The following is a 57,671-nucleotide window of genomic DNA, read 5'->3' as shown; positions in this document are numbered from 1 at the left end:
TCGCTGGTAATACAGCTTTGAAGGCTTGTGGCAATATGATATAACGCATCGCGGCGCCTCTTCCCATACCTAATGAACGCGCTGCCTCCAACTGACCACGATCCACACCTTGGATACCCGCACGGAAAATCTCCGCCAGATAGGCACCACTGTTGATTGAAAGTGTAATGATACCTGCCTGAAGTGCAGTGAAGTTAATGCCAAAGCTCAGGGAAAAACCATAGTAAATAATCATCAATTGTACCAGCATCGGTGTGCCACGGATCACTTCAACGTAAGCTGTACCGATCCAGCGCAAGATTGCAGCGTCATGCAAACGGAACAAACAGATGATCAATCCGATAATTACCCCGAAGATAACCCCGAGTGCAGACAACAGAAGTGTGTATCCTACACCTGTAGCATAGAAACTTTTGTACTCCCAGAACACTTGGAAAATATTTTGTGATTTGTTCGCTTTATCCGCCATCAAGAGGCTGGCGTCCGTCACCATCTGATTGATTTTATCTTCACTTTTCAATCGCTCCAGTGTTCCATTTACTGCAGCTAGCAGCTCGGTATTACCTTTGCGAATCCCGATTGCCGCTTCTGCTTGCTCTTCGTCCGGAACAGCAGCAGCAAGTCCAATAATATCGTCCAGATAACCTGCAGCAACGGTATCTTCAACGATTGCCGCGTCAATGCGTTTTGTTTGCAGTTGAAGCACAATATCCGAGATTTTATCAAGCGCAGTAAGCTTCGCTCCTGGAATACTCTGTCCGATCGTTTCCTGAATGGAGCCTTTCTGAACGCCAATTTTCGCATTTTCAAGTTCTGCCATGGTTGGATATTTGTCTTTATCCACATTGCGAACCATGATCACTTGTTTTGATTTATAATAGGTGTCGGAAAAATCGATACTTTTCTTCCGCTCATCCGTCGGCGTCATACCTGAAATTACCAGATCAACACGCCCGCTCTGCAATGAAGGCAGAAGACCGTCGAAGCCCATATCCTCAATCACAAGTTCTGCGCCAAGATCTTTGGCAATCTCTTTGGCGATCTCAATATCAAAACCGACGATTTCATCTTTGCCATTAATCACTTTATGGAATTCATAGGGTGCAAAATCGGCACTTGTACCGAGCACCAGCTTTTTACTGCTTGAATTGTCTGTAGTCCCACTTGCAAGTGCCACAGGAACGGCAGTTGTCAGCAGAACGACAAAGGTCAGCAGCATTATGGTGTAACGACTTATTAATTTCAACCTTGTTCTCTCCCCTTACAATACTTTGTATGCTTCTCATGTTGATGACTGAGTCATTATAAAGTACAATGCATGATTATGCAATGCATTTTGGCATTACAAATCTTGACTTGTTTCTGAAAAATTGAAGCAAACATGATATAATCAATGAATTATTTTCATTTTTGCATAAGGAGTTTACTAATGACAGCTAACAAATCACAAATTCTGACGGTTATTGATCAATATGCTTCCCGTTTTAAAGCCATTTCATCATATATCGGTGCCAACCCCGAACTGGGAAATGAAGAGTATCTCGCTTCTGCCCGTTTGAAAGAAGAACTGGTCTTCCACGGTTTCACTGTAGAGGCTCCAATCCTTGGACTGGAGACAGCCTTTATCGGAACCTATTCAGCGGCCAAACCCGGCCCTACCATTGCATTATTGTGTGAATATGACGCCTTGCCGGAGATTGGTCATGCTTGTGGTCACCATCTGATCTGCATGATGAGTCTTGGAGCTGCTGTTGGGCTGAAATCCATTCTGGATGAAGTAGGTGGAACGATTAAAGTGTTTGGCACCCCCGCTGAAGAGACACGTGGTGCCAAAGTACCGATGGCTGAAGCAGGTTTGTTCGATGACTGTGATGTCGCTCTCATGGCGCATCCATATTATGCCTACGAAAAGTCAGGCAGCTCGCTGGCTATTGATGCAGTGCAATTTGAATTCCATGGCCGATCTTCACATGCTGCTGCAAGTCCGCACGAAGGTATTAATGCTCTTGATGCCGTCATTCAAACGTTCAACGGAATCAATGCATTCAGGCAACAAGTGAAAAGTACCGTTCGCATTCATGGAGTGATCAACAACGGAGGTCAGGCAGCTAATATCATTCCCGACTATGCTTCAGCACAATTTTATGTACGGGCAGCAACTCACAAAGAACTGAATATCCTCACAGAACGTGTGATTCAGATCGCTGAAGGTTCTGCTCTCCAGACAGGATGCAAGCTGGTGACATCCAACTATGAAACGTCCTATGACGAGATGGTTACCAATGAAGCATTCTCAGCTGCGTTTAGTCAAAATCTGATGGAACTTGGTATCCCCCAAGAAGAGATTGTGAGTGGTAATGATCACGGCTCTATGGACATCGGTAACGTTTCCCTGAAATGTCCTGCAATCCATCCCTACATTCGTGTTGTGGATGAGGTTCATACCCTGCACTCCATAGCCTTCCGTGACCTTGCACTTCAGGAGCGCGCGCTGGATGGCATGATTCTGGGAGCAAAGGCACTTGCTACAACAGCCTATGACGTACTGAGTCAGCCAGAGCTGCTTCAAACCATCCGCACGGAGTTTGAGCAAGCTATTCGCTAAAATTCACTTTCAACATGTTATATAGGGGTGCCCTGAACAATCTTGAATTCCAAGCTGTTCAGGGCACCCTTTTTTCTAAATTAGCTGTAAGTATATTCAGCACAAAGCTGGAAATGCTGTGAAAGAAACCTTTGAAAACGATGAAAACAATACATTTTATTACAGTAAATGTGATTCATTTGCTGGCTAACTTGGTTAATTATAACTATAAGTGCGTGTTCTAAAGACCTGTTTTTATAACTTATCCTATATTCAGGAGGTGCTGTCATGCTGCTCGAAGCCATGTATCATGTTCCTCGTGACAAATGGGCTTATGCTTATAATTCGACTACCATACATCTGCGCGTACGAACCAAACGTAATGATGTGCAATACGTGACTGCACTGACCGGAGATAAGTACGATTGGAACGGAACATACAAGGAAATTCAATTGGAGAAGGCTGCTTCGGATAACATGTTTGATTATTGGGAGGCTGCCGTCAAGCCACAATTCAAACGTCTCACCTATATATTTCGGATAACTGCCGGTTCAGAAGATGTTTTTCTTGCGGATAATGGAATTCATTATGAAACCCCCTATCCAACTGGAGGATATTATGAATTCTCGTATATACATGAAATTGATGTGTTTAAGGTGCCCGAGTGGGCCAAAGAAGCTGTCTTTTATCAGATCATGACGGAACGGTTTGCTAATGGAGATCCAAAGCTGAATCCAAAAGAAACTCATGACTGGGGTGGCAAACCTGAGTTGGACAATTATTTTGGTGGAGATCTGCAAGGTGTGCTGGATCATCTGTATGACTTAACTGAACTTGGCGTGAACGCCATTTACTTTACCCCGTTATTCCAGGCCAATTCTTACCACAAATACGACACGATTGATTATAAAAAAGTCGACCCTCATTTCGGCGATAATGCCCTGCTCAAACAATTGACAGAAGAATGTCATCGCCTGGGTATACGTGTCATGCTTGATGCGGTGTTTAACCATTGCAGCGAAGACTTCCCTCCTTTTCAAGACGTACTCCAGAATGGAAAAAACTCTAAGTATGCCGATTGGTTCCACATCAATGAATATCCGGTTCAGATCAAGGACGGTATACCAACCTACGATACATTTGGGTTCTATGGCAACATGCCCAAGTTCAATACAGCCAACCCTGAGGTTAAGGCATATCTACTGGATGTAGCTGAGTACTGGATCAAGGAAATTAAGCTGGATGGGTGGCGTCTGGATGTAGCGAATGAAGTGGACAACCATTTCTGGCGTGATTTTCGCAAGGTTGTTAAAGCAGCGAATCCTGAAGCCTATATTGTTGGTGAAGTATGGAGCGACTCCTTGACCTGGCTTATGGGAGATCAATTCGATTCCGTCATGAATTATCCATTTGCCGACAAAGTACTTCAGTTCTTCTGTGGTTCAATGGATGGTTATCATTTTGCCAACGAGATGGGTTCACTGATTATGCGCTATCCGCAACAAACCAACGAAGTGATCTTTAATATGCTGTGCAGCCATGATACCCCACGACTGCTCACCCGGTTAGGAGAAGACAAACGCCGATTAAAGTTGTCTGTTGTATTTCTTTTCACCTATATCGGTACACCTTGTATCTTCTACGGCGACGAAGTTGGGATTAGTGGTGATGCTGACCCGGATTGTCGAAAATGTATGGAATGGGACCCCGCCAAGCAAGACAGAGAATTGTATGATTTCTATCGTCTGATGATCGATTTACGCAAAAGCAATGAAGCCCTGCGCAAAGGACGCTTCCGATTCCTCAAGGCTGATCACAATGATCCCTGTATCGTGTACGAGCGTGTGGATGACAACCTTCACTTTACCGTTTGAATGAACAATACACCTCAAGATCGAACGCTTTCTCATCCCATGGAAACAAAAGACTGGAAGGATGCATTAACTGAAGAGCCTGTGTTTCCAACCGATGGAATGATGAATATTAAGCTTGACCCCTATGGGTACCGCATTTTGTATAGACAGCTTGACCCGGCGACCATCCTACACAACTGAGGTTTGAATTCAGACAGTCATCTTAAAAAAAGAAAAACACTTCCACCGTCTCAGATGATACTTCATTCTGAACTTTGGAAGTGTTTTGTTTTTTAATTAAAAAAAGCCACAGCAGGAATGCTGTGACTCATTCAAAACTACATCAATTTACAGGGTCAAGTGTGATCCGACGATAAATGTCCATATATTCTTCAGCTGAGACGTTCCAGCTGTATTCTCCGCCCATTGCATTTTTCACGATTTTCTTCCAGTGTTCTGGCTGTTTGTAGATCTCCTCAGCACGCCGAATGGTACTCATCATATCATGTGCGTTAAAGCTTGTGAATGAGAAACCATTCCCTTCTCCAGTAAACTCATTGTATGCCTGCACAGTATCGTTCAGACCGCCTGTTTCCCTTACGAGAGGCACACTACCATATCGCAGAGCCAGTAGCTGACTAATACCACATGGTTCGAACCTCGATGGCATCAGGAAGATATCACTGCCTGCATAGAAACGGCGGGATAACCCATCGTTAAACGTGATCTGGGCAGACATTTTGAGCGGATAACGATTAGCGGCTTCACGGAACCAGTGTTCATACATCGGCTCTCCTGTTCCCAGTACCGCGAATTGAATGTCATCATAGTACAGCAATTCATCAAGGATACGGCAGACCAGATCAAGCCCCTTAGAGTCCACGAGCCTTGTCACCATCACCATAAGTGGTACATCAGGGCGAACAGGAAGTCCAAGTTCCTTTTGCAGCTCAATTTTGTTCTCCGTTTTCTTGGACAGACTTGTTCTGTATTTCACTGGAATTTTGGTGTCCGTTGCCGGGTTGTAACTCTTGGTATCAATCCCGTTCACAATCCCGCTGAAACGATCTCCAAGCGAACTGAGCAGTCCGTCCAGTCCGTATCCATAATAAGACGTTTGCACTTCCTGTGCGTATGTTGGGCTTACGGTTGTCACATGGTCAGCATACACAATTCCTGCTTTCAAGAAATTGACGTTACCGTAATATTCGGCTCCATCCACGGTGAAATATCGATCGTCCAGTTCAAGGATATCACTGAATAACTCATGCGGGAATACCCCTTGGTACAACAAGTTATGTATGGTGAATACCGTACGAATATCACTGTAGAATGAATCATGTCTGTAATGGGCTTCAAGCACCAAAGGAATCATTCCTGCATGCCAGTCATGACTGTGCAACACGTCAGGCTTGAACTCAATCTGTGGCAACACTTCGAGAACTGCACGGTTGAAGAAGGCGAAACGCTCGCCATCATCCATATAACCGTACACTCCATCACGCCCAAAATAATACTCATTATCCACAAAATATACTGGAATCCCATCATGAACCAGCATTTCTATTCCACAATAGGGTCTGCGCCAGCCAAGAGGCACATCCGTTGTAATTACGGGCTGTAATGCGTCTTTATATTCATCGGGAATACCCTTGTACTTAGGCATAATCACCCGCACATCTGCCCCGTTCTTCTTCAATGCAAACGGGAGAGCACCGATTACGTCAGCAAGGCCTCCTGTTTTGATAAATGGATGTACTTCAGCAGCAGCAAATAGAATATTCATGCCTTTGTCCTCCTCTTCGGTTTGAGCGTGTTGCTTTCATTTTTATTCTTCGTTTTTGAACTGACGGAAGTTATGCTCGCAGGTGATTCATCCGTTTTCCGACGTGTGTTCTTTTTTAGAATCACGATGCTAAGCGGAGGCAATACCAATTCGAGACTATGCGGATGCCCATGAAAAGGAATCTTTTCGGTAGGCAGTTGCATATCATTAGTAATGCCTGAACCGCCGTAAACGGAATGGTCACTGTTCAGTACTTCGGTATACATACCGGGACGCATGACACCAATCCGGTAACGCTCCCGCTTGACCGGCTGAAAGTTAATGAGCACAAGGAGTGTATCCGCAGGTTTTTTTCCTTTGCGTACGTATGAAATGACACTCTGGTCCTGATCATCCGGAGTGATCCATTCATAACCGTCCAAGGAATGATCAAGCTCCCACAAAGCTTTTTCACTCAAGTACAGGTTAGACAGCTCACGCTCAAACTTATGCAAATTGCGGTGACTGTCATAATCCAGCAAGAACCAATCCAGTTGATCCTCATCTTTCCATTCGATGAACTGGCCAAATTCTCCACCCATAAACAACAGCTTTTTCCCTGGGAAAGTCATAAAATAGCCCAGAAAAGCACGCATGCCGGCAAATTTCTGCTCATAAGTTCCTGGCATCTTGTCGAGGAGCGACTTTTTGCCATGAACAACCTCGTCATGTGACAGAGGTAGCACATAATTTTCAGCAAAGGAGTATACGACTGGGAAAGTCAGCAAATGATGTTTGGAAGGACGCTCATGAAAATCAGATTCCATGTAATCAAGCGTATCGTTCATCCAGCCCATGTTCCATTTGTAATTAAAGCCCAGACCACCTTCATCTACAGGTAAAGTCACCATTGGCCATGCACTGGATTCTTCAGCCATCATCAATGCATAAGGGAAATACTTGAACACTGTCTCATTCAGCTGCTGCAAAAAGGCTACAGCTTCCTTGTTCTCAAGACCACCTTCATCATTGGTACGATATTGTCCTGGATGCTTCTCAAAATCAAGCCGAAGCATACTCGTAACCGCATCAACACGGAGTCCGTCAAAATGATACATCTCCATCCAATATAATGCATTGGAGATCAGAAATGAACGAATCTCAGGTTTCGAATAGTCAAAGCTAAGTGTACCCCAGCCTGGCTTCTCTGCTAACATCGGATCTGCATACTCATACAAAGGCGTACCATCAAACATACGCAACCCATGAGCGTCTTTGGCAAAATGTGCAGGTACCCAATCCAGCAATACGCCAATCCCAGCCTGATGTAGTGTATCCACCAGATACATCAGATCTTTTGGATGCCCATAACGACTAGTCGGCGCATAAAACCCTGTGTTTTGGTAGCCCCACGAAAGGTCATATGGATGCTCACTGAGGGGCATCATTTCAACATGTGTATATTTCATTTCTAATAAGTAAGGAACAAGCAAATCAGCCATCTCTCGATAACTATAGAGGCTTCCGTCTTCTTTGCGCTTCCAGGTTCCCATGTGCATTTCGTAAATATGTAGAGGTTTGTTATACATGGCACGTTGTTTGCGTCTCCAGGCTCCATCATTCCATTTGTACCCTTCGATCGAACTGGTGACAGAGGCTGTCTGAGGTCGAACCTCTGCTTGAAACGCATATGGGTCCGCTTTGAGCAATTCTGTTCCATCTTCCGTTAATATACGGAACTTGTATAAAGTTCCTTCGCTGATTTCCGGAAAAAAACGACTCCAAAATCCTGATTCGGGTATCTTATATAAAGGTTCCTTTTCGCCTTTCCATTCATTGCGGTCCAGAGCCAGTCCTACTTCTACGGCATTTGGTGCCCACACGGTAAAGCGATACCCCTGAAGGCCATCGCAAGTCTCAGGCTGCGCGCCCAACATTCGATAACTGTGATGAAGGTTACCTTCATGAAATAAATAAATATGCTCCGGCAATATGTCCGGGTGTGCTAACGGTTGAATGGCCAAGAGATCACCTTCTTCTCAAGAAAATAGATATAACAGTAACCATTACCCCAGTCTAGCCAAGTTGAAAAGAAAAATGCGGTGAATTAGAAAATGTTGTACATTTTCAGAATTTTTACAGTAACAATCGTTTCATCTGCTCTACTTTGCGTTAATGATGTACTACAATGCACAATATTTTGGGAGGGAAACGATTATGTTTAATAAAAATTGCATCGCTATGCTGTTGGCGGGAGGAGAAGGGAAGCGATTAGCCCCTTTAACCTCAAGTATCGCAAAACCCGCTGTACCGTTTGGCGGGCACTACCGGATCATCGATTTTCCTCTCAGTAACTGCGTAAACTCAGGGATCGATACTGTAGGAGTATTGACGCAGTACCAGGCGGAATCTTTACACGATCATATCGGTGGAGGAGAACCATGGGGACACGGTAACTCAAGTGAGGCAGGAATCTCCTTGCTTCCATCTTATCATACAGGAAATGACGAATACTTGGGAACGGCGGATGCTATTTATAAAAATATCGACTATATTGATCAACAAAACCCCGAAAATGTTCTAATTTTGTCGGGTGACCATATTTATCATATGAATTATCGTGATATGTTGGAGGCTCATCAAGCCAATAATGCCGCAGCAACGATTTCAGTTATGGAAGTTCCATGGGATGAAGCACATCGCTTTGGGATCATGGCTGCCGATGCTGATTTGCGTGTAACCGAGTTTGCCGAGAAACCGGCTGAACCAAAAAGTAATCTGGCTTCAATGGGCATTTACATGTTCAAATGGGATTATCTGAAACGCCATCTCATGGAAGATGCCGCTAACCCTGAATCCAGCCATGACTTCGGTAAAGATGTCATTCCTCAAATGTTGAACGAAAATAATCCCCTCTTTGTCTATAACTTTAATGGTTATTGGAAAGACGTAGGTACGGTTAAGAGCCTATGGGATGCACATATGGATCTGTTACACAACGAGGAAGACTGGAGTCTGCAAAAAGAAAACTGGCCGATGTTTACTCGCGACTGGCGCTCCAAACCAAGTACTTACAAAGCAAGACATACAAAGATCGAACATGTTACTTCCATGATTCACGACTCTTGTGCAATCGAAGGTCGTTCAGAACGTTCCGTTATCTTCTGCGGCGCAGAAGTGGGTAAAGGCTCTGAGGTTAAAGACAGTGTTGTTATGCCTAACGCACGTATAGGCCGTGGGGTTCACATCGAACGTGCCATCATCGGTGAAGGTGCAATAATCAAGGACGGTGCAATCGTTAAAGGTACGGCGGATGAAATTGTAGTCGTTGGACCTAACGAGATCATCTCTGCCAAACCTGCAGTCCGTACACAACCTGTTCGTATGTTGAAAGAAGTATATGAAAAAAGTGGACGCCTGCGCACTGGTGAACTTTCTTCATAATGAAGTAAACATAATATGTAAAAGGCGAGCCTCAGATGGCTCGCCTTTTTTTGTGTTATGGATGTTATAAAGTGTACATGTTCGATCATCAGGTAGAAAAATCGCTTATCTTTTAAAACCTTAAGACTTTTCTAGATCCGATTTTGTATCGCTTGCTGTTCGCTCATCTGTGACTTCAGCATCACCAGACGCGGTTACAGATTCTTCTGGACCCATCTCCTCAGCCACAGCCGGTAATGTAACCGTCACGGTTGTACCAGATCCAAGTTCACTCTGCATCGTGATGGTTCCCTCATGCAGTTCTACCAGTTCCTGCGTAATCGCAAGCCCCAGTCCCGTTCCCCCATTCTGATGATTCACCTGGAAGAAGCGGTCCCGCACTTTAATTAGGTGTTCCTCACTGATGCCGATACCGGTGTCCTGAACAGCTGCAATGATCTGACCATTCTCCTCTTTGACCGACAAGAAGATCCAGGAATTCTCATGTGAAAATTTGATCGCATTATCCACAACGTTTAAAAAGACTTGTTTCAGTCTGTTGCCGTCTCCATGGACATTATAAGCACGAGTCTCGTCCGTTTCCAACTTGAGATGGACCTGTTTTTGTTCCGCTTTGGCCCAGACATTCAACATCGTTTCCTGTACAATTTCACGAATGTTGACGGTTCCTTTGACCAGCTTCATCTGATTCTGCTGCAATTTGGAGAAATCCAGCATCTCTTCAACAAGTCCAATCAGTCGTTCGGTTTCCTTGGAGATAATACCCATACCGATACGGGTTTCTTCCGGATCATAACCGCCTGAATCCAGTGTCTCGCTCCAGCCTTTGATACTGGTCAAAGGTGTTCTTAATTCATGTGAGATGGAGGAGATAAAATCATCCTTGATCTGATTACTCCGCACAATCTCATGTGCCATGAAGTTAAGTGTTGATGCCAATTCGCCCAGTTCGTGCTTATAATTCCCTTTAACCCTGACATCCAGCCGTCCTCTGGCCATTTGGGCAGATACTGCGGTGATGTTGTTGATTGGACGTACAATGGAATTTGCCATACCAATACTGATGATCAACACTATAGCAAGCACGCCAACACCGACCGCAGCGGCAAGTAGCCCCATATTCAACAGCTTTGAATTCACATCTTCGAGTGATGTCAGATATCGAATAACATAAGTATTTTCGCCGCCCAGATCAAACTTGTGTGAAACGGCCATGACGGATTCTCCAGTATCTGGTTGTCTTCCAATCCAGCGTCCCATATCCCCATTCAGAGCCTGCATAATATCACTGGTTTGCAACACAGCACGGTCAGATTCAAAAGCAGTCGAACTCGCCAATACGCGCCCGTTCAGATCCAAAATTTCCAATTCAGTATTGGACAATGCCAAATTCACAAGGAGTCTGGACAGATTATTGCCATCCTCCGTAGTATTCTCACGAGCGATCGGCTCGAAAAAGTCCTTTGAATTAGAAATGTGGGTACTAATCGTATTGTAGATACTCTCATAATAATACCTTTGAACTGCCAACATAAATACGAATTCGACCAACAGCAGAGCGAGAAAAACTACAAAGAAATAATGTAGTACGATCTGCCGAGTAATGCCTTTTTTAATCATTGCTCCCGGCCCTTCCATTTGTACCCGTGACCCCATACAGTCTGCAGGTATTCGGGCTCGGAAGGATTGTTCTCAATTTTTTGACGCAGACGACGAATGTTGACATCCACAATTTTGGGATCACCCATGTACTCTTTTCCCCATACATGATCTAACAATACATCGCGGCTGAGCGGTGTATTCTCTTTTTCCAGGAAAAACTGAATCAGGGAAAACTCCGTTGGAGTCAGCTCAATGGCTTCATTCTGTTTCTTGAATTGCTTCGAGATCAGGTCCAGTGAAAATGGTCCGGATTGGAACGTAACCTTCGCCGCAGTTTCCCGATGCACGTTCACACGACGCAACAATGACTGAATACGTGCAATCAACTCTGTTGGGCTGAAAGGCTTGCTGACGTGATCATCTGCACCAACGGAGAGTGCGTACACTTTATCCTGTTCCTGAACTTTCGCGGTCAGAAAGATGATGCCCAAACGTTCATTGGTTTCACGGATCCGTCGACACACCTCGAATCCATCAATACCTGGTACCATGACATCCAGCAGAGCCAGATCAATATCCGGTACTGTCTGCAGTATACGAAGCGCTTCATGACCGTCACCCGCTTCAAGCACTTCGAATCCGTTTCTCTTTAAATTAATCACTATAAAACTGCGGATGGATTCTTCATCCTCAAGAATAAGTACTTTACTCATTAAGTTCTCCCTTTCTATTCAGCTGAGAAGTATTGCTCAGTGCATCTTTACCCGCCTCTGATTGTGCTACCCGTGAAGCAATAACCCGATCTTTGGTACGCATAATTTCCTTCCAGCTTTTACCCTTCTCCTGTTCCCACTTGGAAAGGGTGAAATATTTGATCTCTGCTACGGTTTCGTCCGTATCAATCATTTTAAATCGAATATATTTTTCCTTTTCCGATTTGGTATCAATAGTGATCTTACCGTACCACTCTGGTTTGAGATTTAGATGAAATAAATCAGCATCATCCCGGAATTGGAATGAGACAAATTTCTTGCTGTCTTTGCCATCCCATTGATAATAGGTGTAAAACCACAACCGAGAGTCAAATACGTAATGCTCCCAGCCTTTCGGAGTCTCTTTAAGTCCAAACTCAATAATACCATCATTATCAACATCACCGCTTAAAATTTTGTCATCTCTATACGTTTGATCCGGTGATTTGAAAGCATTGACTAACTTGTTATCTTTAACATACATAATTTGCGAGAAGGAACTCCGATCATCCAGCTCGGCATCCAGTACAATGCCCATCTGTCCTTTGGCGATCTCCCCGCCCAGAGCATTATAAACTTCTTTAACGGTATAATCGGTCTGCACCCGATCAACTTCCTTGAAGCTGCCATCTTCGTACTGGTATAACGCAATCGTTGCAAAACCGCTGTTGTTCAGCGAAATGATAACAAAATCACTCTTACCATCTCCGCTCAAATCCAGCGTGTTCCCCTGCGCATCATCAATGATATATTGATTATACGGAACTCCACCCAAGACCTGCTCCAGTGCCCCGCCCTTGTAGGAATATGCAGTCAGGGCTTTCTGCTCCTGCAGACTTACACCAAGAATAATATCTGGATTTCCGTCATTCGTAACATCCAAAACTTTAAAGGATTGCAACTCATTTCCCGGTACATCAAATGTAAGTTTTTTAACCCATGTGCCTCCCTGCTCTTCCAAAATCATGCCATGGATTCGCACATTCTCATTTGGTGTCTCATAAAAAACAATCGCTTCCCGAGTTCCATCCCCGTTCAAGTCTTCCACCCGAATCATGCTGGTATTATTCATATCCTTGGGACGAATCAACGTGCTCTCTGGCGGCAGTTTAACCTGAACCACGTTGTACAGTTTCTCCTTATCGGTGGACATCATTGGTTTTCTCATCAAACCCTTGGGGTCACTTATGACTGTGCATCCGCTCAGAACAGAACCAAGCATAATTGCCATAGTTCCTGCTGCAATGAAGCGTCCCCACCGTGAATTAAACAATCTCATCACTCTTTTCAATAGTTTAAATCTGGTTTTTTTCTTGCTGTGTCAGTCTTCGTCCACGAATATCAAAAGCAATCTTGCCGTCTGCCAATCCCCAGATCCGTGTGGCATGTTTCTCAGCAAGTTCAATTGGCAATACTGCAATGACTGTTGCACGTTCTTCTTCACATAATTTGCGCAGCGTTTCCAGCACCGAATCTGCTGTATGAGGGTCAAGACCAATTACAGGTTCGTCGGCCAAAACCACTTTGGCACCATGAGCAAGTGCTCTTGCAATGGCGACACGCTGCTTCTCGCCACCACTGAGCTTCTCTGCGATTTGATGTGCTTTATCGAGTAATCCCAATCCTTCGAGATAATCCATAGCACCCATATAATCATCGGAACGTACCATACCGGTTACCATTCTCCATACGGGAGTCTGACCCGATCGTCCGATTAATACATTTTTAAGAGCCGTACGTCTCGGAAATAATTCTGGATTCTGTTCCAAGTATGCCCATTCCCGTTTGATTTTTCGTTTTCCAGACCAGCCTTCTTTCAAAATCTCAGCACCATCCACCGTAAACCGGCCGGAATCCCATTTTTCCATCATGGCCAAACATTTAAGTAACATGCTTTTACCACTACCGCTTGAGCCAACTACAGCTATCATCTCACCCTGTTGCATATCAAATCGAATATCCCGTAGAACGGGAACGCGGTCCACGCCAACGGATTTACTCAAGTTCTCTACTCTGATCATCGCGATGTCTCCTCTTGTCCATGTTTTTCCCTACCACTAGTGTACTCGGAAATGGACATCAATTTCCATGCGAACACCAGCTTCTATTTTAACACAGATTCGAACTCAGGTTTACGACGAAATAATATACCTGCCACGCCGAAAAGAAGGTACATGATTCCCAGCAATGTGAACATGCTTCCTGGTGAAATCCAGTTGATCATCTGACCGCCCAGATTCGGTCCAATAATACTTCCAATCGTGAAATGAAAGGAAGCCACAACGTTGGCTGCAGGCAGCAACACTTTAGGCAAAATGTCTGCGGCATAGGCCAGGCCCAGTGAGAAAAAGGAGCCGACCAGGCCGCCTGCGATTGTTAACAATACAAGCGTCCACCAGAAATGCGTACCTGCGACTGGAACCAGCATGAAGATGATTCCTCCGCTGATGCCCGCAAACATTAATACCTTCTTTCGCCCATATCGGTCACTCAACATACCCAAAGGCAATTGAAGGAACAAACCTCCAATCCCGATAAAGGGAAGCAACGACGAAATCTGATCGGTGTCGAACCCAATACGCAGGCCATACACGGGGAAGTTACTATTCATGCCAGCCTCCATATATCCGTATAAGAGTGCTGGTAAAAGTGCATACCAGGCCCATGCCAGACTTCGACGGAAGCGACGTTCCGGCAGTTGGCCATGCTCTGCTTTTTCCGGTTTCGTATTCGGAAGCTTCATTAATACCAGTATAAGTACTGCTGCGATACATATGAACAAGACCCAGAAAGGGACAGCATCACCAAAGCCAAGCAGCTTAATTCCCAGTGGACCAATACTGAATCCGAGACCGTAGGACATGCCATATAGTGATATGTAGCGTCCACGCTTTTCAGGAGCGGTAACAAGTAGCACCCAGAGCTGAGCCGCATAATGAAGTGCGCTGTCTCCTATTCCAACGATCAGACGCAATATGAACCATATTTTAATATCTGGAAAATACGGAAATAGTATTAATGGGACCATGACTAATATCAGGCCACCTACAATCAGCTTTTTGAACCCTAATGCTCCCAATAACCGTTCCGCAACGAGAGTCATGGCAAAAGACCCAATGTACAACGCGGCGGCGTTTAATCCGTTTAAACCTGGCGAAACCCCTTTTTGCTCCAAAAAAATCGAAAGCACAGGCAGCAAAAGCCCCTGACTTATTCCCGCCACCACAATAACCGTAATCAAAATGAGATAGTTGGCTGTCGAGTGTGATAGTTTGGGACGAGTAATCGATGACACGAATTCATTCCTCCTGCGAGCACACAAAGAAAAATCGCCATCGCTGACGACTTTTGTATGGTATACATATGGTTTTAAACTGCTATTCAAAGATCAGGGCTTTGCCCCGGACTTGAACATTATAGTGGACAACGCCCTGCAAAACAAGCCATAATAGAGGTTAAGTCGCTGCGTACATTTAGATGTGACGGGAGGATTCTGCAACATATGGCTTATCATGTGAAAATTGATGTTTCACCGATATATGAAATGCTTAACAGCTTTCTGGTTTATGTCACGAAAAAATGGATTCAGCATCTGGATATTGGTCCTGAATGGATTCTGGAGGTGGAAGGCAAACTAAGTTCCAATGTACGAGCTGCTCTCGCACCTGCTGCCACTTGGCCTTTTGATGATTTTGATGTTTTGTTTGCATGGGCAGCCTATCAAAATGATACATCGGAGAATCGTGATTTCCTGGACATGCTTGCCGGATTGACAGCGGAAGACCTGTTTGAACGTGTGTCTCCTCTTCTGCCGGCTCTTACAATAGAAGAATCTACGCGCATTCGGAACAGTTATGTCCCATTATTGCGACTATGGGATGAAAACTACTGTCAGAATATGAGCGAAGATCAGCGTGTGTGGCTTGAAGAAGATGCCGAAGAAAAACGCATTTTGCTTGATAAAATGGGTCCTGAACTTCTTATAGAATATGCTACAGCGGGCGTTCTTGTTGAACCGATGCCTGGACTGAACGAAGTCATCCTGTTTCCAACGGTGCACAATCGCCCTATTAATATGTACTGTTTCTATGAGGGTATGATGATCATGCAGTATCCCGTAGATGCACCAGAAGAGAATGAAGACCAGCCACCAACATGTCTTTTACGTTTTACCCATGCACTAGCTGATCCCGAAAGACTTCGCCTGCTTCGTTACGTATCGGATGAACCCAAATCCCTCGCTGAGATGTGTGAAGAATTGGGTAAAGACGAAGACACGGTCAAAGACCAGGTGATGGCGCTACGCATCGCAGGTCTGCTACGGACCCATCTGCTCGGAAGTAACCGTAAAGAGAAATACAGTATTCGGCCGGATGGCGTATCTGAGTTGAATATGTTCCTGGAATCCTATATTCGCATTTAATTTAGTTGAACCATTGTGGATTTACTGGCTACAAGGAGTGAGTTAGATCATGAAAATAATGAAACAACATATTTTGTTTGACCTTGATGATACACTCGTATATTGCAACAAGTACTTCAACCTGATTTTGGGAGAATTCTTTGAGAATATGCAAGAGTGGTTTGATGGACATTCTCTGACAACACAAGAGATTCGGGAAAAACAGCTGGAGATCGATGTAACCGGAGTGAACAAGCTTGGTTTTGCGAGTCATCATTTCCCGCAATCCCTGATTGATACCTATCGTTATTTCTCCAGCAAGTTCGCCAGATTAACCTCTCCCAGAGAAGAGTCTTATCTGAGTAAATTGGGTATGAGTGTGTACGATCAGGAGGTTGAACCCTACCCTCATATGGTTGAAACGCTTGAGAACCTCAAAGGTGCCGGACATTCCCTCTACTTATATACTGGCGGCGAAACCGTGATCCAACAGCGCAAGATTGATCAGATGAAACTCTCGGCTTATTTTGATGATCGGATCTATATCCGACAACACAAAAACGTCGAGGCACTGGAAGGCATTCTGTCTAACGGTCCGTTTGATCGTCGTGCAACTTGGATGATCGGTAACTCACTGCGGACAGACATTATGCCCGCGGTAAAAGCCGGAATTCACAGCATTTATATCAAACAACCAAATGAATGGCAATACAACATCGTGGAACTTCAACCTAATCCGGAAACATCGATGTATACCATCACTGCACTGGAAGAGGTACCAAAAGTCATACACGAAAATATACAACAGCAGCAACAAAAAAGGACCCTTGGATAAGGGTCCTTTTACTGTATGTTAACTGTTAACTAACATCAAGCATCCTGTTTCTCACCAGATAACTTGCCTGTTACTACGTCCTGCAAAATAATCCGTGCCTTCACCGTACTCCCGTCTTTTCGTTTGAACGACAGTACTTGGGTACTGCCCTTCTCAATCAGCGATTTTAACATCGTACTGGTGATTTTCTTGCCTGCATACTCTTTCCAGACCACAAATGAACAGCCTTCCTTGAAACGTGAGCATCCATAACCCTTCTTGCCCTCTATAATCTGACCCGTACAGCCGGGAGAAGGACAAGGTGCCAGTAACTCTCTCACTCCGGTTGGGCTCGCAGTTGAGGAAGGTGCCTTGGTGGTCGTGCTTTTCCCACTGCCAGCTCTGGACGAAGATGCCGAAGTCTGACGGGACGTTTTTACAGTTGAACTGCCACTAGCCGTCTTGGCAGATGTCCTTGTATTGCCAGCTTGGGTTCTGGCTCCCTTGCCTTTCCCCCTTCCTGCCCGTGAATCTTCTCCAAAAGCATCTGCTGGAGCAGGAGCTTGTACACGCACTTTCTCAATGATGGACAAGGTGAATTTCTTGACGTTCTCCATGAACTTGTCCTGACCCGCCTCACCTTTGGAAATCTGATATAATCTTCTTTCCCATTGCCCGGTCATCTCAGGTGAAGTTAACAGATCTACACCCGCACGGCGAATCAACTCAATAGCTGTTCTGCCTTTGAGCGTTAACTGCATTTTCTTCCCTTGCAGCGTAATGTAACCTACGTTTTTGAGGCGTTCAATTGTAGCCGCACGTGTAGCCGGAGTACCCAGACCACTATCTTTCATCGCATCTCGCAGCTCTTCATTCTCGATCTGCTTGCCTGCACTCTCCATCGCTTTGAGCAATGTTCCCTCGGTATAACTTTTGGGAGGCTGGGTCGCCTTCTCCTTGAACTCACTCTTCGTACATTGAACAGGCAATTCAGGTTGTACAGCAAAAGCCTTGTCCGTCCACTCTTCAGCTTCCTCATCCTCATTGCCGTTTTTCTTGGTCTTTTTCTTGCCTGCACCGCTCTGTTCCTGATCTCCAGAACCAAGAACCACTTTCCATCCGAGGGACAGCAGCTCTTTGACAGATGTCTTAAACTGATGTTTCTCCACTTCGGTGAGCACGGTATGTTGCTTATACTCCGCCGGAGGATAAAAGTGAGACAAGAAACGTCTGACAATCAAATCATAGATGTTCTGCTCATCCTTGGATAAGGTACCTGGTCGCTTCAAAGTAGGTAGGATCGCATGGTGATCCTCAACCCTGCTCGGATTACATACCCCTTTATTATTCTTATGAACAAGCTCTGGCTTGGCCCCTTGCGCAAGCTCACTATAGGTACCATTTTTAAGCAGGTTTAGTGTTTTGTGCATACCTTCAATATTCTGTTCTGTAACATAGTTGGAGTTTGTCCGCGGATACGAAATCACCTTGTGTTTTTCATACAAGGCCTGTGCAATATCCAGTGTTTTTTTGGCTCCATATCCGAACTTGGCATTGGCTTCACGCTGTAAAAGGGTCAGGTCATACAAACGATACGGATACTCCTTCGTCTGCTTTGCTTCGTATTTGGTAATTTGCCCTGTCTTGCCCTTCACACTGGCTGCAATGGCCTCTGCTGCCTCGGCATCGGTCAACTTATCTCCCTGACGCAGTCCCCGGTACTCGACACCTTCCTGCCGAAACCAGGCGGCTACTTCATAAAAGGTCTGTGACTGGAACGCTTCAATCTCTATCTCCCGATCGTAGATTAGCGCGAGTACGGGCGTCTGAACACGGCCTACGGACAACAATGCATTATGGCGGGTTGTAAACGCCCGCGAGGCATTCATGCCGATCAGCCAATCAGCTTCACTTCTGGCGCGAGCAGCATGGGTCAGATTTTCAAATTCAGAGGCATCCTTCAGACCATCAAAACCACGTCTAATGCTCTCTGCTGTCAAATCCGATATCCATAAACGCTTTACAGGCTGACGCAGCTTCAATTGCTGTTGTATGAGGGCGAAGATGTACTGACCTTCTCTCCCTGCATCGCAAGCATTAACGATCGCTGAAGCCCGTTTTGCCAGTTCTCCAATCATTTTAAGCTGATCTTTTGTCCTCGGATTGGGTACAATCTTGAACTGATCGGGTATGATTGGCAGGTCCGCTATATTCCAGCGTTTGTACTTTGTATCATAGGCATCCGGTTCAGCCAGTCCAAGCAAATGCCCTATCGCCCAAGTGATGATGTAATGCTCACCCTCCAGATACGTGCGATTGTTCTTGGCCTTTGGTTCTATGACGGCGGCAATGGTTCGACCCATGTCGGGTTTTTCCGCTATAACCAGTGTCTTCATCCGTCCATCTCTCCTCCTTCACCGTCCGCATGACGGCAAAAAGGGGCATTCCGCCGACGGAAGCCCCTTGCTTCTGAAACTCATTATATCAGATTTTGGATTCGGGAGCACCTTCCCGAAATGAATTATCCTGCTGCTTGTTCTTTTAATACATGTTTTTGTCTGCACTCTTTGCATACACCCTGGAAATCCAGACGATGATCCGTAACAGCAAAGCCATACTGACGCTCGATTTGTTGTTCCAAACGAAGCAGACCATCTTCCATAATCTCTTCCACTTTACCACATTCTGTACAGATCAAATGATGGTGGTGATGGGAGCCGTCTGTACTTCGCAGGTCAAAACGTGCAGCACCGTCACCAAAGTTAATCTTTTCAACGACCTGAAGGTCACTCAGCAATTCGAGAGTGCGGTATACGGTAGCCAATCCAATCTCAGGGAACTGCTCCTTAACCAGGAGAAATACTTCCTCTGCGCTAAAATGATCCTTTTCATGTTCAAGCAATACACGTACAGTAACTTCCCGTTGTTGTGTTAACTTATATCCTTTTTCAACCAATTGATTTTTAATGTGAAAGATTTGTTCTGAAATGGACTTGTCCCGGTTACTTGCCATAGCAGGTCGCACCTCCGATTTATATTCATTGAAATTTACGTTTATCGTACGAATTCATGGTTTCAGTTAATCCTTATTTATAATCATTATAATATAATAATAAATCTTTATCACTTAAAAAGCAATGATATTGCTCACACTTACATGAAATATGTAGTCAAATTGGTTAAAATAACAGCAAACAACCCTCGCTGATCGCGAAGGTTGTCAATGATATCTTGTTCTATACTTTTACACCAGAACCGAAGCACCCATCAAGTATTTGTCCACTTCACGAGCAGCCTCACGGCCTTCATTAATTGCCCATACAACCAAGCTTTGACCACGACGCATGTCACCTGCTGCAAATACTTTATCCACATTGGTGTTGTATTTGCCGTAACGTGCCTTAACGTTTGTGCGACGATCTGTTGCAAGTCCCAGTTGCTCTACCAACGTTTGTTCCGGTCCATCAAAACCAATGGCAATCATGGCCATCTGAGCCGGGAATACACGCTCTGTACCTGGAATCGGCTGATAAATCTTGCGACCAGTCTCATCCACAATACGCTCGATCTGTACTGTATGCAATTCTTTGAGGTTCCCCTCATCGTCTCCGACAAATTTCGTTGTCATGATGGAGAACTCACGCGGATCTTGACCAAACAACGCTTTGGCTTCCTCTTGCGCATAATCAAGTGTGTATACGTTCGGGAATTGCGGCCAAGGGTTGTTAATGCGATCACGTTCCATAGGCGCTTGTGTATGCGTACCGAATTGAGTGATCGTACGACAACCATGGCGCAGCGATGTAGCCACACAGTCAGATCCTGTATCACCGCCACCAATGACGATAATATCTTTATCTTTAGCGGACAGATATTGACCATCTTCCAGATTGGAGTCCAGATAACTCTTAATGCTGCCATTCAGGAAATCCATGGCGTAATGAACGCCTTTCAAGTCGCTGCCTTCAATATTGAATTCACGCGGCTTCGTTGCACCACCGCACAATACAACAGCGTCATATTCATCCACCAGTTGTTGTGCTGCAATATCTTTACCAATCTCGGTGTTCGTAATGAATTGAATGCCTTCTGCTTCGAGCAGATCAACACGACGTTGAACTACCTTTTTATCCAATTTCATTGTTGGGATACCGTACATCAGCAATCCGCCGACACGGTCCGAACGCTCATATACGGTTACCGAATGTCCTGCCTTATTCAACTGAGCCGCAGTAGCTAGTCCCGCTGGACCTGAACCTACCACAGCTACACGTTTACCCGTACGTTTTTCAGGAGGCTCCGGAACCACCCATCCTTCTTCGAAACCTTTTTCAATAATTGCTTCTTCAATCGTTTTGATGGTTACAGGCTGACCAATTAAGCCAACTGTACATGATCCTTCGCAAGGAGCTGGACAGATGCGACCTGTAAACTCTGGGAAATTATTCGTTTTGTGAAGGCGTTCAAGTGCTTCTCTCCACAGTCCGCGATATACAAGATTATTCCATTCTGGAATCAGGTTATGCACGGGGCAACCTGACGTGCCACCAATCATATCTATACCTGTATGGCAATACGGGGTACCACAATCCATGCATCGTGCACCTTGTGTTCTGAGCTCTTCTTCAGCCATGTGTTTATGAAACTCTTCCCAATCCTTAATCCGCTCCGCTGGCTCACGATCTGTTGGCAGTTGACGTTTGTATTCCATAAATCCAGTAGGTGTAGACATCTTACGTTTTCCCCCATCCGTTCTTGTCTTAATCCCTTCATGTGCATGGTTCTATATGAAATGGATTACTCATTACTTGAGTTTTTGTCTATTGTATCACAAAATCTTCTCGAAGATATTTCAATTATAGTAGCATTTACTGTACTGAATATTAAATGGATTATCCGCATAATTATTTGTATTTTATACATCATATCTTTCAAGTCTACCCATGGTCAATACCCTTATTTTGGTGTTAAATGCGGTTCTGAACTGCGGAATCTGGTGTGTGTTAAAGAAACAAAAGGTCGAAACGTTAAGTGAATGTTAGATAATTTATCATCAAATCCAACATATTTTGCTATAAATCGTTCTCAATTCCGAATATCAGACTCGTTTTAGGGCTTCACAACGTTAAAACCTCAAAACTTTTACACTTTTTTACTGTTTAATACTTGGTCGTATGTATATTATACATAAATACCAATTAATCATGTTATATTAATGTTATATGTATTCCAATTTAAACAAGTGACTCTTTTTTTATAAAAGAAAAGACGCTGTTCACGAATATTTCGCAATCAGCGCCTCTCATCATACAAATACGACCGAAGTCAGGAATTTCTTATGCCACATTTACCGTTTACGTTCGTAAAATTCAAATGTATACGCATGAACATTTTTTTCATCCTGTTCGCCTTCAATCTGTTCAATCAGTTCCCATTCGGACCAGTCCACTTCAGGGAAAAACGTATCTCCCTCAAAATTCTCATGAATTTTGGTCACCACAAGACGATCTGCAAGTGGCAGGAACTCACGATACACTTGGGAACCCCCAATTACGCATAGTTCCTCACCTTTGGTTACACTCAGACCCTCTTCAATCGTATGTACGATTTCAGCCTGTTCCACCTTGTAGTTCAGATCTCTTGTCACTACGATATTACGACGCTGAGGAAGCGGCTTACCACCAAAAGATGCCCACGTATTACGTCCCATGATAATCGTTTTGTTTAATGTACGTTGTTTGAAAAAGGCCATATCCTTGGGTAAACGCCATGGAATCGAATTATTTAATCCGATCACGCCGTTCTCCCCCATTGCCCATACCAATTCAATACTCAAGGGTAATACACTCCTTCAATCCAAGTCTCTTGTCGAGATTGAACACATAATTAGACTGCAATTGGAGCTTTAATGCCCGGATGATGCTGATAGTTCTCAAACTCGAAATCTTCAAACTTATAATCAAAAATAGAATCCGGCTTACGTTTGATTACCAGCTTAGGTAAAGCATAAGGTTCACGCTCCAGCTGAGTTTTGACCTGATCAACATGGTTGGAATAGATGTGAACATCCCCACCAGACCAGATGAAGTCACCCACCTCAAGGTCACATTGCTGCGCGATCATATGAGTCAAGAGCGCATAACTCGCGATGTTAAACGGCAATCCGAGGAACGTATCTACGGAACGCATCGTAAGCATACATGATAATTTACCCTCTGCAACGTAAAACTGAAACGCAAAATGACAAGGTGGAAGCTTCATATTGTTGATCTCAGCCACATTCCATGCGCTGACAAGGTGACGACGCGAATCCGGATTATTTTTGATCGAATCAATGACTGCAGAGATCTGATCGATCTTCTCCCCATTAGGTGCTTCCCAAGTACGCCATTGTGAACCATATACCGGACCGAGGTCCCCATTTTCGTCCGCCCAGTCGTCCCAGATCTTCACACCGTTTTCTTTCAAATAAGATATATTGGTATCGCCACTCAAAAACCACAACAGTTCATGAATAACCGATTTGAGATGAATTCGCTTGGTTGTTACCAGCGGAAATCCTTCGGAGAGATCATAACGGAGCTGTCTGCCAAATACAGATTGTGTTCCTGTTCCTGTACGGTCTCCTTTATGCACGCCGTTGTTCAGAATATCCTGCAATAAATCGAGATAGTTTTTCATGTTGATATCTCCTCACACTTTTATTCGTACTAAACTAAAGATTATTTACACTTACCACTCCGATGACAGAACAACCTTCCGATCGCTGTTATCCCCAGATTTTTTTTGATTTCCTTTTCCAAAGGTAAAATCCGGTGATAAAGGCGAAGCGTATGCTTCCGATGCAGCTTTCTTTCAGAAAGCTTTTAGCTCCGCTTCTTCAGGTTCTTTCTGTCCTCTACGTTCTCGTGTAAAAGATTAATTTAACTTAAATACTAAATACATAGACCGTGATTGGCTTGGAGCCACATCATAACTGATCATTACTACAGTGTACCACAATTAAGTTGTTGGATAAAATCAATTCACTAAAACTTGTGAGCGTGTAAATTTTCATCATATTACATACATGAGTATCTTAAATTTCTCGGCTCTTGCTCAGAAAAAAGAGACGAATAACGCGTTAACGTCATTCGTCTCTTCTGATATACGTATAATGCCGGACGGATCCGAAACTTAGATGATCTTAACGGGAGATGATGTGGATCGGGTGACCCATAACCAATTCCGCAGCTTCCATCACGATTTCGCCCAAAGTTGGGTGAGCGTGAATTGTGAGAGCCAGATCTTCCAAAGTAGCGCCCATCTCAATTGCCAAACCAAGCTCAGCAATCAGGTTGGAAGCTTCCAGACCTACGATTTGGCAACCCAATACAAGGCCGCTTTCTTCGTCAGCTACGATTTTCACGAAGCCTTCAGCGTGGTTCAAAGATACAGCACGGCCGTTACCCGCATAAGGGAATTTACCAGCTTTTACTTTGTAACCTTTTTCTTTAGCTTCTTTCTCAGTGTAACCTACGCTGGAACACTCTGGATCTGTGAACACAACAGCAGGCATACATTTGTAGTCAACTACAGATGGTTGTCCTGCGATTGCTTCAGCAGCCACTTTACCTTCATAAGAAGCTTTGTGTGCCAGAGCCAGACCAGATACGATGTCACCGATAGCGAAGATGTGAGGAATGCTGGTACGACCTTGGTGGTCAACTTTGACAAAACCACGCTCGTCAACGTCAACACCAATCATGTCGAGACCAAGTTCTCCATCTGTGTTTGGACGACGCCCAACAGTTACCAGCAGGTAATCTGCAGTTACTTCTTTGGACTCACCATTTACAGAGTACTTAACAGTTACATCTTTATCCGTTTGCTCAGCACTTTCAGCTTTTGCACCCGTTACGATTTCGATGCCTGTTTTCTTCATGTTTTTAGCCACGAGGCTAGTCATGTCTTTATCGAAACCTGGCAGTACTGTATCCAAACCTTCGATGATTGTTACTTTCGCACCGAATTTGGAGTACATTTGACCAAGCTCAGCACCGATATATCCGCCACCGATAACGATCATGCTTTTTGGTACTTCAGGCAAGTTCAGAGCTTCTGTCGAAGACAGAATACGTCCGCCAAACGGGAAAGGTTTCAGTTCGATTGGACGGGAACCTGTTGCAATAATTGCATTTTTAAATTTGTAACGCGGAGACTCGTGGTCATTGAATACACGAGCTTCGTTTTCGTTGATGAACATGCACTCACCGTTGAAAACTTCAACTTTGTTGCCTTTGAGCAAACCAGCTACGCCGCCAGTCATTTTCTTAACAACGCCGTTTTTGAACTCTTGAGTTTTGCTGAAGTCCACTTTTACGTTCTCAGCAGAGATACCAAAAGCTTCACCGTGAAGTGCAGACTCATATTGGTGTGCAGCAGAGATCAGGGCTTTGGATGGAATACATCCACGGTTCAAACAAACACCGCCCAGTTCGGATTTGTCTACGATCAATACGCTTTGGCCCAGTTGAGCAGCGCGGATGGCAGCTACATAGCCGCCAGGACCCGCACCAATTACCAATGTGTCGATATTGAGAGAAGCGTCGCCTACTACCATATCTTACACCTCCATAACAAGCAGCTCAGGGTTAGCGAGCAGCTGTTTAATGTAATTCATAAAGTTTTGTGCTGTTGCGCCATCGATGATACGGTGGTCAAAGCTCAGGGAAAGAGCCATTACAGGTGCTGCAACTACTTCGCCGTTTTTGATCACTGCTTTTTCGCTGATGCGTCCTGTTCCGAGAATAGCAACTTCAGGGAAGTTGATGATTGGAGTGAAGAACATACCGCCAGCAGAACCAATGTTACTGATGGAGATTGTGCTTCCTCTCATTTCATTCGCGCTCAATTTGCCCTCACGACCACGAGCAGCCAAATCACGGATAGAATCAGCAATCATCCAGATGGATTTACGATCAGCATCTTTGATAACAGGAACGATCAAGCCGTTGTCTGTATCTGTAGCGATACCGATGTTGTAGTATTTTTTGTAAACAATTTCGTTAGCTTCTTCATCAATCATAGCGTTCAGAGCCGGGAATTGGCGGGAAGCCGCAACCAGTGCTTTAACGATGAATGGCAGATAAGTAACTTTTGTTCCTTTTTTCTCTGCAATTGGTTTCATGCGAGTACGGAAAGCAACCAATTCAGTTACGTCCACTTCGTCCATGATTGTAACGTGAGGTGCTGTGTAAGCCGATTTAACCATTGCATTAGAGATCGCTTTACGGATACCTTTGAATGGTACGCGCTCTTCTTCAAGGTGTTGATCAGCTGCAGCCGCTGCTGGTGCGGATTTTTTCTCTTCTTGAGCCGGAGTTTCGGAAGATGCCGCTGCGGAAGAACCGCCACCGTTTTTGAAGGATTCAACATCTTCTTTGGTTACTTTACCGTTGTTGCCAGTTCCGTTAACCTGTGCGATGTCTACACCTTGTTCGCGAGCAAATTTACGCACGCTTGGTGTTGCCAGAACGTCTTTGGCAGGTACTGCCGGAACGCTGTTGTTGCCGCCTTCTTTAGCTGCATCCGAGCTGGAAGCTGCTGCAGAAGAACCGCTTGTGTCAGCTCCGCCTTGCGCTGCATCTTTCTCTTGCTCGCCTTGATCGCCAGCAGGAGCGTCGTCTTGCTCAGGAAGTTCGCCTTCTGCATCGATGATCGCTACAACTTCACCAACGTGGCAGACTTGACCGTCTTTAGCGAATACTTCTGTAACTGTTCCGTTAACCGGACAAGGTACTTCTACAACCGCTTTGTCGTTCTGTACTTCCATGATGATGTCGTCGTCAGTTACTTTGTCACCGACTTTGATGTGCATCTTGATGATTTCGCCTTCGTGCAGGCCTTCGCCCAATTCAGGGAATTTATATTCAAATTTAGCCAACTGAAAAACCTCCTTGATTATGTGCTCAATCCTGAAAACAACCCTTAACTCCAAGAAACAACTGTTACTGCTAATGCAAATAACTGTTACTCAAGGGGCTAATGGCTGTTTACAGTGCAGCTTGCGCTGCGGTGTGAATCACCATACTGCGCCTTGCGGCATGTCAGATGATTAAATTAGAAATTTACGACTTTGTTAACCGCAGCAACGATACGCGCCGGGTTAGGCAGCCATGTATCTTCGATTTGTGCAAATGGATATACAGTGTCCGGACCAGCTACACGCAGAACCGGTGCTTCCAAGTGCAGGATTGCTTTTTCATTGATTTGGGCAATGACTTCAGCTGCAACACCTGCGCTCTTTTGAGCTTCCTGTACAACAATTGCACGGTTTGTTTTCTTAACAGAAGCAACGATAGTATCGATGTCGATCGGGCTAACCGTACGAAGGTCGATAACTTCAACTTTGATTCCTTGTTTTTCGAGTTCATCTGCTGCTTTCACAGAAGTGTGAACCATCATACCGTAAGTAATGATTGTTACATCAGAACCTTCACGAACAACGTTCGCTTTACCCAACTCAACAACGTAATCTTCTTCAGGCACTTCTGCACGGAAAGCATGGTACAGGTTCAAGTGCTCCATGAAGAATACAGGGTCGTTATCGCGAATAGAAGCGATCATCAGACCTTTTGCATCGTATGGGTTAGAAGGAACAACGACTTTGATACCTGGTGTTTGCGTGAGCAGACCTTCCAGGGAATCTGTATGCAATTCTGCCGCTTTTACACCGCCACCGAATGGTGTACGGAATACGATTGGAGAATTGTATTTTCCACCGGAGCGGAAACGCATACGAGCAGCTTGCACTACCATTTGGTCAAGCGCTTCGAAGATAAAACCAACGAATTGGATCTCAGCAACCGGACGGAAGCCTTGAACACCCAGACCTACAGCCAGACCACCAATAGCGGACTCAGCCAGTGGTGTATCAAATACACGCTCTTCGCCAAACTCTTTTTGCAGACCTTCCGTTACACGGAAAACGCCGCCTACATTACCTACGTCTTCACCGAAAAGCAGAACGTTAGGATCACGTTTCAACTCCACGCGAAGCGCATCACGGATTGCTTCTTTCATGTTCATTTGTGCCATTTGCTTCATTTCCTCCTTAAACATTGACAGTTCACATTTGAATTCGTACATGTATACCGGGACATTAAAGTCGCGGATGTTTATGCTTTATCGGAAAAAACTTATTGGAAATCAGCTTTTTGCTCTTCCAAGTGCTTAGGCGTTTGTTCGAACATGCTGTCGATCAAGCCTGAAATCGTCATTTTCTCGGTTTTTTCCGCTTTTTTGATCTCTTCATTTACTTTAGCTTTGGCTTCTTCTTTCACACGTGCTGTATCTTCTTCAGTCCAAAGACCTTTTTTCTCCAGATATTTAGCGAAACGTGCGATAGGATCTTTAGCAGACCATTCTGCCTCTTCTTCTTTTGTACGATACTTGGAAGCATCATCCGAAAGGGAGTGAGGACGGAAACGGTATGTTACTGCTTCGATCAATGTTGCGCCTTCTCCGTTACGTCCACGCTCAGCAGCTTCCTGAACAGCTTTGATAACAGCGAAGATGTCCATACCGTCAACTTTAACACCTTTGATACCTGCTGCTACCGCTTTGTGAGCGATGGACAGAGCTGCTGTTTGTTTAGCAAAAGGAGTTGTGATGGCATAACCATTGTTTTGTACGAAGAAGATAACAGGCAGTTTGTATACACCAGCGTAGTTCAGACCTTCATAGAAGTCACCTTCAGAAGAACCGCCATCACCTGTGTATGTGATAACAACTTGTTTTTGTTTCTTCAATTTGTAACCCATAGCGATACCCATTGCATGCAGAATTTGTGCACCAATGATGATTTGTGGCATCAATACATTAACGCCATCTGGAATTTGTCCACCATGTTGGTGTCCACGGGAGTACAAGAATGCTTGATAAAGAGGAAGTCCATGCCATACGAGTTGCGGAATGTCACGATAGCCAGGACATACAAAGTCTTCTTTTTCAATTGCAAATTCACTACCAACCATTGTAGCTTCTTGACCAGATACTGGAGCATAGAAACCAAGACGACCTTGACGGCCCAGGTTTACTGCACGGTCATCCCAAGTACGGGTAAATACCATGCGGTACATAATTTCTTTTAATTGATCATCGGAAAGTGTAGGCATCATGTCTTTGTTAACAATTTCGCCGTCAGGAGACAGCACGGACAGAGCTTCTACATCCTCTGTATACACTTCATAAGGAACCTTGCTCATTTTTTTCTTCACCTCAACAAAAAATTTGAATATCAAGTTCCGCTGTTATAATATTATTATACACCTGTTTCACTCCATACGTCAAAGAAATCCGTAATTTTTTTATGTTTCCTGCCGGATTGTATGTATAACAGGGGCTTAATATTGGTATAACAGCATAATACATGATTGCGTGTTTGACCTAACCCCGCACAAGGGTAATCTTACCGTATTGCGCGGTCGAATGCAAAAAATTAACCGAGAAAGGTGACGTTTTATGACGGATTCCCGCTATTTGAAACGCACGATTGTGAAGGAAGAGATTGAAAGTCGCTATCTCAGAGAGAAGCGAACGCTCCGTATTTACCTTCCCCCAGGCTATAACGAATTGCTTAGCTACCCTGTCGTTTATTGTCAGGATGGCGAAGAATTTTTTAATTTCGGACGAATTGCTACAACAGCTAACCAAATTATTCTGGACGAAGGAGCCGAACCTTTCATTATTGTAGGGGTTCAGGTCGATGTGTCTGTGAGAACGCAGGAATATGCTCCATTTGGAGATCGGTTCAAGGCATATACTGCTTGCTTCGCTGAAGAGATTATTCCCTATATAGAAGAGAAATATCCTGTACGCCGTTCTCCGCAGGAACGCATTCTTGCCGGAGATTCGCTCGGTGGCAGTGTTTCGCTTCATCTTGCTCTGTTATATCCGGATCTGTTCACACGTGTGATCAGCATGTCTGGCGCCTTCTACTCTGCTTCACAGGAAATCTATGCCGCAGCTGAAGATCTGTCCTGGCTCTCGATCTGGATGATCGTTGGTTTGCAGGAGACTAATTTCGAGGCAGACACGGGTACGTATAATTTTGTTCAATTAAACAGGGATACTCGAGAATTGCTCGAAAAACGTGGTGCCCTCGTCTCCTACCAGGAGAAAGACGGAAAACACCAATGGGGTTTTTGGCAGAAAGAATTGCCCGAAGCATTACTTTATTTTCTCCAGGAAAGATAAAAGGACCACATTAACAGGCGGCTGAAATGCCGCTATTGTTTTTCATTTTAATGATACCGCTTACAATTGTAATCTGAAAAAGAAGCAGGATATCCTGCTTGCTTTAAGTGCTCTACTCCTGCTTCTTTGTCGAATTACAAATTGAGCATGAATTTCGTTTACTTTTTAGGCTAAGGAATGTTCCGCTTCAATCTTACTCAACAGAACATCGCAGCCTGCGTTAACCAGCTCGTACACCTCTTCAAAATTGCCTGTGTAATATGGGTCAGGTACTTCTCTGAGTTTTTCTTCGGGAAGCATGTCCATGAACTTGATGATGTCCGCCTCAGCTCCGCCTGGAACGTTGCGCACATTATCTGCATTCGAATTATCCATACATACAATGTAATCAAATTGAGTAAAATCTTCGCTGGCGAACTGTCTCGCTGCCATGTTTGCATAGGAAATCTGGTACGAATCCAGCAATTTTCGAGTCCCTTCATGCGGAGGTTTACCAACATGCCAGTCCCCTGTACCCGCAGAGTCCACACGAATCTGGTGTTCAAGCCCCTTCTCCACGACTTTGTGACGCAGAACGGCTTCAGCCATTGGTGATCTACATATATTGCCCAGACATACAAACAAAACATTAATCATATTAATCCCCCTTGCTTAGCGTACCTTGAAGTACCGACGATGTTGGCTGTGTCACAATGCTCTCCGGCTGAGGACTGACGTTCCCGGTCTCAGACGGCACCAACGAACGACGTGGCAGTTTCCATTTATAATGTACAGAACACATCCGGAAAAACACAACGGCCGCGAAACAAAGCAACAATCCGGCATTTGTTGTTAACCAACCCATACCTATAACAAAACCGGCTGTCATTGCCCATACAGCATAGATTTCGTCACGCAATACAAGCGGTTTACGTCCTGCAAGCACATCACGAATAACGCCCCCACCAATACCGGTCATTACTGCTGCAACGATAACTGCACTAATAGGATGTCCCATGTTCGCCGCGTAGAGAGCCCCTTGAATTGCAAATGCTGCGAGTCCGATTGCATCAAACAGCGCCTCTGTTCGCTTCCAGTGACTAATCCACTTGAGAGGTAATATAAACGCAATCGCTACAGATACTAAGGCTAACATAATAAGTGATCCCTGACTCCACAGTGTCGTTACAGGTATACCTATAAGTACATTCCGGATAATACCACCTCCGAATGCCGTGACAAGTCCAAGCACTAATACACCCAGAATGTCATACTCCTCTTCCATTGCCACAAAGGCACCGGACATTGCAAATGCGATAGTGCCTATAATGCTGAATACTTCAAAAATGTGTAAGTCCAACCTGTTCAAACCTCACTTTTCAAGTCATCTCCATGTCGCTCTACCCATTGTATCCGCGAGCACTGAAATTGTGCAACCACATTTTGTGGATTATACTGGTTTGGTGAATATATTTGTACAGGTTCCAACATTATATTTGAACAATGACTTATTTTGCTCTGAATTAGGAAGGATGAAATAAAATGACGGTGAAACGAGTGGTTATTTTTACAGGCGGAAACTTATCTGTAGAATTACTTCAGGAAATACGAGAAGATGATATGATCATCGCGGCCGATCGTGGTGCATTATTTTTAATTGAACACGGCATTCAGCCTCACATTGCAGTAGGAGACTTCGACTCCATTACTGAAGAGGAACGTATCATTGTAAGCAATAATAGCATTCGGTTCATTACATGTGACCCTGTTCATAAGGATCTGACTGATACAGAAATGGCTTTTGAGACAGCGCTAGATTATGAACCTTCTCACATCTTAATGTTAGGTGCTACAGGTACACGTATGGATCACACACTCGCCAATGTACATATTATGGTTCGCGCGATGCAGCATCATATCTCCTGTGCCATTCAGGACAAGCACAATTACATGACACTGACCACATCCAAAGCTGTTGTTGAGCACCGTGACTATAAATATGTTTCTCTGCTCCCCTTGACTCATGAAGTTGCAGGAATAACTCTGGATGGTTTTATGTATCCGCTAGATCAAGCCACCATTCGCATGGGACAATCCTTGGGTGTAAGCAACAAGCTCTTAGGCTCCTCCGGTACAGTCACTATTGATAGTGGCTTATTACTGATTATTCAGAGCAAAGATTGAATCTATTCGTATGCTTCATAGTTATTTATTACGTTTTTGTAACCAGTGATTCAATGAAGAAAATAGGTTCACACATAACAAAGACCCTTGATATTCAAGGGTCTTTGTTGTTTCATCTTAATTCTTCATCCGTCAATGATTAATTTTTTGACATTTTTAATCATATTTTAATAAACATACCCAAACCATTGTGGCGCAAGGGATTACACTCCCCTATCCAATTTCTAGGCTGTTACAAAGCTGTTATACTCGCTCTAGCAACTTAACGAAAACGAATTTTGGAGGTACTAACTAACATGAAAACAAACATCTTTGTCCAAAAGGCCGTAACCGTCGGGTTGTGCGCTACACTAGGTTTTGGAGCTGTACTAATGACTAACGCACCTGTTGCACAGGCAGCAACTGCTTCTGTATCCACAGGTCAACAAATTGTTAACTATGGCAAAAAATTCACTGGAACTCCATATAAATTTGGTGCTTCAACTTCAACAACCAAGGTTTTTGACTGCTCTTCTTTTATGAAATATATTTTCAAAAAGTATGGTGTAGATTTGCCGCGCACTTCCGTGAAACAATCCAAAGAAGGTAAAGCTGTGTCTAAAGCTAATCTGCGTGTCGGAGATCTGGTATTCTTCTCCAGTGGTAGCCGTTCTACCGGCTCCAATGTCACTCACGTAGGCGTATATGCCGGGAACGGCAAGATTCTGCATACGTATGGATCTCCAGGCGTAACCATCTCAGATCTAAACTCCGGTACTTGGAAGAGAACGTATGTTAAAGCTCGCCGTGTACTCTAGAACTTATCATAGCTAATCAGTAAGGACCGGAGGTTACTATCCGGTCTTTTATTTTTACCCTCTTTTTGCCACACTCTAAACTGGTGATTCATGGAACTAACTGCGTAATCTAATTTTTATCATGCAGCATATAACCGATCCCACGCACAGTATGAATCAGTTTTACACTCCTTCCTTTATCCACCTTAACCCTCAGATGTTTGATATACACATCCACAACGTTGGTATCCATCGCATACTCATATCCCCATACTTCCCGCAAAATATCACTCCGGGTACATGCTTCATTCACATGCAGGGCCAGATATTCCAGCAATTCGTATTCTTTTGGCGTTAATGTCAGGTATTCCCCCGCACGATTTACCCGCCTCGAACGCAAATTCACTTTAAGATCATGGACTACAATTACTTCTTCACCCTCTGGTGATGCATTCGCAAAAACACGCAATAAGTTTCGTATTCTGGCAAGCATCACGTTCAAGTGAATGGGTTCCTCCATCACGTCATTAGCTCCGTAATCCAGCCACTCCACGATGAATTGAGGAGATGCGTTAGACGTGATAACCAGTAGAGGTATAACCTGACCTTTATCTATCCATCGTTTTAACTCTAATTTCTGAGCCTGGCCACAATGTTCCTTCCCCTCTTCCCGGTCTACCAGGATGATCAGGTTAATATGCAGCAACGAAGGCTCGACGGATTGGTTTAGTTCAGACCACTCCATTCGTTGCACTTCATACCCTTCGCTACATAAAACATCCTGAATAAGGCTGACCCGCTCTCCTGCTCCAATAAGCAAAATGGCTGTTTTCACTCTTTTTCACCCGGCCTGTCTCTATCCCCACTGCTCGCAGCAATGGTTTGTACAGATAGCATGCCGTAAAATGAAAAAGTCCATTCCCTCAAGGGAACAGACTTTGCTTCTTTCTTGCTTTAACCAAAGTAACGATGGACGAGCGTACGTGCTTCAGCTGTGTCTTTTGTTCCGTGTACGAGGACACGTCCATCTTGGAAAATGACCATTCTATGGACTCCTGTTGTAAAAGAAACCAGAAACGGATTGGATTCCACTTTTCCTTCTTGAAGCCTGTTCAGACGATCCGCTGTATGTTGAAGATCCAGATTCATACGCCGTGCAGGTCGGATCTGAACGGTGTCCCTGCCACACAACACATCGGTTTTCTCCAGATTGGACGCAGAAAGATATGGATACGTTGCTGAAGTGCCGCAGGAAGGACAGTCTTGCTTTTTCGCACCATCCACATTAATGGATATGTATTCGTTCCTCCACACGTCAAATGACAATAACTTACGTCTCAATGCATTTGCATTGCCGCTAAGTAACTTCATCGCCTCTGCGGTCTGATTCGCCGTTACCATCTGTACGGCTTGAGGTATGATGCCAGACGTATCACAGGTATCTCCACCCAGAGGGACTTCACCCAGCAAACAATTTAAACATGGCGTATCTCCAGGCATAAATGTATAGGTAATACCGTAACTACCTACGCATCCACCATAAATCCAGGGAACACGGTGCTTCTGTGCCATGTCGTTAATGAGTAGTCGGGTATCAAAGTTATCCGTTGCATCCATGATCAAGTCGGTATGCTGAACGAGTTCTTCCAATTCATCTACTCTGACGTCCAAAACTTTCCCTTCCACATGAACCGTGGAATTAATGGCAGATAAACGTTTTTCCGCCGCCATTGCCTTCGGTATCCGCTCAAGCGCGTCCTGCTCTACATATAATTGCTGCCGCTGCAGGTTACTCCACTCCACATAATCACGATCCACAATCGTTAAGTGTCCGACTCCTGAACGAACTAACGTTTCTGCAATTCCTGTTCCGAGTGCGCCAGCGCCTACAATTAAAACTCTGCTGCCCTTTAATCTGGCCTGGCCTTCCTTGCCAAGTGGCGCGTACCGTTCCTGTCTGGAATAACGATCGGCCTGTTCTGAGGATGAGGATGTTAATTGATCTGTCATGTATGAACCATTCCTTCCACCGGACTACTGGCTGCTGCATAACGCTTTACTGGAATCATGCCTGCCTCATATGCCAGTCTACCCGCTTCTACCCCCAATCGCATCGCTTTAGCCATGCTCACTGGATCCCCTGATCCGGATACGGCTGTATTCAACAATACGCCATCTGCACCAAGTTCCATCGCATAAGCAGCATCTTTTGGGGAGCGCAACCCTGCATCCACAATCACAGGCACAACGGCCTGCTCAATGATGATCTCAAGGTTATAGGGATTGATAATGCCTCTGCCAGCTCCGATGGGAGAAGCGCCAGGCATTACAGCATGTACGCCAAGCAATTGTAGCCTTTTGGCCAGAATGACATCATCTGAAATATAAGGCAATACCGTGAAGCCATTTTCAAGCAAAATTTCGCAAGCCTTGTACGTTTCAATTGGATCTGGGAGTAACGTCATTCCATCTCCGATGACTTCAACTTTTATCATATCACAAAGTCCTGAAGCCCGCGCAAGCTCGGCAATCCGCACCGCCTCTTCCGCAGTGGAAGCCCCTGCCGTATTCGGAAGAAGTGTGTATTTGTCCAGATCCAACGTATCCAGGAAATGCTTCTGATTACGTTCCTCCAAATTCAGACGACGAACAGCAAAAGTCAAAACTTCCGTTTCAGATGCTTCCACAGCCTGACTTTGCACTTCCAGATCCGAAAACTTGCCTGTTCCGAGCAACAATCTGGACTCAAACGTATATTTACCAATGTTCAACATCATCAACCGCCTCCTACAAAATGTACAATCTCAATTCGATCGCCTTCTCTTAATGCCGTCGTTTCATGATACTCACGGGTTAAAATATGCTTGTTCAGCTCTACAACTACAGTCTTGACTTGCAGATCAAAAGATTTAAGCAGTTTATCCACACGATTCAATCTGTCTTCAATCTCCATCCGTTGACCATTAACGATGATATTCACTGCACCACTCCCTTTCTGTTCAATCGCTCCGGACTCAGCGCCTCAATTCCGAGTTCTTCTGAGATTTTGCCAGCGAGCAACTCAGCGATAAGCCTGCCTGTTATCGCACTAAGCAAGATACCGTTGCGGTAATGCCCAAAGGCGGCGAACAGCCCGGGTATACTCTTGCAAGAACCTATATAAGGCAATCCATCTGGAGTTGCCGGTCTTACGCCTGCCCACGCTCGTATAAATTGTGCTTCCTTCATCCCAGGCACCCAGTGGGTAGCCGCTGTTAGCAGCTTTTGAACACCCTGTACAGAAACGTTCAAATCCGTTCTGCCTGGCAGACTGGTTGCCCCAAGCCAAACTTCGCCATTGGCTTTGGGAACAATATAGATATCCTCTGCATACACCGTTCTGTCAGGTCTGTACCCTGCATGTTCATCTGAGAACTGAACGGCGGCTATTTCACCTTTCACCGACCACACAGGCAAGCTCAGATTTACATGTCTCATCAACTCTTCACTCTGTAATCCAGCCGCTATAATGACATGTTTGCATTTCATCTCACCGATCGATGTGGTGATCCCCTGCACGCCGTGTTCGTTTGCTTGCACACGTATATCCTGTATGTCCTCCATAACCCGTGCTCCCAATGCTTGAGCGGATTCGGCGTATGCCTTCGTTAGATGGACTGGAAGAATTTCACTCTCGTAAGGTCTGTAATAGGCTCCATACGTATCTCTGTTGAGCCATGATGCCTCCTGTTGCAAAACGGAACGATCCCACCATACCTCATCAGTAGAAGCAGACAACGCAGACTTCCGATTGTCCTTATACCTACTTAATTCACTGTATGAACGAAAAGGAGTTAGGAATCCCTGGCGTTGCAGGCCAGTCTCTACCTCACTGAGTGTAGCCATTAGCACCTTTTGTTCGATAAGTAACTGTCTACTCTGCCTGGCGAGCTTAGCCATCAAAGGATGAGCAAAATCCTCACTATCTGCCGCCAGCATTCCAGCCGCCGCGCAAGAAGTGCCTCCTGCAATCGCCGAACGCTCCAGCAACAGCACATCCTGTCCACGGGAAGCAAGCTCATATGCGATGGCACATCCAACAACGCCTCCGCCTACAATAATCGTTTCTGCATGAATCTTATCCGGTCTATCAGTAATGATCTTTTTCATCCTCTCATCTCCTTGATTCAGCGGCTCAGACCTTCTGTAGCAACGATACTCTGCCTTAATAATGCAGCCGCCCGATCCGGGGAAACGCTCGCCCATACATTCGAGATCACAGCAACTCCCTGTGCGCCTGCAGAGCGAATAGCCTGAATGTTTCCCGGTTTGATGCCCCCAATCGCCATGACAGGAATGGAGACACCAGAGCACACTTCAGCCAGAGCATATAATCCTCTTGGTTCAAGATCAGGCTTACTGTTGGTTGAGTAGACATGCCCGAAGAAAAGGTAATCGGCTCCCCGTTCTTCAGCGATTTTTGCCTCATCGATTGAATGAACAGATACACCCAGACGAATTCGCTGGACATTGCTTATAACAGCAGGGTTGTAGTTACGTATAGCCTCTTGCCCCCAATGTACACCGCCATAGATGTCATTCTGTGGTGGCAGTTCTGAACCATTGATAACGATGCGACAAGATGGAACGCCAACACCACGCAGACTTTCAGCCCAACCGATCTTTTGTTGCCACGAGAGTTGTTTCTCTCGTATATGGATGTAGTCCACCCATGGCCAAACGTCCTTTGCAGCTTTTACAAAAGATGCTTGATTCCCTACACCCGTAGATACAACATGCAATTCAAATGATTCGTGAACATGTCCATGAGAAATTACCGTACTGTTCATCTCCTTCCAGGCGTGAATGCTATGAAAACACAAAAAAGCCACTCCCGTAGGGGAGTGGCTGCGTGTTAATTATAGGACCAGATGACTGACTGAAGCATACAGTTCATTTCGTGTAATAAAGCTATAGACCTTATAGCCTTAACGTTATACACGCAACTGCATGTTTCAATTCGTTAAGCAGACGGTTGAAATCCTTTCGAATTGCCGTTGCTCACGTCATTCGCTGAAACGCGCTCGCCACTTCCCTACGCTGGTATGATCCAGATCAGGTGCAAAGGGTCCGGAATCGCATTCTTCCATCTCAGCCGCATCGTGCGGCCCCCCTAGTGTTCATATGAAGTTGTAGCCTATGTTACCATAGACGGATTTTTTTGTCACCGTCATTTCTGTTAAACATCTTGAATCTTCTAGTTTTTCTCAGACCATTCTTCGACATTCCATGTTTTGGTAACCCAACCCTCGTAGAAATCAGGTTCATGAGATACAAGTAACACCGTTCCCTTGAATTCTTGCAAAGCACGCTGCAACTCCGCTTTGGCTGTGACATCGAGATGGTTTGTCGGCTCATCGAATAAAATCCAGTTGCTTTCACGCATCAAAAGTTTGCATAAACGAACCTTGGCTTGTTCTCCACCACTCAGCATGTTAAGCGGACGGGTAATGTGCTCATTTTTCAACCCACAGCGAGCGAGATGACCCCGGACCTCATTCTGGGTCAAATGTGAAAACTCATTCCAGACATCCTCGATAGGCGTGATATTTCCAGCACGAACTTCCTGCTCAAAATAGGCCGTTTCGAGATAATCTCCCAAAAAGGTCTTTCCACTGAGTGGAGATATTTTACCCAGAATTGTTTTCAGCAGTGTCGATTTACCCACACCATTACAACCTACGATGGCAATTTTCTCACCACGTTCAATTGTCATCGTCATTTTGGGCAGCAAAGGATACGTATATCCAATTTCAAAATCAATGCCCTCAAAGACCGTTTTGCTGCTCGCGCGGGCATCCTTGAATTTGAACGTTGGTTTAGCTGCTTCATCCGGACGATCAATACGTTCAATTCTGTCCAGCTGTTTCTCCCGGCTCTTCGCTCGACCTGAAGTTGAAGCACGTGCCTTGTTACGCTGAATGAAATCTTCCTGTTTCTTGATGTACTCTTGCTGCTTCTCGTATGCATCAATATGCTGGGCTTTATTCATATCAGCCATCTCGAGGAACTTGTTATAGTTCGCTGCATATCTCGTTAATTTGGCAAATTCCAAATGATAAATGACATTTACGACTTCATTCATGAATTCCGTGTCATGGGAGATTAAGAGGAACGCGTGCGGGTAGTCCTTCAGGTAACGTGACAACCATTCAATGTGTTCTACATCCAGATAGTTGGTCGGCTCATCCAGCAAAAGCGCTGTAGGTTTCTCGAGCAAAAGCTTGGCAAGAAGCACCTTGGTACGTTGTCCACCACTTAGAGCTGCGACATCTCGATCAAGACCAATTGCGGACAAACCAAGACCATTGGCCATCTCTTCCACTTTTACGTCAATCAGATAAAAGTCGCCCTGTTCCAGTTGTTCCTGAATATCGCCCATCTCTTCCAGCAACTGCTCCAGCTTATCTGGATCTGCATCTGCCATCTGGTCCGTAATATTCATCATTTCTTTTTCCAATTCAAGCAACGGAAGGAATGCATCCTTAAGGACGTCACGAATGGTTTTGCCTGGCGTAAGCTTCGTGTGCTGATCCAGATATCCATAACGGACCTTAGGTGTCCATTCCACTTTTCCACTATCTTTAAGCAATTTACCGGTAAGGATGTTCATTAATGTTGATTTACCCACACCATTGGCACCAACAAGTCCTACGCGCTCTCCGGCAAGTAAACGAAACGATACATTTTTAAATAACGTGCGATCTCCAAAATTGTGACTTACGTTCTCTACTGACAATAAACTCATAAGATGAGGTTGCTCCTATCTATTAGACATTACTTTTGTTATTGTTCCGAAACCCTATTCTAGCACAGGTCCCGTCTTTTCTGAAAGTAATGTAAACAGTTCAGGAACCTCTTACATGATTTTGTCATGCAGGCTACCCTAACGATTAGAGCATTTATATTCGAAATAGCCCTGTGTAGCTGCTTGTCTTGCGTCTGTAAACACCTCTTCAGCACGGTAACCATTACCACATGTGGAGGGATAGTAGTACTTGATACCCGTTAAAGGATCTACCCCACCTACGATGGCGGTTTTCTTCACAAGTCTGCCTCCACCAATTGCGTAATTGTTGATCTTCTGGTCACCCACACCTATACCTTGGACAAAGGCCATAATCCCTGTATCGTTAATGGAGTTGTACCAATCTTCCTGCGCAATCAGGGGCATCGTAAACGTATAGGAAATACCGTTCTTTCTGGCAAACTCATTATGGCGGTTAATCACATCAGCCAGATCACCCTGAACAGTAGTCACAATCCGGCTTTGTCTAACTTGCTCAAATACGCTGGTATTCTGAATTAAAGGAATCTGTGTGGTTGAAGCCAGTTCTTTTTGGAATCCCTCAATCCATTTCCCTGCGCTTGCGTCAAAAGCATGTACGTAGTCGTCCATTGTAAAGTTAATACTGTTACCATCAGAATCTGAATATGTATAAGGTTTCTTGGGACTCCACACTTGCCTGAAAGAATCTTCACGGTGACCCGTCATCTCTGTTTCTGTGGACAACATATAATATCCATCATAATCCAGAATAACCACGGCAGGAATGTAATTAAACATGTTTCGAATAGCTGCGGGATCATCCTGAATCCCCATATTCAAAGCCATCGTCTGCGTAAATGTCAACAAGGCAAGCTCCTTGTCCGCTTTAACAAACTTGGTTGAATCATAACCTGCTTCATCATTTTGTTTCTCATTCTGATGCATGACTGCACCTGCATCCATGACTGCAGTTTGAAGTGCAGATCTGTATCGTTGGCCAAGATATTGAGCCTCTTCGGCATCTTGGGTATGGAGTGAGATGATCCAGAAGAGCGGGAAGAAGATCAGCACAAATACAATGGATAGCTCAGTAATCTTCATTGAGGACCATACCTCCGTATGTTACAAATACTGCTGAAGCCTGAGCCGTGCCACTCAACCATTCACGAATGAGCATGGAAGGTGTACGATTTGTATTCTGGAGCGTCACGGTGAAAAAATCCCCTGTCATCATCGTATATCTTCGGCCGGGATCATCAACCGGTATCACCCCTGAGGATGGGAATAGTCTTTCTCGAATCTGAGCTGCATAATATCCATCCTGCACTACCTCATAGGTCCCGTTAAAACTGTTATTGTCCATCGGGTCCGTATAATGAGGTACATATTTTTTATGTAAATGTTCCATCGACACCTCATACAGATTGCCCGTCTGTGCCAGTTGCTCCTCAAACTCAGTCAACATTCGAGGTGAGATATATCCTTTCGTGCGGACAGCATCAACAAAACGTGTTACATTCTGAACAGCCGTCATACGTGTTATATCATCCTGCCGATCGGCTGTTTCAGCAGCTGGATACACATAGAGCAGAAGGACTGCGAGCAATACGGCAAGCAGCTTGGATGCGGCATTAATCAATTCATACTGGCCTCCTTCAAAAAAACAATCTTGAGCAGTTCTCCAGTTTCATTTCGTATAAACTCCGGTCTGTAGGTAGCATCGAGCTGGACAGGAATAGTCGCTGTTTTGCTGACAAGTGGATCGATCACATACGATGTCCCATCTACCTCCACAGGAATGCTAGTGCCTGTCATCTGTCTCACAGTATGCAACACTTCCGCACCACTATACTGATACGGATTGGTGGTATGCAGTGTTGTTGCCAGCCGACCTTCCATACCTGCTGTTGTCCGTACTCTGTCATTCAATGAAGCTGATAAAATCTTAACATTCAGTTGCCCGTACAGGCAGGCTGTCACAAACAGGACAACCGCCGTACAAAACAACATGAGATGCTGTGTATTCCGGGACATGTTAAACCAACTCCTGTCAGGATTGCTGGAAGATCAGCCCTCTTACCACGTTGGATCGGTCTTTTACGATAATGGCTTTGAATTTACCACTTGGATTGACATATTGATTGTCCTTTTCACTCATGGTCTGGTTAATAATCCCCACTTTATCGTCAGGAGCAATAACCGAGCCGTAGTCCGCATTATTGAGATCCTGTGAAATGTTCAATTGATTGCCGTACCATTGACCCCCTTTATTTTTACCTGTAATGACTTGAATACCGAACTGATCCTTGTCCGCATATTTACGCAACGCATTCGTTACCTGTGATCCACTGATGGTTGTTCCGTCATACACGGTAAATGCAGCCTGAGACAACTCGGTCTGGATATCAGCAAAATTGTTCTGGGCCGTCTTGGTTGCCTCCTGAGCCGAAATAAACAACAGAACTACAATTGTGATCAAAGCGATTGTTAAGAATATCCCTGCCGCCACCTTTAAAGCGCTTGATGCATTGTTCATGATAAATCCTCCCAAGTTATAAGTTATTAAATTATTTCAGACTGTCACACAGATGAATTGTGCTAAAGTTTCTGAATTTGTTCATAATAAATGTTCATCTGCAAGAAGCTCATACCAACCAATGGAATGACAAGGTACAAAAAGATTAGGGCATACATAGGAGTAAATCCGATGGTTCTCCCCCATGATGCTTTGACATCAATCATCTTGCTGTACTCTTGCTTTCGTTGTTCAAAATAGAATGCCATCATGCTCTCAAGATCATCGAAGGCTTCACGTATTGAGATTTTGCCAAGGGCAAGCTGTAATTTATCAACCAGTCGCTGGAACTCGGGCAAGCCCGCCTCTTCCTTTAATTGTTCAAGTGCAAGCTCTGGACCATGTTCAAAATGCAACAAACATTTTTGCAGCGGACGCTTGAAAATGACGGCAAATCGATTAAGCCATTCCAATATCTCCTCGACGGACATTCGGTCCATCTCACGCAAAATGGATATCACTGTCTGGAATTGATAGATTTCATGTCGCATATCCAACCTTCGCATTTTCCGTTGAAATAACATGAGCCATACAGGCATGTAATACCCTGTTACACCCATAAGAATGGCTATAATCATCTCCCACCAGCGTACATATTGTTTGTTATACACCTCAAGTTTCTGCATAATGCGCGTGATGGTCTCATTCTGGGCATCATGGTCTAACTGAACTGGAGATAACTGCTGTAATGCTTTGGAGACTTCTTCGTATGTAGCTCCTCGGTTCATTTCTACACTTGCCAACACGGATTGATCTAACGCTGTTTTTTCCTCAGCTTTCCTGAGATCCGCTTCAGCCATTGCACCAAACATTCGATCATCTCGGATCGGATCATACAAGATGTGGTTCCGTTCAACCTGGTGCAACAGCAAGATGCAACCCATTGTAAGGACCAAACAACCTGCGAATAACATCACTCGTCGAATGGCAAACCATTCGTATTTCAACTCTGAGCTGCTCTCCCTCATGAGCCGTATCGTTTGACTGTACTGTGCACTGCCAGGTTTCGCTGCAAACAACATCGCCAATTTCCGTATGAAGGTCTGCCTGTACAGAAACTGATCCAACCATGAATGCTTATGCCCTGACCGGTAAGGTGTCTCATCGTATTGCTGGAGCCTTTGCAGAAGCAAATAAGCAAGGATGATGATGACATAGATTGATATTTTGGTAATAAAACCAATTTTGCTGCGATAAAATTCATCCATCGTTGGAAAACTGACTCTGGCCCAGCGTTCGATCGGAGCGGTGAATAATACCGGAGCGAGCGCGATGATATTAAGTCCTTTGAGCAGGTAATCCAATTTATCACGCCGCAAAATCTCCAGATGAATCTCCTGAGTCAGGTTACCCAGTCCTTTAAGATAAATAGAGCCTTGTGCTCTGTCCTTATCCCCAAACTCCATGACCATATAGGAAACGCCGGCGAATCCTTTGAGAAAACGGTTGGGAGCCACTTCATAATAACGCTCAAGTGCTTCATTCGGATCTGGAGAAGTTAGAGCTTCGTAGATCAGTCTTACTTGTTCTGCTGCTTCTCCCGTACCTGCTTCAGCGGCTTCATAGAGCGCTTCCTCAACCATGCCATGCTGGTGATACCGATGCCTTACATCTGCAAAGAGATCCAACATCTGCACCAGCAACCTTTTTTCCATACGACTGAGGCACATATCCAATACCAGGCTGTTTAGTACCACAGCACAGAGTACGGAAAGTATTACAAAAGCGATACCCGGCTGCAGAAGAAACAGAATGACACTTATGCCTCCATAACCTCCAAGAATAATCAGAACCACTGTCATCGTCAGCCTGCGAAGTGAAGGCTCATCCCCAACATGGCGGAATGAAATACGTTTCTGCACCTGTAGAATATAAGCTGATAGCAGTGGCACTTTCATTCCAAGACGGTAGGACTGCAACAAGATTGATCCCAGTCCCTTAAATCCCTTCCCGCTAGGAGCAAAAATCACGCCGGATTGACTTGTTGAACCACCTCCTCTATGACGTAACATACTTAAAACCAGAAGTGTGATCAGCAAACCTCCTGCACAAATACTTAATACGAGGAGCAAAATCCATTTAATTGTCATGCTGATCACCCCAGTGTTGCTTCATAAACTGTTCAAACTTCTCGGCATCCTGTAATGTCATCTGTTCTCGCATATCCACCATGCTTCCAGAGGAGATTGGAGCTGTTGCAACATACTCTCCATCTCTGTACTCCACAACATTATGAAATGTAAAACCTGCCCTCTCTTCCACGCTATCACCTTGATTCGCACGAGGAAGACACTCCGTAATTCGTTCGATATATCTTCGTCCCTCAGCATCTTTCTTCATATGAACATCAAAGTTAATTACACTCACAACCTGCTCCTCAGCAATATGCTCATGCTGGAACATACCTGTCTTGAGCAAGGAATTACGGAGGGAGAAGACCAGATCACGAAACGTTTTGGCATGGTGGGTAAACAGGGTGAACAGACTGGCAACCTGAGACATTTGAATCATCCATGCGGCCACCTCATCACTCGCAACTTCACCGAGAATATTGACGGTACCATCCGTTTTTTTCTGCAAATCAAGCCCTTGTTGACCTGAAATGTGTTCAGTCTCTCGGAAACTCAAAATATTACGTCGGCTATAGATCCGTCTTAATTGAAGTTCAAACGCCATCTCCTGCACCCGAAGGGTGTACGATGCATAGATGTGTTTGACCATAGCCATAAGCAGCGTCGTTTTGCCAGAACCCTGTGCTCCGGTTACAGCTGTGATCCGACTTCCTTTCATCAAATATTGAAGCAATATAATTGGCAGATCTGCGTTGTTACCCGTAATCAACTGTTCAAGTGAAGCATTCGGGATATCGAACTTCCTAACGAAGAACGCCCACGATTCTGCGAAAGGAGGTCTAACAACTACGACACGGGAGCCGTCTTTCATCTCGTTCACCTTGTAGCCACTTGCTTCCGACAACTGTCCGGGATAATTGTATTTGTATATATTCTGGCATACCCTTTTCAGTTCACGAATACTGCCGAAGGACAGAAAGGATAGATGAATGGACTTACCTTTATAGAAAATCCAGACACTTTCCATGCCGCTAAGCGGTTCTACATGTGTAGCATCCTCCAGTCCCTGATCCAGCAAATCATTCCATGATGCCGGTTTTCGAAGTCCCATATTATGAACAGCATCAAGCATACCGCTAACACCACCACTAACGCCGTCAATACGTTGGTCCCTTATCTCATCAACAACCGAGAATCCTTTATAATGCTGATAGATACGTTGCACGATGATATCCGTCTTTTCTCTGAATCCAAGCTCTCGATATTCGCACTCGAAAACATAGTGAATGTCTTCCTCGGAAATATAATAACTCCCTCCGTCCTCCGTACCTTCCTCCATTCTCAGCCTTCCCAGATCGTAGGTATCAATCATTCGGGAGAGTGCATCCACACCGAATTGCTGTCGGTACAGATAAAACACAATTTCGAATCGGTCCTGAATCGTCAACAAATCTGGTTCTGCAAACAAAATAACTTCATCTACATTGGATTTGTTCAGCCCTATGCTTCGGGTCAGGAGATCCCCTATCAGATTTTTGACATACGTTTTGTCGCTGATACTGCCTGAGACACAGCCCTTCAGTGCTTTTCTCATCTCGGCACGTTGATTAATTCTTCGACGATATTCTTCTTCATGCAGACCCGCATCCGCGAGCTGACTATGACTAAGCTCATGAAGTGAGTTCTTCACCTTCTCAATCAACATGTCAATCGTGAAAGATTCCTGTTCAGGAACACGAGCATTCTTTTCACGAAGAAACGTTCTATACTTGAACCAGATATAAGTCAGGCACAGAATCAAAATCAAACTTATCCATATGGTATTCCAGAGCATCGGAGGTTCAGGCTCCCCTTTCCAGCCTCTTCAGAACTGTGCGCATACCTGCACCGTCCATAATCAGGCGAGCGAGTTCGCTCATGCTTGCAGCAAAACTCCCTTTACGAATATCCTTATCCTCAGTCAAACTTTCCAACTGCAAATATCTAGCAACATCTCGCCGATTCATTGCATCCAGGTATCCGGTTGTGTACGGTATCGCAGATATCGTGCCTTTGTATCTGAACTGGCGCCGAATATTGGAAAGCGTTGCACGGGAATGCAAATCGTATTTGTTAATTACAACATGTATATTCTTATTGTTCATTCGTTCTGGCAGGATCTCTTCAAAGAACAACTCCAGATTTCGCATATTTTGATCGAGATTAATGACAACATAGTCCGCTTGTTGCAGCTTGAGCTGTGAGTCAACACCAGCATGATCCGCATCCAGAAGAACCAGATCATAATACTCGTTAGCTACATTTAGCAGCTTTTTCACAGTCTCACCATGTTCCTGCGGGGAACGTTCCATCTCATCAGTTCTTCCGGTTAGGAAATCAAGTCTTTCCTTCAGAAGTGGCTTGGTATAATCCCTGAGATTGTGCTTATTCAGACTTCCGCTCGAATGCAGCCGTTCAATCGCATCCCAGCCACCCTCTTCGAAGGAGAACATAAAATCCTCTGAATCCGTATCTTTGGACGGTAGAGCAGCTTCTGTGCCAGTTCCGGCGAGGCCTGCATTAACAAGTAACACTCTTGTCCTGTAGTGAAGCGCCATCGCATAAGCACTAATTAATGTGCTCGAAGTGCAACCTGTTCCTGCAAAAGGGCTCCAAAAGGTAATGGTGCTCATGCTCTCATCCTCTCTGCTTCTTTCATCGCACGGCGACTGCGAACACTTTCCCAACCTGTTAACTGCTCGACCACGCGACACAACGAATTTTTGTAATTTCGTGACAAAGGTCCAAGATGAACTCGGCGATGATGCTCATTCTCAAGCTTAACCGCAGCTGTTAACTCATCCCACGGAAGCACTAAGGATTCTCCTGTCCATACAAACGGACTGCCCTCCAGATACGCCCACAGATAACGAGCTTCAAGCTTGCAGTCAACCCCGTTAATTAAGATCCGCTGAAATGACAGCTCACCAGGTAATGATTGTTCTTCAAGCAACCGCTTCAACCAGCCCTTGCCACGTTCCAGATTGTAACGCTCATAATCACTCACCCAGACTCTTACATCAGCATTCAGCCAGAGATTACGGGAAGCAAAGTGTGAGGTCTCCATGTCATATAACACATAGTCATAACTGTCTAATCGCTCTCCATTTACTTCAAGATGATTCTCTACAGCTGCTGAAGTGACAAAATGACAAGCGATATCAAATCCTTCAAATTCCGTAATTCGCAAAGACTGCTTACTGTCACCTACACCGTACCCATACTTCTGTTGTAAGGTTCCATCTACGAGCAAGACCTTGTTGCCTGTCGAAGCCAATATCTTGCATAGATATAACATCAGATCATTTTTCTCACATAAACCCGCAAAGATCCATGTATGCATAGATGTTACAACTCCTTTCTTATTCCAAAACTCCTTGTTATCTGAATTATTCTAAAGTAAACCTCGGATTTCGCTCTATTCTCCACCCGTTAGCAAGCGCTGCTGTTCTGTTTGTAAAGCTTCAGCAGGATCATTTATGCTTCCAGAATTAGCTCCTGCTCCGTTTCCTGAACCATCATTCCACATCACTCCATCCGACGTTGCCGGATTATTTGATGATGGACGACTGTTATATGTAACTGAGGATTGTGCCACATCCTGTTCAACCCCTTTTGATGGTGCTGTCATGGAGGCGGCCAGTGAACTTTCAAGCGAACTTCGCACCTGTCTGGATAACTCCTGCTCGGCTCGTCGAACAATATTCGGATCACTCTCCAGCAGTTTTAATACTTCTGAATTGGCAGGATACGTCGCGATTGCAGGTGTCTGAAACTGTGGTTCTACATAGGTTAAGGCATAGATTGAAGCTTTATGTAAATAGGCATCTACAATTGCACTTGAGAGTGACAGAATCTCTTCCTCCGTCATCGTAATCCATAAGGTAGCTGCATTAAGTCGTTCCACTTTTTTCTTCGATAAGAGAACATAGTCCTGTCCGGTAGGGAATTGGATACGAACATCAATAATATCTCCCTTAACAAGGGAGGACGGCAGTAATACAACTTGCAGCTCTCGATTTCTTAAATCGGGCGGAGCCGGTGTATCCTCATACACCATCTCAGTGGTAATGGCTGTTCCTTTTTTTAACTCTATTTTGGCCACTTGGCCTTCCATCTGCTTAGTACTGGACCAGAGATTTCGCGGTGCTTGTGCATCCGGAACAGCAATGAGCTTCAGATCCTCCGGTAATATCGGTTCACCTGCTTCAATATCCCGAATCGTAATCCATCCTTGTGCTCCCGAATCCCATTGTTGCTTTAATTCAGCTTCCTTTTCCTCATATGCCGATAAATAACGGGCTTCTACGGCTGACTTGACATCACTCATCGTTTTGACATTGTAGATAACATATCCTCCGAACACCAACCCTACAGCTCCTGCTCCGATAAGTCCGGCATAGATCAGTTGACGGCTTTGTTTTCTTAATTTAGACAAAAGAGGCTCTCCTTTCGTAATCTCTTCTAATCATGTACTTTCCTTCGTGAAAAGAACGAACGTTTCTTGGGCTGCTGTGCCATCATGTGCGTTAAAATATGAGAAAACACTTTATCCATCTGTGCGTCCTTGTCAAAAGGGTCAATATGTAACGGCAGCCCATATACACTCGATGTATCCAGAGCTTTCCGAATGCGCTGAACTGCTTCACTTGCTGCCAGAGGCAGACAATATATCCATTTCTCTCGTGGATACCGATGATGTGTTCGAACAAAAGCACCAATCTCCGCCTGTCTCCATTCGGCACCTGAGCCTATAACAATAGGCAGATCTGCACGCAGGAATTCTTCAAGCCGGTTCTGGTCCTGACCACTACCAAGATCCATCACGATGAATTGATAACTCCCCCCAAGCAAAGACAAAATATCCGCTCGCCCGGATTGTTTCCAATAATGCACACCATCCACTGCAAACTGTCTGCCTGCTGGCACCGGTTTACCCGCTTGAGCGATTTGTTGAATCCTTGCAAAGGATTGAGAGCGAGGTGACATTTCTATCACAGCTACTTTGAAGTTTTGCCTTTCGAGATAATGACTGATAGCTATAGCCGTGTGGGTAACCCCTACACCAGATGAAGCACCAGTCAGGGCAATAACTCTTGTTCCCCCATTCAATGTCATCGTTGCATCTCCACCGGGCATTGTTCCGCCGGGTATTCGGAGCAGTTCCTTCCTTACCTCATCGGCAGATTGGAATCGCTCCTCGGCATTATACCTTAACAGTCTTCTCGCCACAGGGATGTATGTCCTCGGAACATCACTCCGGATAGAGCTTTCTACACCCTGAATCCATTCCGTATACGCCCCACTTGTCATAAGATACAGCAGCAATGCTCCGAGTCCATATAGATCTGAACGCGCATCGGTCTGACCCGAGCCATATTGTTCTGGAGCGGCAAAACCAACGGTTCCCAACTTAACGGTATCTTCAGCATTGTGCGGTTTGTAACTTCTGGCGATGCCAAAATCAATTAATCTTACTTCATGTTCCGGGGTGATCATGATATTTGATGGTTTCAGATCCCTATAGATCACAGGTGGATTCAGATTATGCAAATAACTCAACACATCCAGCAATTGAAGTACAAGCTCAGTCAATTGCTCCATCGGGATCTTCCCACGACACTGCTTGAAATACTCACTGAGCGTTAACCCGTCGATGTATTCCATCACCAAGTATGTGTACCCGTCTTCATCCGGGACAAAAAAATCAACAATTTGCGGCAATCTTGGATGGCAAAGTGATGTCAGAAGAGCGGCTTCCGTCTCCATACTGCCTTCATATGGCATAATCGTTACGCTTTCTTTAATTGCCCATATCTTGCCCGGCAACTTCAGATCCTCCGCCTCGTATACATGGCTCATTCCGCCTGTTCCCAGAATGGATACGATACGATATCTACCTCCCAGCAGGCTTCCGCGTTCCAGCCTGGCCGGATGTCTCATACCAATTCCTCCTTCAATACACAACAAAAAAGGGAAAGCTTCACCGAAGAAGAACAGACCGGATATCCGGTTTCGTTCACTTCGGGATGCTTTCCCTCAGGTTTGTTATGGTTAATATTGGTATCATTATAGTACAGGCAGGAATAGATTGTAAAGCACAAAATTTAATGTGCTTTATCGAATCAATTTCATAATACCCTAACTGCTTTAATCAAGGCTAGATCTCTTAATATTTGACCATATAAAGTGTAATCTCTTCCCGGTTATGGAACAACTGCTTGGAACGTTGAATCTGCATCCGCGAACGCTCAAACGTATCGATAACATCCTTAATAAGTGCGAGCGGTTTTTTATGCAATAACTTCACGGTAACAATCGCTGTTCCCCCAGGCTGAAGGCTATATAGAAGATCCGACACAAGTCGGCTCATCAGCTTCGGACTCCAACTCATATCACATACGAGCAGATCGAACTCTCCTTCGCGGAAGCGCACATCCCCTGCATTTTTCTTCAAAAAAGTTAGTTTTGGTGATGCCAGCAGCGTTGCGTCCATCTTCGCCGGATCTACCGCCGTTACTTCAAGCCCACGTTCAAGCAGGAAGGAGGTCCATCCACCTGGTGCTGCACCGATATCAAGTGCCTTATGAAATGAAGTAAAGTCAATGCCAAACGTTTGCTCGGCTTCAAGCAATTTGAACTTAGCACGCGAGATCTGCCCATCTTCTTTTTGAAAACGTACGGCTCCCCCGCTCCAGTCTGACAGGTTCTGTTCAGGTCTGGATATGCCAGCATACAACATATCATTCGCAGCAAATACAGAAATGACATATTCAGCATCACGTACAACCCACTCACAGCCTAGCTCATCCAGCTTTTCAGTTAGCAGTTGCTTCAATGAGGCTGCATTTTCTTGCCAAAAGGACCCTTCTGTCTTCCGCACCTGCAGCACGACAGGGGTACCGGTCAGTTCCTTATGATTCAACACAAATGCAATCAATTTCTCAATAGACTTCTCCGAATCTTCTGTATTCTCCTGAAACTGAACAGGTTGAATATGACGTAAAAACGTTGGATACTCTGCCCACAGCTTATCTGCAACTTCTTCCTCCGCTACAGGCAGACCCGCAAGCAGTATTTCTCCTGGTACGAGTACCGTGCTCTTCACCGCTCCAAACGTACGGCGCAACTCTTCCTGAGCATAAGGGGCAAAGCCATGATTGGCCGTGCAGATAAAACGGGAGAAGTTGCCTTCTTCCCAAGACGATTGTGTACTCAAATTGTGTTACCCTCCAGAACGTACGCGTATCCACGGACGACCATTATCCCACTGGATATCGACCGGAACATCGTACGTATGCTTAATTGTATCTTGTGTCAAAACTTCATACTTGGGGCCAGCTGCCGCGATACGTCCATCGCGGATCAAGGCCACATGCGTAAATAAAGGTACGATCTCTTCAACATGATGTGTTACATACACAACTGTAATGTTACGCTGGCGCAGACGATCAATCTCAGCCAGCATTTTCTCACGTTCATATAAGTCTAGTCCGGCACAAGGCTCGTCCATAATCAGCAATTTGGGCTCAGCCATTAATGAACGAGCAAGCATGACTTTTTTGCGCTCCCCTTGGGATAACGTTCCAAGCGGGTTGTTGGCCAAGTTGGCAAAGCCCATGTCATCTAACAAACTCATTGCCTTTGCTTTTACTTCATCAGGAATGGTCTGATAAAAACGCAAAAAAGCATAAGCTCCTGTAGCGACGACTTCCCATACCGGATCTCTGGGTGTGAGTTTCTCAATCAACGTTTGGCTGATATAACCGATTTCCTTACGTACTTCCCTGACGTCACATTGCCCATACAGATTACCGAGTACTTCAATACGTCCCTGGCTTGGAAACATATATCCGTTCATCATCTCCAACAACGTTGTTTTGCCAGAACCATTCCGACCCAGAATAACCCAATGTTCGCCTTGTTCAATGTGCAAATGTACGTTATCCAAAATCTGATTCTCTTCTCGTCTAAGTGAGACATGTTCCATCGAGATTATACTCATTTCAGCACCACCTTCCGGATCTCCGAGAGCAAATGCTCCACAGAGCTCATCCGATAAACCATTTTTGGAACATCTTGTTGGCCATCAAAAAGCATCACTGCTGGAACGCTTGAAATTTGAAATTGTTGTACAAGTTCAGGAATATCATGAATGTTCATTTCAGATAAAATACCTTCTGGCAGCATGTGCTCAACGACCTCTAACATACGCCGTGCTGCCGCACATGTCCCACATAAAGGGGTATATATAAATACAGCCTGTGGCATGCCTTCCCATACACTACGCATTAACATTTTGGATGTAATTGGCTTCATTAACTTTCTTCTCCCGCAGCAACACGCAGCATGACCTCACCCGTCATTGGTCCATTATGAATGGTTACCGAATCCGGTTTATTGCTATATAACATCTCGTACATCTGGCGTTTCCCAAACATACTGGACGTATGCAAATAGATCTCGCGCGGAAATAAACCTTCTCGTACAATAGATGCTGCGACCTCACCGCCATTGGGCGAATCTGGACCAAGCTCATAATCCAGAGACAAAATGTCCACGTCACCTTCTCTTAGCAGCATCAGGCACTCTTCTGCATTCGTTGCCAGAACAAAACCTTTCGGACATGCCCGATAGTCATCCAAAAAAACATGCATACAATCGCTCCTCTCCCCATTATAGCCAGGAACGCATGAGCGCTATATCATCACGGTGCGTTCCATCTTCGCCCGTTTCTGTCTCGAGCACAACAACCGCATTTTGGAACTCAGGCGCCTTTAACAATGCTTTCATTGATTCATTTCCTATATATCCCTGTCCGATCCTTGCATGTCTATCCTTAGACAAACCAGATGCATATTTGGAATCATTAAAATGTATAGCAGCAACATTATCCCAGTATCCGAGCACCCTGCCTTGATCGAGCATCTCCGATTCGTTACCTGACGACCACATACCTGAAGCAAAAGCATGGCATGTGTCAAAACAAAATGCAATATGCTCCGGATATCGGCTTAATTGGCGAATCTGTATCATTTCTTCCATTGTCGTGCCCATCGGGCCATGATCACCTGCCTGATTCTCAAGCAGCACCTTCGAATGACCATTCCAATTCTCCAAGGCGGTATCCAGACAATGAATGAGGTTCTGATAACCCTCCAGCGGATCGTTTGTTTTGATATGTCCAAAATGGACCACCGTCCCAACAGAACCGCAAGCATTCGAAATTTCAAGATCATTGCGAATAGAAGCTATTGTGGCATGAAACCCCGCCTCTCCACGGGTCATGCCCAACGCCGGATTCGTAGGATAGGGTGAATGGGCAATCGAAGCAAGTCCCTGCTGTTCACACCAATCCCTGCACTGCTCAGCATCCTTGAGGTCCAGACTTTTCAGGCTGAGACTACGCGGGTTCTTCGGAAAATACTGAAACGCCGTAGCCCCCATCGCATGTGCTCTTTTGGCTGCCTGAAGAAATCCGCCTCTGGTGCTGACATGTGCCCCGATTCCGGTTTTAGGCTTCATGCTGGCATTTCGGACAGAAGAATGCCTTCTTGCCCGTAATTTCCACTCGTTCAATTGTTCCCCCGCAGCGCGGACAAGTCTCGCCTTCCCGATCGTATACGCGACATCGCTCGTCAAAACTTCCTGTCTTCGTATCCCCTTGCATCAGTGGCATTTCCATATAGCCACCCTCAGAAGCTGCTTCACGCAACACGGACTGCATCGAATGGAACAAGCGCTCCGTCAACTCTGGTGAAGTCGCGATGTTCTGCGTTTTGGAGCTTGGTCTCAGACCGGCAGCAAAAGCAATCTCATCCGAATAACAATTGCCGATCCCCGCAATAATATGTTGGTTTACCAATGTTGTCTTAAGTGTACCCCGACGACCTTTCAACAGAGAAGCAAAACGTTCCACGTTCATCCGTCGATCCAAAGGTTCAGGTCCAAGATCAGACATCGCCTCTTCGGTTTCTTTCGAAGTAAGCAGATGTAAATAACCCAAGCGCAGTCCAATAAAGAACAAAATGTGATCGCCAAACTGGATTTCCACTTGTGTGGAACGATCAGGGCGTTCCTCTTCCGTGCCCCAGAAAATCATACCGCCCAACATGAGATGCAGCACCAAACGTTTGCCATTAGCCAAGTGGAAAATCAGATGCTTCGCGCGGCGCTCAACAAATATGATGCGATTACCTGTAAGTTCATTGATAAACAGATCAGGCTCCGTATTTATCGTTTTATCGCGGTTAATTACAACACCTGTAATCAGTAGATCAAGTATTTCCTCGGACAGCAAGGTCCGGTAATTTTCCATTTCCGGCAGTTCCGGCATCGTACATTACCCCTTTTTGGAAGCTTGGTCTGCCTCTTGCGACAGCCACTCCATCAATTTATGCAAATCTTCAAACACATGATCAGGTCGAGCCTTCGCTGCTTGAATGTGTCCATCCATATTATCCCGGGTTGTCACACCGGTAAGTACCAACAGCGTCTCACACCCTGCTGCCACTCCAGCTGCAATATCGGTTCGCATATTATCTCCGATCACTGCCACTTCATGAGACGCCAGGTTTAGCCGGCTAATGGCCGACTTCATTATAACACTCGATGGCTTGCCTATGACTGTAGGATGAACTCCGGTCGCAGCTTCAATTGCTGCTCCAATAGTCCCCGCTCCAGGTGTCAGTCCATCATCGGAAGGAAGCTGCAGATCCGGGTTGGTCATGATGAATTTTGATCCCGCATTAATCCACCTTAGCGCCTTGGTCAGTTTATGATAGGAAAATTCACGATCAATCCCCTGTATCACGTAATCTGGTGCATCTTCCGTCAGCTGAAGTCCTGCTTCTTCTATGGCTTCCAGCAGTCCTGCTTCTCCAATACATGCCACTTTTGCACCCGGGGACTCTTCAGCAACATATTCAGCCGCCGCCACAGCAGAAGTACATACTTGAGACGCGTCGGCAGGTATGCCCATCCCGTTCAAATGATCTGCCACACCTTGTGGTGTACGGGAAGAATTATTTGTTACGAATAAATACGGCTTTCCTAGCTCTTGCAGTGTTCGAATAAGCTGATCGGCTCCTTCGATACGATGTCTGCCATGATAGAGCGTACCATCCAAGTCAATCAGATAGGCCTTAATCACACACAGCACTTCCTTTCTTCATTCCATTAACGTTTCATGTCCTTAATCATTTACCTCGAACTTGAACGCGAACCTATGTATTCAGGCAAAAAATAATGGCTTGCTGGCATATGCACGCAACAAGTCGAACCGGATCGAACACCGACGGTTTAACTCGCGCGTCTTCTGTACAAGCTTGTCATTTCCTGCGCTTTCCCGGAAAATAATTTGAATCATTTCCCTCTTCATATTGCCCATCCTACACGCTTTCTGGCCAGATTGCAAAAGGGACCGCGGGAGTTCCTCTCCCTCAGTCCCGTGCAATTACCCGGATCTTTATATGACATGTTTAACCGTGAACTGGTTCGCAATCAGGGTTAAGATTCTTGCTTGCGATGCACGACAGGAATAAGCTGGTGTTCGTTTGCAAGTCTGGTATTCGGGAATACGGACTGCGCCTCTTCCAAAAGTGGCTGAAGTTGATCCTCATCCTTATAGCGTGAACTGAAGTGAGTCATGATTAGTTGCCCTACATTTGCTGCTCTAGCCGCTTCTGCCGCTTGTTTAGATGTACTATGATAGTACTCATGCGCTGTATCAGCCAAGTCATGCATGAATGTAGCTTCATGCACAAGTACATCTGCATTGATGGAAAGTGGCTGTACGTTGTCACATGGACGTGTATCACCCAATATGGTGATAACCATGCCTCGTTTTGGCGCTCCCAATACATCTTCTGGACGAAGCGTATCACCGTTATCCAGCGTAATGGTTTCTCCACGTTTCAGCCGGCCGAACAATGGGCCTGGTTTCAAACCGTATTCCGCCAGTTTGGCTGGGTCCAGGCTTCCTGGACGATCTTTTTCCGTAATCCGGTATCCATAGCTGTCAATCCGATGCTCAAGCAAAGCAGCTTCCACGATAAAACTGTCATCCTCGAACAGGACGCCGCCCGTATGTTCCACGATATTCAAATCATAGTTAACCCGGGATTGGCTAAGCTCCATTGTTGTACTGATCATTCGTTCCGTACCTGGCGGACCATATACGGTTAATGGTGTGGTGCCACCTTGATAGGCTCTGCTTGAAAGCAGTCCTGGAAGTCCAAATACATGATCACCATGCAGGTGAGTAATGAATATTTTCTCCAATTTACTTAGTTTAAGCGGAGAACTTAATATCTGGTGCTGCGTTCCTTCCCCGCAGTCAAACAACCACAAAGCTCTGCGCTCATCCAACATGCGTAGCCCAATGGAAGTTACATTCCGTTGAAGCGTAGGTACACCAGCATTAGTTCCCAGGAAATATAGTTCCATTCTGGATCGCACCTCTTTCTGTTGCCAGCAAAAAACCTCCGACAATGCGGAGGGCTTTGCCTGACACTCTACTGAATTTATGCCTTCTCTACATTAAAATACTTAGCTTGCGGATGGCTGAATACCATCGCTGATACGGAAGCTTCAGGTTCCATCATGAAACCTTCCGTCAATTCCACACCGATATCCTCAGGCTGCAGCAACTTGAACAGCGGTCCTTGGTCTTCCAGATCCGGACAAGCTGGATATCCAAAAGATACCCTGATCCCTTGATAACGTGCACCGTGACGTTGCTTCATGGTCATCTGGGCAGAATCCGGGAATCCCCAGATATC

52 protein-coding genes, 1 pseudogene and 1 riboswitch (2 of these 54 only partly in view) are annotated in these 57,671 nt (G+C 45.0%); of the genes and pseudogenes, 8 read left to right on the top strand and 45 right to left on the bottom strand.

The features are described from left to right. Positions 1 to 1,219 carry the 5' portion of an ABC transporter substrate-binding protein/permease gene (locus IFU39_RS02470; RefSeq protein WP_373419913.1) on the bottom strand. The gene continues 218 nt to the left of window position 1, outside the view, so only the first 1,219 of its 1,437 coding nucleotides appear in the window; the start codon lies at positions 1,217 to 1,219; its stop codon lies off the left edge, out of view. Positions 1,220 to 1,429: 210 nt separating this feature from the next. Here IFU39_RS02470 and IFU39_RS02465 point away from each other — a divergent pair, with 210 nt between their 5' ends. Both IFU39_RS02465 and IFU39_RS02460 read left to right on the top strand, forming a co-directional pair. After that, the gene (locus IFU39_RS02465; protein WP_192131107.1) at positions 1,430 to 2,605 is read left to right on the top strand and encodes a M20 family metallopeptidase; all 1,176 of its coding nucleotides are present in this window, start codon (positions 1,430 to 1,432) and stop codon (positions 2,603 to 2,605) included. A 267-nt stretch (positions 2,606 to 2,872) separates the two neighbouring features. Continuing rightward, positions 2,873 to 4,639 (top strand): annotated as a pseudogene (locus IFU39_RS02460) (alpha-glycosidase). A gap of 142 nt (positions 4,640 to 4,781) precedes the next feature. Here IFU39_RS02460 and glgA read toward each other — a convergent pair. Both glgA and glgB read right to left on the bottom strand, forming a co-directional pair. Beyond that, positions 4,782 to 6,224 carry a glycogen synthase GlgA gene (gene glgA, locus IFU39_RS02455; protein ID WP_091020749.1) on the bottom strand — a complete coding sequence of 481 codons (1,443 nt, stop codon included), beginning with the start codon at positions 6,222 to 6,224 and terminating at the stop codon, positions 4,782 to 4,784. Beyond that, complete coding sequence (gene glgB / locus IFU39_RS02450; RefSeq protein WP_192131105.1) at positions 6,221 to 8,227, bottom strand: 1,4-alpha-glucan branching protein GlgB; 2,007 nt, start codon at positions 8,225 to 8,227, stop codon at positions 6,221 to 6,223. Before glgB ends, glgA begins: the two co-directional genes overlap by 4 nt. A gap of 193 nt (positions 8,228 to 8,420) precedes the next feature. On the opposite strand from glgB, the gene IFU39_RS02445 reads away from it, so the two are divergent. Continuing rightward, positions 8,421 to 9,647 (top strand): glucose-1-phosphate adenylyltransferase, encoded by a 1,227-nt coding sequence (locus IFU39_RS02445; RefSeq protein ID WP_192131104.1) that lies wholly within the window; start codon positions 8,421 to 8,423, stop codon positions 9,645 to 9,647. Positions 9,648 to 9,767: 120 nt separating this feature from the next. On the opposite strand, the gene IFU39_RS02440 is transcribed toward IFU39_RS02445, so the two are convergent. The 5 genes from IFU39_RS02440 to IFU39_RS02420 all read right to left on the bottom strand — a co-directional run bounded on the left by IFU39_RS02440 (position 9,768) and on the right by IFU39_RS02420 (position 15,296). Then, positions 9,768 to 11,267 (bottom strand): sensor histidine kinase, encoded by a 1,500-nt coding sequence (locus IFU39_RS02440; RefSeq protein WP_192131102.1) that lies wholly within the window; start codon positions 11,265 to 11,267, stop codon positions 9,768 to 9,770. After that, entirely contained in the window at positions 11,264 to 11,962 is a 699-nt protein-coding gene (locus IFU39_RS02435; RefSeq protein ID WP_017688086.1) for a response regulator transcription factor, read from the bottom strand. Before IFU39_RS02435 ends, IFU39_RS02440 begins: the two co-directional genes overlap by 4 nt. Further along, positions 11,955 to 13,280 (bottom strand): hypothetical protein, encoded by a 1,326-nt coding sequence (locus IFU39_RS02430; protein ID WP_192131100.1) that lies wholly within the window; start codon positions 13,278 to 13,280, stop codon positions 11,955 to 11,957. The genes IFU39_RS02435 and IFU39_RS02430 overlap by 8 nt, the downstream gene beginning before the upstream one ends. Positions 13,281 to 13,296: 16 nt before the next feature. Then, positions 13,297 to 14,022, bottom strand: coding sequence for a phosphonate ABC transporter ATP-binding protein (locus IFU39_RS02425; protein WP_091020744.1), 726 nt, complete (start codon positions 14,020 to 14,022; stop codon positions 13,297 to 13,299). Between the two features lie 83 nt (positions 14,023 to 14,105). Continuing rightward, entirely contained in the window at positions 14,106 to 15,296 is a 1,191-nt protein-coding gene (locus IFU39_RS02420) for an MFS transporter (protein ID WP_192131099.1), read from the bottom strand. A gap of 207 nt (positions 15,297 to 15,503) precedes the next feature. Here IFU39_RS02420 and IFU39_RS02415 point away from each other — a divergent pair, with 207 nt between their 5' ends. Both IFU39_RS02415 and IFU39_RS02410 read left to right on the top strand, forming a co-directional pair. Next, the gene (locus IFU39_RS02415; RefSeq protein ID WP_091020742.1) at positions 15,504 to 16,424 is read left to right on the top strand and encodes an ArsR/SmtB family transcription factor; all 921 of its coding nucleotides are present in this window, start codon (positions 15,504 to 15,506) and stop codon (positions 16,422 to 16,424) included. A gap of 49 nt (positions 16,425 to 16,473) precedes the next feature. Continuing rightward, positions 16,474 to 17,238 (top strand): HAD family hydrolase, encoded by a 765-nt coding sequence (locus IFU39_RS02410; RefSeq protein ID WP_047843374.1) that lies wholly within the window; start codon positions 16,474 to 16,476, stop codon positions 17,236 to 17,238. A gap of 35 nt (positions 17,239 to 17,273) precedes the next feature. On the opposite strand, the gene IFU39_RS02405 is transcribed toward IFU39_RS02410, so the two are convergent. The 9 genes from IFU39_RS02405 to pdhA form a co-directional block, all read right to left on the bottom strand. After that, positions 17,274 to 19,613 carry a type IA DNA topoisomerase gene (locus tag IFU39_RS02405; protein WP_192131097.1) on the bottom strand — a complete coding sequence of 780 codons (2,340 nt, stop codon included), beginning with the start codon at positions 19,611 to 19,613 and terminating at the stop codon, positions 17,274 to 17,276. Positions 19,614 to 19,738: 125 nt separating this feature from the next. Then, positions 19,739 to 20,230: a ferric iron uptake transcriptional regulator gene (gene fur / locus IFU39_RS02400; RefSeq protein WP_036613667.1), complete on the bottom strand. Its 492-nt coding sequence runs from the start codon at positions 20,228 to 20,230 to the stop codon at positions 19,739 to 19,741. A 231-nt stretch (positions 20,231 to 20,461) separates the two neighbouring features. Continuing rightward, entirely contained in the window at positions 20,462 to 21,949 is a 1,488-nt protein-coding gene (locus IFU39_RS02395) for a glutamate synthase subunit beta (RefSeq protein WP_091020740.1), read from the bottom strand. 615 nt (positions 21,950 to 22,564) lie between these two features. Next, positions 22,565 to 23,053 (bottom strand): dihydrofolate reductase, encoded by a 489-nt coding sequence (locus tag IFU39_RS02390; protein ID WP_192131095.1) that lies wholly within the window; start codon positions 23,051 to 23,053, stop codon positions 22,565 to 22,567. A 50-nt stretch (positions 23,054 to 23,103) separates the two neighbouring features. Continuing rightward, on the bottom strand, positions 23,104 to 23,898 hold the full coding sequence (thyA, locus tag IFU39_RS02385) for a thymidylate synthase (protein ID WP_076328531.1): 795 nt from the start codon (positions 23,896 to 23,898) through the stop codon (positions 23,104 to 23,106). A gap of 505 nt (positions 23,899 to 24,403) precedes the next feature. Beyond that, complete coding sequence (gene lpdA, locus IFU39_RS02380) at positions 24,404 to 25,819, bottom strand: dihydrolipoyl dehydrogenase (protein WP_036613658.1); 1,416 nt, start codon at positions 25,817 to 25,819, stop codon at positions 24,404 to 24,406. Between the two features lie 3 nt (positions 25,820 to 25,822). Beyond that, the gene (locus tag IFU39_RS02375) at positions 25,823 to 27,142 is read right to left on the bottom strand and encodes a dihydrolipoamide acetyltransferase family protein (RefSeq protein ID WP_192131093.1); all 1,320 of its coding nucleotides are present in this window, start codon (positions 27,140 to 27,142) and stop codon (positions 25,823 to 25,825) included. Positions 27,143 to 27,318: 176 nt separating this feature from the next. Continuing rightward, the gene (locus IFU39_RS02370) at positions 27,319 to 28,296 is read right to left on the bottom strand and encodes an alpha-ketoacid dehydrogenase subunit beta (RefSeq protein WP_076210115.1); all 978 of its coding nucleotides are present in this window, start codon (positions 28,294 to 28,296) and stop codon (positions 27,319 to 27,321) included. Between the two features lie 101 nt (positions 28,297 to 28,397). After that, complete coding sequence (gene pdhA / locus IFU39_RS02365; protein WP_017688072.1) at positions 28,398 to 29,465, bottom strand: pyruvate dehydrogenase (acetyl-transferring) E1 component subunit alpha; 1,068 nt, start codon at positions 29,463 to 29,465, stop codon at positions 28,398 to 28,400. A gap of 256 nt (positions 29,466 to 29,721) precedes the next feature. On the opposite strand from pdhA, the gene IFU39_RS02360 reads away from it, so the two are divergent. Then, on the top strand, positions 29,722 to 30,456 hold the full coding sequence (locus IFU39_RS02360) for an alpha/beta hydrolase (protein ID WP_192131091.1): 735 nt from the start codon (positions 29,722 to 29,724) through the stop codon (positions 30,454 to 30,456). 165 nt (positions 30,457 to 30,621) lie between these two features. On the opposite strand, the gene IFU39_RS02355 is transcribed toward IFU39_RS02360, so the two are convergent. After that, positions 30,622 to 31,092 (bottom strand): low molecular weight protein-tyrosine-phosphatase, encoded by a 471-nt coding sequence (locus IFU39_RS02355; RefSeq protein ID WP_192131089.1) that lies wholly within the window; start codon positions 31,090 to 31,092, stop codon positions 30,622 to 30,624. Position 31,093: 1 nt separating this feature from the next. Then, positions 31,094 to 31,795, bottom strand: coding sequence for a trimeric intracellular cation channel family protein (locus IFU39_RS02350; protein WP_076210112.1), 702 nt, complete (start codon positions 31,793 to 31,795; stop codon positions 31,094 to 31,096). A 182-nt stretch (positions 31,796 to 31,977) separates the two neighbouring features. Here IFU39_RS02350 and IFU39_RS02345 point away from each other — a divergent pair, with 182 nt between their 5' ends. Both IFU39_RS02345 and IFU39_RS02340 read left to right on the top strand, forming a co-directional pair. Further along, the gene (locus tag IFU39_RS02345) at positions 31,978 to 32,619 is read left to right on the top strand and encodes a thiamine diphosphokinase (protein ID WP_192131088.1); all 642 of its coding nucleotides are present in this window, start codon (positions 31,978 to 31,980) and stop codon (positions 32,617 to 32,619) included. A 296-nt stretch (positions 32,620 to 32,915) separates the two neighbouring features. After that, complete coding sequence (locus IFU39_RS02340; RefSeq protein WP_091020733.1) at positions 32,916 to 33,416, top strand: C40 family peptidase; 501 nt, start codon at positions 32,916 to 32,918, stop codon at positions 33,414 to 33,416. 109 nt (positions 33,417 to 33,525) lie between these two features. Here IFU39_RS02340 and IFU39_RS33365 read toward each other — a convergent pair whose 3' ends face one another. The 26 genes from IFU39_RS33365 to metH all read right to left on the bottom strand — a co-directional run. Beyond that, positions 33,526 to 34,230, bottom strand: a complete 705-nt coding sequence (locus tag IFU39_RS33365; RefSeq protein ID WP_105599110.1) for a response regulator transcription factor — start codon at positions 34,228 to 34,230, stop codon at positions 33,526 to 33,528. A gap of 119 nt (positions 34,231 to 34,349) precedes the next feature. Continuing rightward, complete coding sequence (locus IFU39_RS02330; protein WP_091020731.1) at positions 34,350 to 35,405, bottom strand: ThiF family adenylyltransferase; 1,056 nt, start codon at positions 35,403 to 35,405, stop codon at positions 34,350 to 34,352. Beyond that, complete coding sequence (locus IFU39_RS02325; protein ID WP_105599172.1) at positions 35,402 to 36,169, bottom strand: thiazole synthase; 768 nt, start codon at positions 36,167 to 36,169, stop codon at positions 35,402 to 35,404. The genes IFU39_RS02330 and IFU39_RS02325 overlap by 4 nt, the downstream gene beginning before the upstream one ends. Before the next feature lie 2 nt (positions 36,170 to 36,171). After that, positions 36,172 to 36,375, bottom strand: coding sequence for a sulfur carrier protein ThiS (gene thiS, locus IFU39_RS02320; RefSeq protein WP_091020730.1), 204 nt, complete (start codon positions 36,373 to 36,375; stop codon positions 36,172 to 36,174). Continuing rightward, a complete protein-coding gene (gene thiO / locus IFU39_RS02315) occupies positions 36,372 to 37,544 on the bottom strand; it encodes a glycine oxidase ThiO (RefSeq protein ID WP_192131086.1) in 1,173 nt (390 codons plus the stop codon). The genes thiS and thiO overlap by 4 nt, the downstream gene beginning before the upstream one ends. A 17-nt stretch (positions 37,545 to 37,561) precedes the next feature. Next, a complete protein-coding gene (locus IFU39_RS02310) occupies positions 37,562 to 38,224 on the bottom strand; it encodes a thiamine phosphate synthase (RefSeq protein ID WP_192131084.1) in 663 nt (220 codons plus the stop codon). Positions 38,225 to 38,449: 225 nt separating this feature from the next. Beyond that, positions 38,450 to 38,559: riboswitch (TPP riboswitch) on the bottom strand. A 72-nt stretch (positions 38,560 to 38,631) separates the two neighbouring features. Continuing rightward, a complete protein-coding gene (locus tag IFU39_RS02305) occupies positions 38,632 to 40,182 on the bottom strand; it encodes an ABC-F family ATP-binding cassette domain-containing protein (RefSeq protein WP_036613631.1) in 1,551 nt (516 codons plus the stop codon). Between the two features lie 138 nt (positions 40,183 to 40,320). Then, complete coding sequence (locus tag IFU39_RS02300; RefSeq protein ID WP_105599114.1) at positions 40,321 to 41,304, bottom strand: hypothetical protein; 984 nt, start codon at positions 41,302 to 41,304, stop codon at positions 40,321 to 40,323. After that, the gene (locus IFU39_RS02295; RefSeq protein WP_105599115.1) at positions 41,291 to 41,842 is read right to left on the bottom strand and encodes a hypothetical protein; all 552 of its coding nucleotides are present in this window, start codon (positions 41,840 to 41,842) and stop codon (positions 41,291 to 41,293) included. Before IFU39_RS02295 ends, IFU39_RS02300 begins: the two co-directional genes overlap by 14 nt. Continuing rightward, on the bottom strand, positions 41,839 to 42,237 hold the full coding sequence (locus tag IFU39_RS02290) for a hypothetical protein (protein ID WP_192131083.1): 399 nt from the start codon (positions 42,235 to 42,237) through the stop codon (positions 41,839 to 41,841). The genes IFU39_RS02295 and IFU39_RS02290 overlap by 4 nt, the downstream gene beginning before the upstream one ends. A 16-nt stretch (positions 42,238 to 42,253) precedes the next feature. Next, a complete protein-coding gene (locus IFU39_RS02285) occupies positions 42,254 to 42,739 on the bottom strand; it encodes a hypothetical protein (RefSeq protein WP_053780893.1) in 486 nt (161 codons plus the stop codon). Between the two features lie 62 nt (positions 42,740 to 42,801). Next, positions 42,802 to 44,868 carry a hypothetical protein gene (locus IFU39_RS02280; protein ID WP_105599117.1) on the bottom strand — a complete coding sequence of 689 codons (2,067 nt, stop codon included), beginning with the start codon at positions 44,866 to 44,868 and terminating at the stop codon, positions 42,802 to 42,804. Continuing rightward, the gene (locus tag IFU39_RS02275) at positions 44,858 to 46,684 is read right to left on the bottom strand and encodes an ATPase, T2SS/T4P/T4SS family (protein WP_149846715.1); all 1,827 of its coding nucleotides are present in this window, start codon (positions 46,682 to 46,684) and stop codon (positions 44,858 to 44,860) included. Before IFU39_RS02275 ends, IFU39_RS02280 begins: the two co-directional genes overlap by 11 nt. 7 nt (positions 46,685 to 46,691) lie before the next feature. Further along, entirely contained in the window at positions 46,692 to 47,522 is an 831-nt protein-coding gene (locus tag IFU39_RS02270; RefSeq protein WP_105599234.1) for a hypothetical protein, read from the bottom strand. Beyond that, positions 47,519 to 48,232, bottom strand: coding sequence for a hypothetical protein (locus IFU39_RS02265; protein WP_149846716.1), 714 nt, complete (start codon positions 48,230 to 48,232; stop codon positions 47,519 to 47,521). The genes IFU39_RS02270 and IFU39_RS02265 overlap by 4 nt, the downstream gene beginning before the upstream one ends. Positions 48,233 to 48,307: 75 nt before the next feature. After that, positions 48,308 to 49,327 carry an SAF domain-containing protein gene (locus IFU39_RS02260; protein ID WP_105599236.1) on the bottom strand — a complete coding sequence of 340 codons (1,020 nt, stop codon included), beginning with the start codon at positions 49,325 to 49,327 and terminating at the stop codon, positions 48,308 to 48,310. Positions 49,328 to 49,353: 26 nt separating this feature from the next. Next, positions 49,354 to 50,832: a serine/threonine protein kinase gene (locus tag IFU39_RS02255; RefSeq protein ID WP_105599237.1), complete on the bottom strand. Its 1,479-nt coding sequence runs from the start codon at positions 50,830 to 50,832 to the stop codon at positions 49,354 to 49,356. 226 nt (positions 50,833 to 51,058) lie between these two features. Continuing rightward, positions 51,059 to 52,108: an SAM-dependent methyltransferase gene (locus IFU39_RS02250; protein WP_105599238.1), complete on the bottom strand. Its 1,050-nt coding sequence runs from the start codon at positions 52,106 to 52,108 to the stop codon at positions 51,059 to 51,061. Positions 52,109 to 52,114: 6 nt separating this feature from the next. Further along, a complete protein-coding gene (locus IFU39_RS02245; protein WP_091020766.1) occupies positions 52,115 to 52,888 on the bottom strand; it encodes an ABC transporter ATP-binding protein in 774 nt (257 codons plus the stop codon). A 2-nt stretch (positions 52,889 to 52,890) separates the two neighbouring features. Beyond that, positions 52,891 to 53,208 (bottom strand): thioredoxin family protein, encoded by a 318-nt coding sequence (locus tag IFU39_RS02240; RefSeq protein ID WP_091020717.1) that lies wholly within the window; start codon positions 53,206 to 53,208, stop codon positions 52,891 to 52,893. Beyond that, positions 53,208 to 53,546 carry a cyclic-phosphate processing receiver domain-containing protein gene (locus IFU39_RS02235; protein ID WP_017688046.1) on the bottom strand — a complete coding sequence of 113 codons (339 nt, stop codon included), beginning with the start codon at positions 53,544 to 53,546 and terminating at the stop codon, positions 53,208 to 53,210. Before IFU39_RS02235 ends, IFU39_RS02240 begins: the two co-directional genes overlap by 1 nt. Before the next feature lie 19 nt (positions 53,547 to 53,565). Further along, positions 53,566 to 54,414 carry a deoxyribonuclease IV gene (locus IFU39_RS02230; RefSeq protein WP_192131080.1) on the bottom strand — a complete coding sequence of 283 codons (849 nt, stop codon included), beginning with the start codon at positions 54,412 to 54,414 and terminating at the stop codon, positions 53,566 to 53,568. After that, on the bottom strand, positions 54,404 to 55,225 hold the full coding sequence (locus tag IFU39_RS02225) for an Fpg/Nei family DNA glycosylase (RefSeq protein ID WP_192131079.1): 822 nt from the start codon (positions 55,223 to 55,225) through the stop codon (positions 54,404 to 54,406). Before IFU39_RS02225 ends, IFU39_RS02230 begins: the two co-directional genes overlap by 11 nt. A 6-nt stretch (positions 55,226 to 55,231) precedes the next feature. Continuing rightward, a complete protein-coding gene (locus tag IFU39_RS02220) occupies positions 55,232 to 56,041 on the bottom strand; it encodes a TIGR01457 family HAD-type hydrolase (protein WP_091020714.1) in 810 nt (269 codons plus the stop codon). 356 nt (positions 56,042 to 56,397) lie between these two features. Beyond that, positions 56,398 to 57,336 carry a ribonuclease Z gene (rnz, locus tag IFU39_RS02215; protein ID WP_192131077.1) on the bottom strand — a complete coding sequence of 313 codons (939 nt, stop codon included), beginning with the start codon at positions 57,334 to 57,336 and terminating at the stop codon, positions 56,398 to 56,400. Positions 57,337 to 57,413: 77 nt separating this feature from the next. Next, positions 57,414 to 57,671 carry the 3' end of a methionine synthase gene (gene metH, locus IFU39_RS02210; RefSeq protein ID WP_192131075.1) on the bottom strand. Its footprint extends 3,183 nt past the window's final position, so the window shows 258 of its 3,441 coding nt (coding positions 3,184–3,441); the start codon falls outside the window, past its right edge — the gene reads right to left on this strand; it ends in the stop codon at positions 57,414 to 57,416.

Source organism: Paenibacillus sp. CFBP 13594, assembly GCF_014842675.1.
Classification (GTDB): Bacteria; Bacillota; Bacilli; order Paenibacillales; family Paenibacillaceae; genus Paenibacillus; species Paenibacillus amylolyticus_B.
The sequence above is the reverse complement of the archived record's forward strand: the minus strand, read 5'-3'. Positions and strand labels throughout refer to the sequence as shown.

Bases quoted from the DNA above. Each gene is read 5' to 3' on its own strand.
- IFU39_RS02465 (WP_192131107.1), top strand. From the start codon at position 1,430: ATGACAGCTAACAAATCACAAATTCTGACGGTTATTGATCAATATGCT.
- glgA (WP_091020749.1), bottom strand. From the start codon at position 6,224: ATGAATATTCTATTTGCTGCTGCTGAAGTACATCCATTTATCAAAACA.
- IFU39_RS02445 (WP_192131104.1), top strand. From the start codon at position 8,421: ATGTTTAATAAAAATTGCATCGCTATGCTGTTGGCGGGAGGAGAAGGG.
- IFU39_RS02440 (WP_192131102.1), bottom strand. From the start codon at position 11,267: ATGATTAAAAAAGGCATTACTCGGCAGATCGTACTACATTATTTCTTT.
- IFU39_RS02435 (WP_017688086.1), bottom strand. From the start codon at position 11,962: ATGAGTAAAGTACTTATTCTTGAGGATGAAGAATCCATCCGCAGTTTT.
- IFU39_RS02430 (WP_192131100.1), bottom strand. From the start codon at position 13,280: ATGAGATTGTTTAATTCACGGTGGGGACGCTTCATTGCAGCAGGAACT.
- IFU39_RS02425 (WP_091020744.1), bottom strand. From the start codon at position 14,022: ATGATCAGAGTAGAGAACTTGAGTAAATCCGTTGGCGTGGACCGCGTT.
- IFU39_RS02415 (WP_091020742.1), top strand. From the start codon at position 15,504: ATGGCTTATCATGTGAAAATTGATGTTTCACCGATATATGAAATGCTT.
- IFU39_RS02410 (WP_047843374.1), top strand. From the start codon at position 16,474: ATGAAAATAATGAAACAACATATTTTGTTTGACCTTGATGATACACTC.
- IFU39_RS02405 (WP_192131097.1), bottom strand. From the start codon at position 19,613: ATGAAGACACTGGTTATAGCGGAAAAACCCGACATGGGTCGAACCATT.
- fur (WP_036613667.1), bottom strand. From the start codon at position 20,230: ATGGCAAGTAACCGGGACAAGTCCATTTCAGAACAAATCTTTCACATT.
- IFU39_RS02395 (WP_091020740.1), bottom strand. From the start codon at position 21,949: ATGTCTACACCTACTGGATTTATGGAATACAAACGTCAACTGCCAACA.
- thyA (WP_076328531.1), bottom strand. From the start codon at position 23,898: ATGAAAAACTATCTCGATTTATTGCAGGATATTCTGAACAACGGCGTG.
- lpdA (WP_036613658.1), bottom strand. From the start codon at position 25,819: ATGGTAGTAGGCGACGCTTCTCTCAATATCGACACATTGGTAATTGGT.
- IFU39_RS02370 (WP_076210115.1), bottom strand. From the start codon at position 28,296: ATGGCACAAATGAACATGAAAGAAGCAATCCGTGATGCGCTTCGCGTG.
- pdhA (WP_017688072.1), bottom strand. From the start codon at position 29,465: ATGAGCAAGGTTCCTTATGAAGTGTATACAGAGGATGTAGAAGCTCTG.
- IFU39_RS02360 (WP_192131091.1), top strand. From the start codon at position 29,722: ATGACGGATTCCCGCTATTTGAAACGCACGATTGTGAAGGAAGAGATT.
- IFU39_RS02355 (WP_192131089.1), bottom strand. From the start codon at position 31,092: ATGATTAATGTTTTGTTTGTATGTCTGGGCAATATATGTAGATCACCA.
- IFU39_RS02345 (WP_192131088.1), top strand. From the start codon at position 31,978: ATGACGGTGAAACGAGTGGTTATTTTTACAGGCGGAAACTTATCTGTA.
- IFU39_RS02340 (WP_091020733.1), top strand. From the start codon at position 32,916: ATGAAAACAAACATCTTTGTCCAAAAGGCCGTAACCGTCGGGTTGTGC.
- IFU39_RS02330 (WP_091020731.1), bottom strand. From the start codon at position 35,405: ATGACAGATCAATTAACATCCTCATCCTCAGAACAGGCCGATCGTTAT.
- IFU39_RS02325 (WP_105599172.1), bottom strand. From the start codon at position 36,169: ATGTTGAACATTGGTAAATATACGTTTGAGTCCAGATTGTTGCTCGGA.
- thiO (WP_192131086.1), bottom strand. From the start codon at position 37,544: ATGAAAAAGATCATTACTGATAGACCGGATAAGATTCATGCAGAAACG.
- IFU39_RS02310 (WP_192131084.1), bottom strand. From the start codon at position 38,224: ATGAACAGTACGGTAATTTCTCATGGACATGTTCACGAATCATTTGAA.
- IFU39_RS02305 (WP_036613631.1), bottom strand. From the start codon at position 40,182: ATGAGTTTATTGTCAGTAGAGAACGTAAGTCACAATTTTGGAGATCGC.
- IFU39_RS02300 (WP_105599114.1), bottom strand. From the start codon at position 41,304: ATGAAGATTACTGAGCTATCCATTGTATTTGTGCTGATCTTCTTCCCG.
- IFU39_RS02290 (WP_192131083.1), bottom strand. From the start codon at position 42,237: ATGTCCCGGAATACACAGCATCTCATGTTGTTTTGTACGGCGGTTGTC.
- IFU39_RS02285 (WP_053780893.1), bottom strand. From the start codon at position 42,739: ATGAACAATGCATCAAGCGCTTTAAAGGTGGCGGCAGGGATATTCTTA.
- IFU39_RS02280 (WP_105599117.1), bottom strand. From the start codon at position 44,868: ATGACAATTAAATGGATTTTGCTCCTCGTATTAAGTATTTGTGCAGGA.
- IFU39_RS02275 (WP_149846715.1), bottom strand. From the start codon at position 46,684: ATGCTCTGGAATACCATATGGATAAGTTTGATTTTGATTCTGTGCCTG.
- IFU39_RS02270 (WP_105599234.1), bottom strand. From the start codon at position 47,522: ATGAGCACCATTACCTTTTGGAGCCCTTTTGCAGGAACAGGTTGCACT.
- IFU39_RS02265 (WP_149846716.1), bottom strand. From the start codon at position 48,232: ATGCATACATGGATCTTTGCGGGTTTATGTGAGAAAAATGATCTGATG.
- IFU39_RS02255 (WP_105599237.1), bottom strand. From the start codon at position 50,832: ATGAGACATCCGGCCAGGCTGGAACGCGGAAGCCTGCTGGGAGGTAGA.
- IFU39_RS02240 (WP_091020717.1), bottom strand. From the start codon at position 53,208: ATGAAGCCAATTACATCCAAAATGTTAATGCGTAGTGTATGGGAAGGC.
- IFU39_RS02235 (WP_017688046.1), bottom strand. From the start codon at position 53,546: ATGCATGTTTTTTTGGATGACTATCGGGCATGTCCGAAAGGTTTTGTT.
- IFU39_RS02230 (WP_192131080.1), bottom strand. From the start codon at position 54,414: ATGAAGCCTAAAACCGGAATCGGGGCACATGTCAGCACCAGAGGCGGA.
- IFU39_RS02225 (WP_192131079.1), bottom strand. From the start codon at position 55,225: ATGCCGGAACTGCCGGAAATGGAAAATTACCGGACCTTGCTGTCCGAG.
- rnz (WP_192131077.1), bottom strand. From the start codon at position 57,336: ATGGAACTATATTTCCTGGGAACTAATGCTGGTGTACCTACGCTTCAA.